A 56,032-nucleotide genomic window follows, 5' to 3' on the forward strand; every position below is an offset into this window, starting at 1 on the left:
GGCGTCATTTCACCAATTTCATCTAAAAAGATGCTGCCGTGATTCGCTTCTTCAAACAGCCCTTTTTTCCCGCCGCGCCTTGCACCAGAAAACGCTCCTTCCTCGTAGCCAAAAAGCTCTGACTCTAAAAGGGTCTCCGATAAGGCCGCACAGTTGACCCGTACAAAGCGGTTATATTTCCGGTCACTTTCATTGTGGATAGCATGCGCAAATAGTTCTTTCCCAGTACCTGATTCTCCGCGAAGTAAAATGGTGGCTGGTGTTTTTGCACCTAGCTTTGCCTGTTCAAGTGCGACCAGCATCTGTTCACTTTCACCAATAATGTCTTCAAATGTGTACTTTGCCTCAAGTGTCCGAATGAGCTGTCTTGCTTTATTTAATTCATTTGTAAGTGATTGGATTTCTGATACGTCGTGAATGACCCCAACACTGCCCTTTAGGATGCCATCAACGATGACTGGTGCTACGTTGACAATCACATCCTTCTTGTTTGGTCCGACTTTCATTCTCACGCCTCGGACCGGCCTTCTTGTTTCAAGCACCTTCAAGTGCATGCTTTCTCCTTCAGAAATATCTGCACCTGCCGGCTTACCCACAACCTCTTTGTCCGTTAAACCAGTCATTTTCGTATAAGCACGGTTAATTAAGATTCCTTTTCCTTGCTCATCTACAACCGATATGGCTTCATCTGATGATTGAATGATGGCCTCAAGCATCGTTCGCACTTCTTTGAGATTGGTTACTTCCTCTGCAAGCTCAACCGCATCTGTAATATCTTTAAAAATAGATAAAGCGCCGAGCATTCTCCCTGCGTCATCAATAATCGGCAGACGCGTTGTGACAATTTGTATTTGCTGATTCAAAAATTGTTTTTGGTTAAATTCTGGCTCTCTTGATCTTAAAATGCCCGGAAGCTTTGTGTTCGGAATCACTTCTCGTATGTGACGGCCAATCGCATCTTTTTGCGAACACCCCACCATTTTGGCAGCCGATCGATTAAACAGGACCACTTCTTCATCCATATTAATAAAAATCATGCCGTCGTTCGTTGCATTAAAAATGCGGTCATGCTTATAGGTTTGTTCCTTTAGTATTTGAATAAGCTGTTGCTTTTCTGACATTAATTCCGATATGACATACGCCATCGAGCTTGGCACAATGACAGCATGCTCTGGTTTTTTTTCAATCAGTTCTTTAAGCACTGCAGAACGACCAGTCGTTTCAATGATGATATCAATGTCATCTTTTATGTATTCTTTCCAATCCGTTGTCGTCTCAATTCCATTCTTTTTCGCCTCTACCATCCCCGGTGCCTCAAGATCAAGGTCAGCGATCGCGATGATTTGAATCATATTTGTTTTCAGCAATGTTTCAAGTAATGCTGATCCACCTTGTCCTGCACCGACAATCAAGACTCTCTGCATCCCGTTACCCCTTTATATGAAAAAATTTGCACACCATATTTTTCCGTTGCAAAAAATTGCACAACTCTTATATTACCACGTTTTCCTTTCTTGACAAAATATTTTTTGAATTAGACAATGGAAGTAAATGACGTTTAAGGGGACATTTGATGGGGAGAATACTTGCATTAGTGATTATTTTAATACCTGGCGCCTTTGCAGCACTTGGGATTAAGCTGCTGCGTGACACTGTTTTTGGCATCATCATTGCACCATTTCCTTTTTTATGGTTGCAAGGAATTGCAGGGTTGTTATTTTTAGGGGGCGGTCTTTATGTTGTAGCTGGGTTTATTTTATACAGAGACCGCAAACGCAACAAAGTGACTACTCGCTTTAAGCAAAGATAAACACGAAAAAAAGACCCGCTGATGAGAGCAGGTCTTTATTTCATTTCTTCTCTTATTTTCACCGCTCGGTCAGGAAAGTCAGTAAAAATCCCATCGACGCCTAAGGAGAACATGTTTCGCATCTGCTTCTCACTGTTTACTGTAAACGGCCTGATCACTTGCTTAGCAGCATGGAGAACCGACACGACCTCTTTCGTTACCCCAGCACCCTTAATATTTGGATGGTATCCCCTTGCAGGTATTGTTTTCAAATACATCTCTGGCTGATGAATCACATCCATCGTAAGTACCGCAAGTTCAATTTGTGGCATCAGTTTGTGAAAAAGAGCTAAACTGCCGTGATGAAAGGATGAAACAAGTACACGATCCTCTATTTGAAAGTGTTCAATTTGCTCTTTTACTTTCTCTTCGATACCTGGATATCGATAAATGGAGTTTTTCAGCTCAATATTAATGAATAATGATGATTGCTGCGCAACTAGCTCCAATACTTCCTCTAAAAGGGGAATAGACACAGCACCTGTTTCTTCATAGAAAGAATGACTTGCATCCCCTGCTTTTAACTCTTCATATGTATGGTCCTTCACTAAACCTTTCATATTCGTCGTTCGGTTCAGCTTCTCATCGTGAATGACAGCCAGCCTGCCGTCTTTCGTGAGCTGAACATCAAGCTCAATACCGTCAGCTCCAGAATGGAGTGCATGCTCAAAGGCAATCATGGTGTTTTCAGGATAGATTCCTTTAAAGCCTCTATGTGCAAAAATTTTCGTCATATGTCACCTCTAAATATGATGCTTACTTCCATTATGACGGGTCTTTTTCAGTTTTTCCAGTTTGGGCACATAAAAAAACCCCTTCTTTTAAATGCGAAGAGGTTGAAAGATCAATTCGATCACGTAATCGCTCTGATGGCTTGCTCCGTCATCTCTGCGTCGAGAGCAAAAAGGGAAGAAAATACTGCGACTGCTGTAACGACTGTTACACCTAACAACAACTTTTTCATAAGATAACCTCCACTTTCTTTTGAAGTATTTGTGCATCGAATTTCTTTTCAAGAAAACGTATAGCATTTTGATAGTCATTTCTTTCCTTGAAGTATTTCGATATTTGTTCAGACAAATCCTCAAGCTCCACATATAATCTATTTTTTTCTATGTAGTCTAATTTTTCAGAGAATACGTCTGCTACTCCACTATTTTCGCACATCAAATCTAAAATTTCAAATTTTACTATATATTCATTATTTTGGATATCACAACTATACTGAATACCCTCTTTGATATATTCTTTCGCCTCTTGATCTCCTAGATGAACTAAAGCATTTGCCAGAACATATAAAGATTGGATGTAATAATGGCTATTGTCGCGGTGAATTTGAATGCCCATCCCTTTTTTTGCATATTGTGCGCTTTTATCATAATCAGGCTTTGCATAATAAAGGACGGCTAAATTGTGATAGCATTTCCCAATCAGCACTTCATTGTTAATGCGCTTACTTTTCTCAAGTGCCTCTTGATATTTAGCCTCTGCTTCATCGAATTGGAACAAATCAATACAATTGCTGGCATGTAAAATTAAGCTGTCAATCGCCTGCGCTGTATACTCTTCATGCGCTTTGAATGTATCGATGGCTTTTTTAATATGATTAATGGAGATGAAATTTTGTTTCAGCTCGTAATAAATCGAAGCAACCTTATGGTGAAAAGTTCCCACTTCCAGATCTTCATTCACACGTTTTAGGCGCTGTTCCGCAATTTTGTAAAAACTAATGGCCTCATCATACTTCTTTACATATGCAGCGTATTGGCCTTTGTAAAAGTAAAAATAAAAATTAATAATGTCATCTGCTTTTTCATCGAGCGTTCCGACACTTTTCATAATTTGATTGGCTTTTTCAATATTTCCAAGTAACATTTCATGTCTGCCGTCAACTAGCTGATAATAAAGGAGAACTTCGCGGTCTTCATCTGTATTTTTTAGCAAATTCTGAATTTTCTCTTTATAGATAGCAGATTTTTCTAGATCATTCTGAGAAATGACCCTCGTCCACTTGCTAATTTCGTTCGCTACTTCAGCAGAGTGGATTTTCAGCTTTCCCATAACCTCACCCTCTTCTTTTCATTATTATAGCATAGTAAAAGAATGTGAAAATTATTAAATTCGACAATGGGAATATTCAGTTCAAATGGCACAATCTCTAAGAAGCCAGTGACTTTAAAACGCCAACCAACCAGGTCGATAGAAATAGAACTTTCGATCTCATTAGCTTTAATTACCAATTACATCAGACTTTTTCCTCTCATCCTTTTACTTACGAATGAGCGTTTCCTTCTTCTACATCGGTTGATTGGCGTAGCTGATTATCACTACTTTATGTCATATCGAATTCTTTCATGCTTTATTTTTCATTTTATTCTGAAAATAAAGCAGAGCCCGTTTGTCAATTTAAACATTAAGATGATTTTATCAATATAACCATTTTTTAACAATGTTTTTCAACATAAAAAAACGCCTCTATGAAGAAACGTTTTTTCATGTCAATTGAATTAACTTGCTCTATGTTCTAAACGAAGACGATCTGCCACCATGGCAATAAATTCTGAGTTTGTCGGTTTGGCTTTTGACATGCTAACTGTGTAACCAAAAAGTGAGGAAATGGAATCGATGTTTCCTCTACTCCAGGCGACTTCAATGGCATGACGAATCGCTCGTTCCACCCTGCTGGCAGTCGTGTTAAATTTCTTCGCGATGTCTGGATACAATACTTTTGTAATGCTGCCTAGAAGCTCAATATCATTGTAGACCATAGAAATCGCTTCTCTTAAGTATAAATATCCTTTAATATGAGCTGGCACGCCAATTTCATGAATAATCGTCGTAATGCTCGCATCTAAGTTTTTACGTTTCGGTTCAGGTTTGCTGCGAAGGACACTGCTTTGGATAGATGAAGATCGATGGGTGATTTGTGTGCCGTTTCCGCTGACTTGACGAATATGACCTACTAGGTTTTCCATGTCAAATGGCTTTAAAATGAAATAGGATGCGCCTAAATCGACTGCCTTTTTCGTTACATCTTCTTGTCCGAACGCCGTTAGCATAATCACGCTTGGCTGCTTGGTCATATCAGAGTTTTCACGAAGTCGTTCCAGTACAGCAAGACCGTCTAAATGAGGCATGATAATATCTAAGAGAAGAACATCGGGCTCTTTATCTTTAAATAACGTCAGACATTCCTGACCATTATACGCCACGCCAAGTACTTCCATATCTTCCTGTCCCTCAATATACTCTGTCAAAAGACCAACAAGTTCTCGATTGTCATCAGCTACACACACTTTAATTTTCTCCACGTTCTTTCCTCCCCAATGTCGATTCCTTTATTCTTTGGCAATTCTCTTCTGAGTGTTCAATTCGACAAAACCATGCTATCCCCTTTAAAAAACTTTAATTTTCCGAATAATAGAGCATTATCTAGCTTTTTCTACGTTTTTCTTAATGAATCGACGATTATTGCAATTTGACAACAACCTATTTTCCATTTTGTCGAAAAATCTCTTTTTCCTTATTTTATAACATGATGACAGAGAAAGAAAGGGTAGAAAAAAACTGCCGGAAGATTCGCGGCAGTTTGAGATCAGCTTGCTTTTTTGTTTTTCTGATAAAGATCGATTCCTGCTTCTGACAGCATCCATTCAATGTGTACGCCGTATCCACTTGTCGGGTCATTGACGAATACGTGTGTGACTGCTCCAATCACTTTGCCATTTTGGATGATGGGGCTTCCGCTCATTCCTTGAACAATTCCGCCCGTTTTGCTTAATAACCGTTCATCTGTTACCTTTAGCACCATCCCTTTTGTAGCCGGGAACTTCTGCGGTGTTGTGCTGACGATTTTAATATCAAACTTCTCCACTTTATCATGATCCACAACGGTTAAGATCTCTGCTGGGCCTTCTTTTACTTCATTTGATAAAGCGACTGGAAGTGGTTTGTCTGCTACATGATTTTCAAGCTTTTCGGTTAATGTCCCAAAGATACCGAATGGACTGTTGCGCGAGATATCACCTATCGTTTTTCGCTCGGATGAAAACCTCGCCAGTTTTTCTCCAGGGTTGCCTCCTGTACCTTTTTCAATCGATGTGACGGTTGATCTGACAATTTCACCGTTGTCGACAACAATTGGTTTTTTTGTATCCATGTCAGAAATCACATGCCCAAGGGCACCATATTTTTTAGAAGATGGTTCAAAGAAGGTCATCGTGCCGATTCCTGCTGCGGAATCTCGAATGTAAAGACCAATTCGATAGGTGTTTTCACTTGCATCTTTTGCGGGTGTTAATGTGGTTTGAAAGGTTTTATGATCTCTTTTTATGAGTAAATGAAGGGTTTCACCCGTTTTCCCTGCTTTCTGGATAAATGGGGTGAGATCATTCATTTTTTCCATTTTTTGACCATTGATTTCGATGATCATATCCCCTGATTGAATGCCTGCGGCTTCACCTGGTGATTTTTTGCCGTCTGCTGTTGTGATTTGATGAAAACCTACAACAAGCACTCCGACTGAGTGGAGCTTGACGCCAATGGATTGTCCTCCAGGAATGACTTTTAATTCAGGAAGAACATCGACTTTTGTTTTCTTAATAGGGAATCCTTTAAAATCATAAACAATTTCGGCTTTTCCCGCCTTTTGTCCGGTTACCTCAAGCTGGTTCTTTTTCTCTGAAAGACTAAAGGCTGGTGAAGAAGTATTGGCTGAGGCTTCAATCGATGTCTCAATTGAGTGCTTCTCTTTTTCAAATACAGCAACATTTGTTGGAATGCTGATATATTCCTTCACTATGCTCATAAACCCTGTACTTATTAAAGAAACAAGGAGAATCACACCAATGGCTTTTCTCATCTTTTCGGGCATTCATTTTTCACTCTCCTCGCTCCTTACCCACACCAGAACACTAATGTTTTGGCTACATCTATACTTTTGCCTTCTTCGCATGGATTTATAACTGGCACATGTAGAAAATGATTGGATAAATTGATAAAAGAAAAAGAAGATTTCATGCGTATATACAGCGAATGTTAGACAATATAAAAAAGGCAGCTGGTTATTCAGCTACCCTGTCGTTTTGACATCATTTGCTTGGCGCAATAATTCTTTAGCGTGCTGTTTTGTCAGCTCAGTGACTTCCACACCCGCAATCATTCGGCCAATTTCACTTACTTTTTCTTCATGACTTAATGGTTTGACACTCGTTAGTGTTCTGCCGGCTTTAGATCGTTTAGAAATGAAGAGATGTGTGTCAGCCATTGCCGCTACTTGAGGCAGATGTGTGATGCATAGCACTTGTGATCCTGCCGCTACTTTATAAATTTTTTCGGCAATGGCTTGTGCGACCCTGCCGCTGACACCTGTATCAACTTCATCAAAAATAATGGATGTGACTTCTTGTTTGGCTGAGAAAATACTTTTCACTGCCAGCATAACACGTGAAATCTCTCCACCTGAGGCTACTTTTGACAAGGATTTCATCGGTTCGCCTGTATTTGTAGAAATGACAAATTGCGCTTGGTCGATACCATTTTTCCCAAGCTGGACGGGCTTTCCGTCTAATAGAGGATAGTCCGTGCTGCCAAAGGGTGCATACCGAATGGCAAAAGCTGTGTCAAATGAAGACTTCTCCATATACAAATCCTTTAACTCCGCTTGAATTTGTTTTGCTAGCTTTTTGGCCCATTTTTTGCGGAGCTCTGAAACGTTAAGTGCTTCCAGCAAAGCATCACGGCTCATCGCATCCAGTTTGTTTTTGAGCGTTTGCAGGTGGCTGTCTCGATTTTGGATTTGATCTATTTCTTCTTCAATCTTCGCCGCATATTCCAAAATTTCCTCAACCGTTGTACCATACTTTCGCTTTAGCTGCTTCATTTCATTCAATCTAGACTCAATAAAATCAAGACGCGCCGGGTCGAATTCTAACTGATCCAGCATGCTGCGCATTTGGAAAGTAGAATCCTCCAATAAGTAATAAGAGTTCGACACTTGCTCAGAGAGTTTGTTCAGATCATCATTGATCTCAGACACCTGCTCTAGCTCGCTTGAAGCCATCCCAACCCAATCAAGCCCTCCTTGCTCATTGCGCAGGGCGTTATACGCGTTTTGAAGTGATGAATAGATTTTTTCGTAGTTGCTGATTTGATGACGTTCTTCCTGAAGCTTTTCATCTTCTCCTGGTTCTAATTGAGCCGCTTCAATCTCTTCCAATTGAAATTGTAGCAAGTCTAAACGGTGCACCATTTCCTGCTCATTTTCCGAGAGCTGTTTTAGCTTTTGAGCGGTCTTGATATATTGATCATACGCTTCATGGTATTGTGATAAAGCAGGTGCAATTTCTTCTGCCCCAAATTGATCAAGCAAATGCAGATGGTTTTCATCCTCCATCAATAGCTGATTATCGTGCTGCCCATGTATATCGAGCAAAAGCCGCCCTACTTCTCGTAGGAGAGAAATCGTGACAAGCTTCCCATTAATGCGGCAGATGCTTTTTCCGCTATTGTTAATATCACGGCGGAGAATCATCATTTCATCCGATGCATCTATTCCTTGCTCTTCGCATAAGGCGAATACAGGATGATGTGCCGGCACAAGAAAAAGCCCTTCCAGCTCTGCTTTTTTTTCACCGTAACGAACAAATTCAGATGATCCTCTTCCTCCTACAAGAAGTGAGACAGCGTCAATCATGATTGATTTTCCGGCGCCTGTTTCCCCTGTTAAAACCGTGAGTCCTTTTTCAAATGAAACCGTTAACTCTTCAATGATTGCAAAGTTTTTAATGGTTAGTTCTGCTAACACTCATTTGACACCTCTTTTTGTAAACCTGATCTCTTTATAGAAGCTCTAAAATTTTGGCCGATACTGTATCCGTATCATCTGGTGTGCGGCAAATAATCAAAATGGTATCATCTCCGCAAATGGTTCCCATAATTTCTTCCCAATCTAAATTATCCATTAAAGCCCCGATGGCCTGAGCATTACCTGGCATTGTTTTCAGAACGATTAAATGGCTGGCAGCATCAAGCTTAATAAATGCATCCATGAGGGATCGCTTCAGTTTTGACAGCGGGTTAAACCGCTGATCAGCAGGAAGGCTGTATTTATACGTTCCATTGTTCGTCGGTACTTTCACTAAATGTAATTCTTTAATATCTCGTGATACAGTCGCCTGTGTGATGTTATATCCATCAGCTTTCAAAATATCGACTAATTCATCTTGTGTTTCGATCTCTTGGCTTGCAATGATTTCTCTAATCTTAATATGTCTTTGACCTTTATTCATTTTGACCCCCCTAGGCGTTTGTTTCTCAGTTTGTCTTTACGTTCTATGTTATATGATGCACACTTCAAAAAACAAGCATTACGTGAGAAACTGCCAATTCTCGTCTTTTGACCATGTAAAAAGGAATAATAGCGAGCTATTATTCCTTTCAGCGTGTAGACAAACCCTCGCATTCGGTGTCAGTCCTGCGCGCTGGTGCTCACGAATATCAAATTCACTCCGCGCCAGTGCTCGTCCTTCCTAGACTTCAAAGGTTTTCAATCACGCTGAAAAGAAGACAAAGGGCTAAAATAAAGTTCATTTTAGCCCTTTGTCAACAATCTAAAAGGAATAATAGCGAGCTATTATTCCTTTTGTTTGAATGATCTCATGTGTCAGCCGGCTCAGGACTGTTTTTCTTTTGTTTCAATACGGAATGGGCTTCCTTGACCACTTTCTCAAGTTCAGAAGCTGGAAGTGCCGCATTCTTCTCTTGATCAGGATGGAGGACCAAATGAAGCAGGAATTCAATATTTCCGTCGCCACCAGTGATTGGTGAAAAAGCAACATCCTTTACATCATAGCCTTCTTTTGCAGCAAATTGATTCATTTCTTCTAGCACACCAAGGTGGACAGATGGATCACGCACGATGCCTTTTTTTCCGACAAGCTCTCTGCCTGCTTCAAATTGCGGCTTGACGAGCGCAATACAGTCACCGCCTGGGACAAGAATATGCTTTAAAGCCGGAAGAATGAGTTTAAGTGAAATAAAAGACACATCAATCGACGCCACTTCTGGCAATCCTTCAGTAAAATCAGCTGGGACGGAATGGCGGAAATTGGTGCGTTCCATCACGATCACTCGGTCATCCTGTCTTAATTTCCACGCAAGCTGATTGTAGCCAACATCAACTGCGTATGATTTGACCGCTCCATTTTGGAGGGCACAATCTGTGAATCCGCCTGTTGATGAGCCGATATCGATCAGCATTTTTCCTTCAACAGTTAAGTCAAATTCTTTTAGCGCTTTTTCAAGCTTTAACCCGCCGCGGCTCACATATTTTAAAGGGTTGCCTTTCACTGTGAGCGGTGTATCACGGGCGATTTTTTCTCCTGGTTTATCCAAACGGGTTTCATTTGAGTAAACGATCCCTGCCATAATGGCACGCTTTGCTTTCTCTCTCGTTTCCATTAGTCCTTGTTCAACTAATAAAACGTCAAGTCGTTCCTTCTTTGATGTCATGATCCAATTCCTTTTCTTGGTGCTGCTGGAAGCAGGTTTCGTAAAGCCTCAGCAACCTGCGCTTTCGTCAGACCAATTTCTTCTAGCAAGGCATCAACACTTCCATGCTCAATAAATTCATCTGGAATGCCCATACGGTCTACCTTTATATGTGACGCCTTCTTGTCGTGTATATATTCTAATACGCTGCTTCCAAATCCACCTTGGAGCACAGCTTCTTCAATCGTTAAAATCGGAATGTCCTCAGACAGTATATCATTTAGCATTTCTTCATCAAGGGGTTTAATGAAACGAGCATTGACGACACGAATCGATTTCCCTTCTTTTTGCAGTTCCTCTGCTGCCTGTAGCGCCATTTTAATGGTCGTACCAAATGTTAAAATCACGGCATCCTTCCCTGGACGAAGGACTTCCCACGAGCCAATCGGAATGGTTTTCAGTTGTTCATCCATTTTAACGCCGAGGCCATTTCCGCGCGGGAAGCGCATCGCAATAGGACCGTCATCATATTGAATGGCTGTATTAACCATGTGCTGTCCTTCATTTTCATCTTTTGGCATCATCAGGACCATATTCGGCATATGACGCATGAAAGCAATATCAAACACACCTTGATGCGTTTCTCCATCTGCACCGACAAGACCCGCACGATCAATTCCGATAAACACATTGAGGTTCTGACGGCAAATGTCATGCAGCACTTGATCATAGGCTCTTTGAAGGAACGTTGAGTAGATCGCTAGAAACGGCTTCATGTTCTGCGTTGCAAGCCCAGCCGCCATTGTGGCTGCGTGCTGCTCTGCAATCCCTACATCAAACATTCGCTCTGGAAATTCCTTTGCAAACCCTTCAAGCTTTGAGCCTACAGGCATCGCAGGCGTGATCGCGACAATTCGCTCATCTTCCCGCGCCAGCTTTCTGACAGTTTCACTGACAAGACCGCTCCATGACGGGGCAGCTACTGTCGGTTTCACAAAATCACCTGTATCAATTTTGTACGGGCCTGTGCCGTGCCACGTCCCGATTTTATCAGATTCTGCTGGCTGATAGCCCTTTCCTTTTTTCGTGATGACATGCAGGAGAACAGGACCTTTTGTTTTCTTTGCATATTCAAGATTTTCAAAAAGGTCTTCATAGGAATGTCCATCTACAGGACCTAAGTAGGTGAAGCCCATTTCCTCAAAGAACATGCCAGACACAAGTAAATATTTTAAGCTGTCTTTAATACGCTCTGCTGTTGCAGCAAGCTTTCCGCCTACGGCTGGAATGCGCTTGAATAAGTATTCGAGTTCGTCCTTCACCCATTGGTATTTACCAGCTGTGCGCAGTCTGCCAAGCATTGTGTGAATGGCACCGACGTTTGGTGCAATACTCATTTCATTGTCATTCAAGATCACAATCATGTCTTTTTTTTCATCACCAATGTGATTGAGCGCTTCTAATGCCATACCGCCGGTTAACGCACCATCTCCGATAATCGGAAGAATATATTCATCTGTTCCTTTGATATCTCGGGCTGCCGCCATACCCATCGCGCCAGATAATGAGGTTGAACTATGGCCTGTTTCCCATACATCATGTTCACTTTCATTCCGTTTAGGAAAACCGCAAAGTCCTTTATATTGACGAAGTGTATCAAACTCCGCACCTCTTCCAGTTAACAGCTTGTGAACGTATGACTGATGTCCAACATCCCAAAGGAATTTATCTTTCGGGCTGTCAAATACTTTATGAAGTGCAACAGTGAGTTCAACGACACCTAGGTTCGGACCGATGTGCCCGCCAGAGTTAGCTAAGGACTCAATTAAAAACAGACGAATGTCAGCACTAAGCTCCTCTAATTCTGCATTTGACATTCCTTTTAGAAACGTTGGATTTTTTATTGATAAAAGATCCAATCAGGATCAACTCGCTTTCAACAAAATTTCTACATACATATATAATGCCTTATTCCTATGAAAACCAATGCAGGAATAAGAGTTGTCTCATCATAATAAACTGTTTACAGTTTACCACAATTGCTCGAGGACCCTCAAATCTAGGCTGTTTTTAATGATCTCTTGAGGCAATCAGATCACATAAATCATGCAACAATTGCTGCTCTAACGTAAGATTTGAGACAATGTCTTTTGCATGTGTGATGTGTTCATTTAGTTTTTCTTTTGCACCTGAGAGCGTTAATAAAGAAGGATATGTCGACTTTTCATTTGCTGTATCGGAGCCGACCCGTTTTCCTATTTTTTCTTCGCTTCCTTCAAGATCTAAAATATCATCACGGATTTGAAACGCTATACCAATATGATAGCTGAATTCTCTTAGCTGTTCGATATCTTCATCAGGTGCACCTGCCAGCATCGCACCCGCTGCCACACTGAAGGTCAGAAGCTTCCCCGTTTTTCGGGCGTGAATGGATTCTAGCTCAGCAAGAGGAATTTGTTGTTTTTGCTCTGCTTCCATGTCATCAAATTGACCGCCAACCATTCCAAGCGCACCTGCTGATGTCACAAGCTCGTCGATGATTCTGAGCTTTTGATCAGCGGATACATTGTCAGATAGCTGCGATGTTATGAGGCGGAAGCTTTCGGTTAAAAGCGCATCGCCTGCAAGAACTGCTGTTGCCTCTCCATAGACTTTATGGTTGGTTGGCTTTCCTCTGCGAAGATCGTCATCATCCATGCACGGAAGGTCATCATGTATCAATGAATACGTATGAATCATTTCCACTGCACAGCCAACAGGTATGCCGTCTTTTTCATTTTTTCCATAGGCATGTAAAAGAGCAAGGACGAGAACGGGACGAAGCCTCTTTCCGCCTGCTTTTAAAGAATAAAGCATAGAGGATTTCAATTCTTCTGGAATACGCAGTTCCTGAACATATGTAAATAAATAATCTTCGATTACCTGTTTCCGTGTGGTCAAAAAATCATTTAAATTACTTGTCACCGGCATCTGCCTCCTTTACTGAAAAAGGAGCAAGCTCACCATCCTCTTTTAAAATGAAATCCATTTGCTTTTCAACATGCTGTAATTTTTCATGACAAAGCTTTGAAAGGGTCATTCCTTCTTGGAAATAATGGATGGCTTGCTCGAGTGGTACATCTCCTTCTTCGAGCTTCCCAACAATCTCTTCAAGACCTTTCATGGCCTCTTCGAATGTCATTTGTTCTTCTTTTTGTTTTTTTGATTCTGTCATGATGATTGCCCCTCCTTCTCAATAACCTCACAAATCAAACGCCCATCCTTCATTGTAATGGCTAGCTGATCCTTCGTATTTACTTGGTTCACACTTTTTATGAGTTCATCTTCTTTATAGGCTAAACTATAGCCTCTTTCCATCACTTGAAGTGGATTTAATGCATTTAGTTTACCAAGAACAGATTGGAACTGCGAATGAATTGTTTTCATTTGCACATTCATACTGCGGACGAGCTTTTCTGTTTCATTGGTGTGGCGTTTTTTTGCCTGAAGTAGCTGCTCTTTTGGATGTAGCGGCTTTAGTCTATATGTCTGCCGGTCAAGTTGACTGCGTTTTTGTTCAATTTGTCTCGTCAGCTGTTTTTGAAAACGATCAAATATCAAATCGAATTGCTGCTCTTTTTGCTCTTGTAATCGCTTTGGAAAACGGAAGGCATAAGAGGATTGCAGCGCCACAAGACGGTCCTTCGCTTGTGAAGTTCGATTTTTCACAGCTCGTGTTAACCGAATGTCGATTGATTTGATTCGTTCTATTAAATCGGCTGTGCTTGGAACAGCTAGCTCGGCTGCTCCTGTTGGTGTGGGTGCTCTCATGTCTGCAGTAAAATCACTAATGGTAAAGTCCGTTTCATGCCCTACTGCTGAAATGATGGGAATGTCTGATGCGAAGATCGCTCTTGCGACTGCTTCTTCATTAAAGGCCCAAAGTTCTTCAATTGAACCTCCTCCTCTTCCGACAATCAAGACATCACAGATCTGTTTTTCATTTGCTTCTTTGATCCGCTCAACAATTGAACGGGTGGCATTTTCACCTTGGACTAACGCCGGAAGCACGATGATTTTCGCCTGCTGATAGCGCCGATTGATCGTTGTAATGACATCTCGAACAGCCGCTCCTGTTGGGGACGTAATCACACCTACAACTTCTGGATATTCAGGAATTGGTTTTTTATAGCGCGCATCAAATAAGCCTTCACTTGCTAGCTTTTTCTTCAGCTCTTCATAAGCAAGATGAAGAGCACCAACACCATCAGGCTGCATTTCCTTTGCATATAATTGATAATTGCCACTCGGTTCATACACTTGAATCCCGCCGCGTACAAACACTTTCATTCCGCTCTTTGGTGAAAATGGCAGCTTGGATGCGGAGCGCTGGAACATGACAGCTTGCATGCGTGCGTTTTCATCTTTCAAGGTAAAGTAAACATGGCCCCTTGAATGAATTTTCACATTGGATAACTCACCTTTGATCCAAATATCTTCTAAGTGAGGGTCCACATCAAATTTTCTTTTTATGTATTTTGTAAGGGCTGTGACCGTCACAAAGGCTTTTTCACTCATGACGTATTCCTCCTCTTTGAAAACGCACATTCATCCACCAGCAGCATGCAGGTGGATGAATGGATAAAGCTTATGCTAATGTACGTTTTGCTGATTTAACCGTATTATGTGCAAGCATCGTAATCGTCATTGGACCGACTCCGCCAGGGACTGGTGTGATATAAGAAGCTTTTTCTTTTGCTTCTTCAAAATCAACATCCCCTACAAGTTTCCCAGTATCTAAACGATTGACTCCTACATCGATGACAATAGCGCCTTCTTTGATTTGGTCAGCTTTAATAAAGTTTGCTCGACCGACGGCAACAACTAAAATGTCCGCTTTTAACGTATGCTCTGAAATATTCGCCGTTCTTGAATGACAGTATGTGACGGTGGCATTTTCGTTTAACAGCAATTGTCCAACAGGTTTGCCGACAATATTGCTTCGTCCCACAACTACGACTTCTTTACCAGAGAGATTGACACCTGTTTTGTTCAGCAATTCAACAATACCTGCTGGTGTACAAGGAAGGAACGTATCTTCTCCAAGCAGCATTTTCCCGATATTTAACGGATGAAAACCATCCACATCTTTCTCTGGTGAAATACGTTCAATGACGGCTTTTTCAGAAATATGTTTTGGCAGTGGAAGCTGAACTAGAATCCCGTGGAATTGATCATTCGCATTGTACTGATCAATCAGCTGAAGCAACTCCTCTTCTGTTAAAGAAGCATCTAAATGATCAAGCTGGAAATGCATGCCCATTGCTTCTGCTGCTTTCTTCTTCCCGCGTACGTAAGAAAGTGATGCCGGATCATCACCGATTAGAATAACGGCAAGACCAGGTGTGACTCCTTTTTGTTTTAGCTCTTCTACTTCTTTTGCTAATTGTTCACGCTTTTCTTTTGCTGTTTCTTTTCCATCGATGATTGTTGCTGTCATGTCGAATCCTCCTATAGCTGCTTTAGGTCGTTTTTAATGTTTGAAAGTACACCATTTACAAATTTCGGTGCTTTATCATCACCGAATAATTTGGCCAGTTCAATGGCTTCATTCATTGAAACACTAACCGGGATGTCATCTTGATGCACCATCTCGTACACAGACAGCCTTAAAATGGCTCTGTCTACATTCGCAATACGATCGAGTTTCCAGTTCACAAGATGCTGCGAGATCATGTCATCGAGCTTGTCCTTTTGTTCAAGCACACCGAAAACCAGCTCCTCGAAAAAAGGATCTGATTCTTGTTCATCCAGCGCATGTGTAATGGCCTCTTTCGGATCAATATTGCTGACATCAATTTGAAATAATGTTTGTAGCGCCTTTTCTCTTGCAGTTCTTCTTTTCATTATTTACTCCTTTAACCACTTTATCCGCTTGTCGTTAAGCCATACAGAGATCATAACATATTTTGATCATCGTCGCACCAAGATCCATGCGGGCTGTGGCGAAAAACGAATCAATCAACACGTAACGTATTCCATATTCGGACCTCACCCAAAAAATGGGCTTTAAAAAACCAAAGAGGCGATGCCTCCTTGGTTTCACTTGAACCCTTTTTACACTTCTTGATCTACTTCAGCTTCAGGTGCTTTTGTATCAAATTGAATGCCAACGACATGAATGTTGATTTCATTAATCATTAAGGCAGTCATGTTCAAAAGGGTTTGACGAATATTTTCTTGAACAGCAGTGGATACCTTTGGAATAGATAGGCCAAATTCAACCACACAATACACATCAATTGTGATGCCTTCATCAGAGATATCTACTTTTACACCTTTACGGTGATTTTTCTTACCAAAGCGTTCTGCGACATCAGCAGCGAAATTACCACGCATTTCAGCAATTCCTTCGACTTCTGAAGCGGCGATCCCAGCAATGACTTCAATCACTTCTGGTGCAATTTGCACTTTTCCCAATTGATCTTCATCAAGGTTCATTTCAAGCAAATTGTTTTCTGACACGATCATTCACCTCCGAAAGCTGTTATTATTTCATGATTTGATATGTTTCTAAAAACTTCGTATTGAAATTACCACTCACAAAAGTTTCATGCTCAAGCAGTCTAAGGTGGAATGGAATCGTTGTGTAGACTCCTTCAATGACGAATTCTTGAAGCGAACGTTTCATTTTTGCAATCGCTTCTTCTCTCGTCTTACCATACGTGATCACTTTTGCAATCATGCTATCGTAATATGGTGGAATCACATAGCCTGGATAAGCGGCAGAATCAACACGTACACCTAGACCGCCTGGCGGAAGATACATTTTGATTTCACCAGCTGAAGGCATGAAGTTTTTCTCTGGGTTCTCTGCATTAATACGGCATTCGATCGCCCAGCCTTCATAGACGACATCCTCCTGGGTAAGTGAAAGCTTTTCACCTGATGCCACCATGATTTGTTCTTTGATTAAGTCCACACCTGTGACCATTTCCGTAACAGGATGCTCTACTTGAATGCGAGTATTCATTTCCATGAAATAGAACTTCTCTTCATTATAATCATAAATGAATTCAACTGTTCCAGCACCTGTGTATTCAACAGCTTCTGCTGCTTTTACGGCTGCTTCACCCATTTGCTCACGGATGTCTGCATTCAGTGCTGGTGATGGTGTTTCTTCAAGAAGCTTTTGCATTCTTCTTTGGATTGAGCAATCACGCTCTCCTAAATGAATCGTATTCCCATGCTGATCTGCAAGCACTTGGATTTCCACGTGTCTAAAGTCTTCGATGAACTTTTCTAAATAGACGCCAGGATTACCAAAGTTTTGTGCAGCTTCTTGCTGCGTGATTTTCACGCCGTTAATAAGCTCTTCTTCAGTACGAGCCACGCGGATCCCTTTACCGCCGCCGCCTGCAGTTGCTTTTATAATCACAGGATACCCAATACTTGCTGCTGTTGAAATGGCATCATCAAGATCTTTTACAATACCTTGAGAACCAGGGACAATCGGTACGCCTGCCTGCTTCATTGTTTCTCTTGCGACATCTTTTGTTCCCATTTTGGAAATCGCTGACGCAGTTGGTCCAACAAAGATCACATTACATTCCTCGCAAAGCTCTGCGAAGTCTGCATTTTCAGCAAGGAAGCCGTATCCCGGATGGATGGCATCTGTACCTGTTAGTTTTGCTACACTGACAATGTTTGTGACATTTAAATAACTATCTTTAGAAGCAGTCGGTCCGATGCAATATGCTTCATCAGCCATTTGAACATGCAGCGCATCGCGATCCGCTTCAGAAAATACCGCAACTGTTTCAATTCCAAGCTCTTTACAAGCACGGATGATTCTAACTGCGATTTCTCCTCTGTTTGCAATTAATAGCTTTTTAATCATGATCGTACTCCTTACTCTGCTTTCACTAGAAAGAGGGGTTGTCCGAATTCTACGAGCTGACCGTTTTCAGCTAATACTTCGACGATTTCGCCTTTTACTTCTGCTTCGATTTCATTAAACAGTTTCATTGCTTCAACGATGCATACAACTGAGTTTTCCTTCACCTTAGAACCTGTTGTCACGTAAGGATCTGCTTCTGGTGAAGATGAAGCATAAAATGTGCCAACCATTGGGGATGTGATTTTATGCAGATTTTCAGACGCGGCTCCCTCTTGTGCAGGGGCTTCGGTCTGAGCTGGAGCTTGTGCTTTAGGAGCTTGTTGAGCTGGAGCTGCTTGGACAGGAGCCACTGGTGCTTGTGCCGCAACTTGCTGAACGACTTCTTTATTTTTCTTCAGTTTGATTTTTGCACCTTCGTTTTCGTACGTAAATTCATCAATTGTAGATTCGTCAATTAATTTAATCAGTTCATGAATTTCTTCAATTTTTAACATGGATTTGCACCCCTATGTATGGATTTATCTTTTTTATAGGCTAGTACTAAAAGTACATACTATAACCATCTTACAGGAGGATTTCGTTGAATTCAACTACTATTGTGGCGAAGCGTCTCGCAAAAGCGCCTTGGAGAGGCCGTCAAGCCGCATTAAAAAACGCCCTTTTCGGCAAAGGGCGTTTGTTCATTTTTTATTGATTGGATGGTTCAAACGTGACAGCTACGTTATCAAGCCCTCTGATTTCTTTTGTGACCATATCAATAATATCTGCCGCTTGGCTCTTTGATTTTTTATCAGAGCGAACCGTGATGCTCACTTTATCTCCTTCAGCACTCACTAGCGCATCTTTGTATCCTTTTGTTTTAATCAATGTCTCAAGCTGGCGCTCTGTTCCTTCTGCTTCACTAAGTGCTGTCATTTGATCATACGCTTCACTTTTTTCTTGTGCTGTTGCATCATCACTTGACACGATTTCGTTGAATTCTTCACGCTGCTTGCTTCGTTTATCTTCAAGCTCTAGCCTGTATGTTGTAAAAAGCTCATCGTCTGTTTGCTCTGACACAGCCTTTCCTTCTTCACCACTTGTTTCAACATCCTCTTGTTTGGCGTTTGTTTCTTTGTCAGTGGACTTGTCACCTGAGCCTTTTTCCGTTCCTTTTTCTGCTCCTTTTTCAGTCCCTTTTTCTGTTTCGGTCTTTTTCTCTTCAGTTCCTTTTGATTTCATATCCTCTACTGTCACTGCATTCTCACCTTGTGGGGACATGATATAGTACACACTTAATACGACAACTAAACTTAGCATCGTTAATAGCCAAACCGTTTGTTTTTTTAACATCATTCCGAATCCTCCTTGATTTTTTTAGGGGCAACAGCCACTCTATGGCTCGGTACATCAAGCACTCGTGTAACAGCTTCAATGATGGTTTTCTTTATTTGAACGTTGTCTACTCCTTGAGCAACAACGAGGACACCTCGAATGTCTGGTTTTTTCGTTTGGACAACAACAGGTGTTTCTTCATTGCCATTTTTGATGATGACGATCTCTTCTTCCTTTGTTTGATCCGTCACACTTCTCACGCCGCCTTCTTTATCTGTTTCCTCGGTCGTTGTGCTTTTATTGGATTTATTTTTCTCAAACACTTTTAAAGAAGTCGCGTCTACATTTACTACAATGGATACATCTTCAACACCGATAATCGTCTCTAAAATTTCTTTCAACTGATTTTCGTATTCTTGCTCCACGTCCTCAATCGAGTCCTTTGGTTTACCCGAGGATGCCGGCTTGAATACCTCTTGTTCTTCGGAGGCAGTTTTTTTAGAAGCTGGAACAGCAGCCTGTTGTTTGTTGGATGGCGGTGACAGAATCTGACTAACTAACATGAAAGACACGCCGATAATGAATACAAGTAGCAAGTAATGGTGTTTTGTTAATTTAGGTTTCCCTTCACCTTTTTCAGGCGGTTGGAACAATGATTTCAGCTTTTGTTTCCAGTCCTTGTTATTCATGATCTGCTGCGTCACCTCCCTCAATCATCAGCGCAATGTGTTCAGGACTCGTATTCCAAACCTCCGCAAGCGTCTCCTTCACCCTCGTGACCTCTTTGCTAGAAGATCCAGTGCTTTCCTCCTTTTGCCTTGAGAGATCAATGTCCACCTTTGCTACCGTTTCTACAGCATCACCTGTGAGCGGGGAAAGAACTGCTTTGATGCGAAATTGATCTGCCTCCATATTCTGATCAAGGTGCTCCTCGTCTGCCAGCACTTCTACGTGTTTCATTTCATAGCTCTCCTTCTCCAGTGGCTCCTTTGCGCTTTTTTCTAGTTGGACAGCCATTTGCTTTAAAATATATGCACGCTGTGAGGCTTGTATTTCTTTTTTTTCTAAATTCATCTGATTTTTTATTTCTTCTGACTGTGCTTCTTCCTTCCCTTTCATTATTTCTGAGAAAATCTGGTCAGGGTCCGCTCGAAATAAAGCAAATATCGGATTGAGCATGACAACGATCAACAATAAGCTGACGACCATTTTGGCATACTTCTGCATACTTGAATTGGGCAGCAAAAGGTCTATGACAATCGCAAATAAGATAAAGAGAATAATATTTGTGATCCATTCTGTGAGAAAATTCAAAAGGTGTCCCCTCCTTACTTCATCATCATGGTCAGATTACCAGCCGTAATGATGACGGTAATGCTTAAAAAGAACATGAGCGACACAACTGCAAGTGCGGCAAATATATAAAGAACACTTTTTGAAATGACATCGAGACAGCTAATGATCGGTCCGCCCCCTAGAGGCTGAAGAATGGCAGCGGCAAGCTTATATATAAGGGCAAGCGACAGAACCTTAATCGCTGGAAAGGCTGCAATGGAAATCAAAATGGCGACTCCTACAAGGCCAACCGTATTTTTAAGCAAAACAGAGGCACTGATGACGGTATCCGTCGCATCTGTAAACATCCGGCCAAGCACAGGAATGAAGTTTCCGGTGATGAATTTGGCTGTTCGAAGAGCGATGCCATCAGTAATGGCAGCAGATGCACCTTGCACAGAAATGACGCCGAGAAAAACGGTTAAAAAAACGGCGAGCCCGCCAATCGCTACATTTCTTAACAACTGTGCAAGCTGGGTGACCTTGTATTGTTCGGTCAGTGTACTGACGATGCTCAATATCGCTGATAAAAAGATAAGCGGCAGGACGACATACTGAATAAAAACGCCGCTTGTGTTCATCAAAAATAAAATAACGGGATGAAAGAATCCGGCCGAGACTAGCCCGCCTGATGAAGCTATGAGTGCTAATAAAAGAGGAATAAGAGCAAGAATAAAACTGGTCATCGTCTGAATGGCTTCTGTAGCATAGGAAATTGCTACATGAAAGCTGTTTAGTGCAATAATGATGAGCACCATATAAACGAGAGCATATGCGACTTTACTGACGGTGCTTTGCTCAAAAGCATTTTGCAAAAGCTGCAAAAGTGAACAGAAGATGGTGAGTAAAATCAGTGTTCCAAGAAGCTTTCCGTTTGCAATGACCTCATAAAAAAGATAATGAACAAATGCCTTCAGCCACGTTTGTGGAGACAACTCTTTATCGCCATCAATCATTTCCTTTACTGTGCCTTTTTGGCTTTCTGGCAGAAAGCCGCCGTACTCGTCCAATATCGTTTCCCAAAAGTCACTGATGGAATGAAGCTCAAGTGAATCAGCCTGTCCATTCGCTACTTCTTCTGCTACTGGTTCATCATTTGATAAAGGCACCTTTTCTTTTGCATCTGCATGTGGAGCGATCAGCCAAAAAAATAGCATCAGTCCCATAACAGCTGTCATCCGTTTCATTGTCATCACCTCTTTTCAATTAAGTCATAGACGGGATCATACCTAAGATCGTCTCAATGATGACTGTTAAAATCGGGACCGCCATGACCAAGATGAGAATCTTTCCGCCAAGCTCTATTTTCGATGCAATGGCGCCTTGTCCAGCATCCTTCGTGAGCTGAGCGCCGAATTCCGCAATATAGGCAATGCCAATAATTTTCAAAATGGTTTCAACATACTTCATATTGACGCCGGCACTTGCCGCAATTTTTTCTATCATAGAGATAATGGCATAGATTTGATCAATCAAATAAAGAAAAATGACACACCCTGTAAATACAACTAACATAAAGGCGAAGGTTGGCTTTTGTTCTTTGACGATTAATGCTAGAAAAGTAGCGATTAAACCAAGTCCAACAATTTGAATGATTTCGATTTGTAAGCCCTCCCCTATCCTTGAAATAGAAATACGGCTTTAATCTTCTTAAACAAATCATCCACAATGGTCGCCACCATAAACAAAATGTAGATAAACCCAAGCAGCGTCACCCACTGTGCATACTCCTTTTTCCCCATTTGATCTAAAATCGTATGAAGAAAGGCCACGACGATGCCTACCCCCGCAATTTGAAAAATGACGTTTACATCAACGCCCATGCTCTCGACTCCCTTCCTCTTACATCAATAACAGAATCAGTAGTAATCCGCTTAAAAATCCAAGGCTTCTGACCATTTTTTCATTTTTCGCTTGGGCAACTTCAGCTTCCTTCTCCTCTGATTCCAAATGGCCTAATGCTAGCTTGATATACTTTTGCTGAGACGTGACATCATGCTGACCAAGTGTTTCTCCAAAGTGCTTCAGCGCCTCATATTCGCCTTTTTTCAAAACGGTTTTTTTCCATACATCCTCTAGACTCTCGTTCCATGCATGCCGCGCAGAAAAAGTTCCGACTTTGAGTTTTTCTGCAAATTGTTCAAATAACTGATTGACAGGGGGGCCTACTTGCGACGCAATTTGCTTTGCAGCCCGCGCTAAAGGAGTTTGACCATACATAATTTCAGCTTCAAGAGACTGGAGCGCAAACCGGAGCTGCCGAATTTGCTTCGGCCGGTCGCTGTATCGTTTGGCAAACTCAAATCCGCCCCATGTCGTGGCCGCGACAATGAAAATAGCGCCAATGAGCTTTAACATACGTCCACTCCCCGCCTCCACTTCATCTCTTGTCCGTCCTTGTCATACATTCGTCCGATCGTGCCGGGACCATTTTTTCTATTTAATTCAACGTATCGATCAAACACACGAAGCTCCCATAACGGCTGAAATGATGGGCGTTTATATAGATCTTCAAGTGAATACCCATGAGCCGAAACGATAATGGTGACTCCGGCATGAATGGCTTCTAAAAGTGCCTGTACATCCTCGCTTTTTCCGATTTCATCTACTATGATGACCTCTGGGCTCATGGACCTGATCATCATCATTAAGCCCTCAGCCTTTGGACACGCGTCAAGCACATCAATTCGGTTCCCAAAATGATGCTGCGGCACCCCTCTTATACACCCGGCAATTTCAGAGCGTTCATCAATAATTCCTGTTTTTCTAGGAGGAATGGTTTTTGTGCCTGTACTAGCAAGACGCGCTACATCTCGCAGCAAGGTCGTTTTTCCTGTTTGCGGAGGACCAATGATGAGTGTATTGCACCAATTTTGTTCATATAAATAAGGAAGAAAGGGAAGTGCAATCCCGATTTTTTCTTTTGCGATACGAATATTAAATGAAGAAATATCTCTTAGCCCTTTGACAAATCCATTTTCAACGATGACCTTTCCTGCAAGTCCCACCCTGTGTCCGCCAGAAATGGTGATATAGCCTTGTTTTAATTCTTCCTCAAGTGTATACATGCTGTAATTGCTCAGCTTGCCTAATAGCTGAGACGCATCTTCTCCTGTTGTGTGGTAGGAAAGAAAGCGCGGTTTTCCGCCTTGCATCAATTCAATCGGACGATCCGTGCGAATGCGGATTTCTTCTATTTGCGCCCATTCAGTCTCTTTGAGAAGCCTGAGTTCTTGTCCAATCGAGTGCGGGAGAATATCCAACAAACTCCGCAACGAATTCCCCTCCTTTTTTTCTTCTCTAAAATGTATGATGCGAGTCGTTAATTATGCCAAGCTGTTTTACTTATAGATGCCAACTAGAATAAACACGACACCAATGAAAATAAACACGAGCTTTGCATAGGATAGCTGCCCTGCCATTTGATAGATTCCAATCGTCATGGTGATAATAAAAATGAGCGGTCCGATGATCGCCAATATACTATTGATGACAACCGCTTTACGTACATCATTTGTGATCAAAATGAGGATGGCGGCCGTCAGTTCAATGGTTGCAGATAAGAACCTCATACCTGCCATCGCAGCCACTGATGGGTGTATGCCTGGGAAAAGAAATGGTTTCATATAGAACCTCCAGCTTTTTTTACACTATATGCTTGACTAGCTGGAAGTAGTCTTGTTTTTCAGACGTAGAAGAGAGGGATGAGAGAATAGAGGGAAGACATTCTTACAGGGAGACTTATTTTTTTCAATAAAAAAAGACTGTAAACACGGAGTTTACAGTCTTCCTACGTTCATTACGCTCTTGAAACGTATGAACCGTCAGATGTATTAATCACTAGTTTATCTCCTTGGTTCACAAAGAAAGGAACGTTGACGATTAAACCAGTTTCAGTTTTCGCAGGCTTTGATCCGCCTGATGTTGTGTCACCTTTAATACCAGGCTCTGTTTCTACTACTTCTAGTTCTACCGTGTTTGGAAGTTCAACACCAAGTGTTTCATCCCCGTACATCACGATTTGAACGGACATATTTTCAAGCAAGTATTTCAGCTCATCTTTAATTTGTGCTTCACTTAGTTCAAGCTGCTCGTATGAGCTTGTATCCATGAATACATGCTGGTCGCCGTTTGCATACAAGTATTGCATGGTTTTTGTTTCAATTTGCGCTTTCGCTACTTTTTCACCAGCACGGAATGTTTTTTCTTGAATAGCCCCCGTACGAAGGTTACGCAGTTTAGAGCGAACAAACGCTGCGCCTTTCCCTGGTTTTACGTGCTGAAAATCTACTACACGCCAAATACCGCCGTCCACTTCAATTGTCAGGCCAGTACGAAAATCGTTTACTGAAATCATTTTGTCATCCTCCTACATTTCACCATCATAATATGATAAGTTCTTTCGGTGAGTGGGTCAATCGTTTATTGCCGTCAGCTGTCAGGACAATATCATCCTCAATTCTCACGCCGCCGACATCCGGCAAGTAAATTCCCGGCTCAACTGTCACGACCATCCCCTCTTCTAACACGACCTCTGAGCGTGAGGAAAGGCCAGGCGCTTCATGTACTTCCATACCAAGCCCGTGTCCAGTTGAATGCCCGAAGTATTGACCGTAGCCATACTTTTCAATGATGTCTCGTGTGATGCGATCAGCTTCTTTTCCTGTTAAGCCTGGCTTGATTCTATCCACACCAGCGTTTTCTGCTTCTAATACGATATGATAAATTTCCTTTAGCTTGTCGCTTGGTGTTCCGACAGCAATCGTTCTTGTCATATCTGAACAATAGCCTTTATAATAAGCGCCGAAATCAAGTGTCACTAAATCACCAGCTTCAATCACCTTTTCACTCGCTCTCCCGTGTGGCAGGCTTGAACGGACACCTGAAGCAACAATCATATCGAATGAAGATCCCTCAGCACCTTCTTTTCTCATGAAAAATTCAAGCTCGTTCATGACCGCAATTTCTGTCAGGCCCGGCTTGATGTAAGTGAGAATATGTTCGAAGGCGTGATCTGCAATCTTCGCAGCTTCCTCTAATATCTTAATCTCTTCACTAGACTTAATCAAGCGCAACTTTTCAACTGATTCTGACACAGGAACAAGCTCAATACCGCCTGCTTTTTCAGCATACTGCTGGTAAGTGGCAAATGTCATATGATTTTGTTCAAACCCTAGACGTTTTACCCCAAACTCTCTTGCCGTTTGGGCAGCTGTTTCTACAATGTTTCCTTTATGTTCAATGATGTCATAGCCTTTCACTTGATCCTTGGCTTGTTCTGTATAGCGAAAATCCGTAATAAAAGCCGCTCGATCTTTTGACACGATTGCAAGACCGGCTGATCCAGTAAAGCTGGTCATGTACTGCAAATTAAAGCTGCTCGTAATCACAAGACCATCAATCTCTAATTCGGTTAAAAGGTTTCTTAGTTTCTCAAGTTTCATGATTCCGCTCCCCCTTCACTGACTAGATAACGAATCGCCAATTTATACCCTTCTAAACCAAGACCAACGATTTGCCCTTGGCATACTGGAGCAAGTACAGAATGATGGCGGAATTCCTCTCTCTTATGAACATTTGAAATATGTACTTCGATGACAGGTAAAGAAATACTTGCAATAGCATCTCTTAGCGCATAGCTATAGTGGGTAAAAGCACCCGGATTAAACACGACGCCATCGTACTGATCATCTGCTTCGTGAAGTGCATCGATCAGATCTCCTTCATGATTCGATTGAAAGAACGTTAGTTGGATATTTGCTCTTTCTGCGAACTGAAACAAATCCGTTTCTAAATCCGTCAGCGTTTTACTTCCGTAAACAGCAGGCTCTCTCTTCCCGAGCCTATTTAAATTGGGTCCATTCAGCATAAGAAAATGAGGCATTTGACCACTCCTTCACCCTAATTCAATCTATATCGATATCTGTTTCTTTTTCCTTAGAAACCTTTCGTTTCCAAAAATATTTTATCATATGAATGGTTGATTTACACTTTATTCTGTCTTTTTCCCGAGTGCCCTCGCAAGCTTCTGACTCGTTAATTCATTATATTCAAATGAAATACTGTATCCAACAAACATGCCATACAAAATATATAGGCAAAATGTCGTCACAATCGTGCTTTGCTGCAAATCTTGTACTTGCTTCACATCTGGGAAAATGGGATTAAATACGTAAAAAACTAGTAACCATAATATCCCCCCATAAATCAGCCCCATCCAAAAACCTCTGATCCGTTTTAAAAGTCCATAATAAATAAAGGCCGCTCCAATAGATAAAAGACCTAAAAGCACAATACTAATAAAAGTGCCAAGTCCACCCTTTTTCCATTCTCCAAGCACAAAAGGCTGAAGCAGCATATTCGGGCTCACCTCTGAAAAATGAAACATATGGGTCAGAAATCCGATAAAGCCCCAAAAAACACCACCAACAAAACCAGTAGCAGCTGCTCTTGCTACGAGCGAAGACGTTTGTACGGCCTGATTTTTTTCTTCTTGATTTTTCTTTTCATCACGTTTCATATGAACACCTCCAGCAAGTAGTATGTCCAAAATGTCATGAAAAAAAAGGATTTCCATGCGTGAGTGTAAAATTTTTATAACAGGGTATACTGGCTAAAAAGAGGTAGATAGAATTCTAGTAGATAATCGACCTGTGCGCTAGTGATTTCCCCTCATTTCCTGTACAATAAAGGTATAAGGAAATGCATGTAAATTACAGGAAACAGGCAGGTTGATGAAATATGTCCAATCAAACAAAACCTCCAGCATATGGAGGGCAAGCAGTTGTCGAAGGTGTCATGTTCGGAGGTAAAAAGAACTATGTGACAGCGATTCGGCGAAAGGATCAGTCCATTGAGTTTTTGAAGCTTCCCCGGACCTCCAATAAACGAACCGCCTTTCTCAAGAAAATCCCATTTATCAGGGGTGTTGCTGCACTGATTGAAGCAAGCGCAAATGGCAGTAAGCACTTAAACTTCTCCAGCGAGCGCTATGACTTAGATCCTTCTGAAGATCATTCTCTTGAAAAAGAACAAAAGGGCTCGAAATTATCAATGATCTTTGGCATTGCGGTGATCGGAGTTCTCTCTCTTCTCTTTAGTAAATTTGTCTTTACCCTAGTACCTGTCTTTTTAGCTGAGCTTGTGCGGCCTATTTTCTCAGGGAATTTTGCACAAATCGCAGTTGAAACATTCTTTAAACTGGTCCTGTTATTAGGCTATATTTACTTTATTTCCATGACCCCTTTAATTAAAAGGGTATTTCAATATCATGGAGCAGAACATAAAGTCATAAACTGCTATGAACAGAATCTTGACATCACAGTGGAAAATGTCCAAAAACAGTCACGGCTGCATTATCGATGCGGCAGCAGCTTTATTTTATTCACTGTCATTGTCGGAATGTTCGTCTATTTACTCGTACCGACAGATCCTTTATGGGTGAGAGTTCTGAACCGCTTGGCGCTCATTCCGGTTGTTCTGGGCATTTCATTTGAAGTCTTGCAGCTCACGAACAAACTCCGAGATGTGCCTGTGCTAAAAGTGCTTGGCTATCCTGGCCTTTGGCTGCAATTGCTCACAACAAAAGAACCCTCTGACGATCAAGTCGAGGTAGCCATTGCCAGTTTTAATGAACTTCTTCGTTTAGAGGAAGCGTCTGAGAAACAAGCGTCGGATTCTGCTCATCAAGTGATCTAGCTTATAAATCCGGTAAATTCCTTCGGAGGTGGACAGTTATGAATCGCCGAGTACATCCTGCTTTTACCATTATTTTCGCTTTAGGTGTTTTGGGATTTGTGTATTTACTCACAACGAATCCAGGCAGGCTCTTTACGATGCTGCTATCAGTTGTGATCATTGGAGCGGCTCTGTTTTTCCTTTTTAGATGGCTGATGAATCGAAGAATTGGCACAGAAGGTAATCTTTATCGTAAAGCAGTCAAACAATCAAAACGTCGCTACCAGCAGCAGCCTAAACCAAAAACGAAAAGCCAGATGAAAAATCGGGTCACTCATTTGCGAAGCGTGCCGACTGACCACAAGTCTAAGCCCGTCCTTCTCAAAAAGAAAAGCCAAACACAATTGACTGTGATTGAAGGCAAGAAAAACAAAAAGAAGAACCGCGCCTTATTTTAAAAGGTCCAGCTTTTTAAAAATTGCTCGGCCTTCTGTCTGCCTAGATCGACGAGCGCCTTTTTCTTTTCTGTCATGAGATGAAAATCAGTGGCAATGACGTGTTCTACAGGAATAAAAATAATATGACGTTCGTGTTTTGTGGCGATATGTCTTTCGTCATGAGCACCACGCATTGTTTCAAAAAGAGCGCCAAACAATTCAAACGCATTGCGGATGGAGTGTTGAGGGCGTTCTTTTTCATTTGGGGTTAACGTAACACCAACAAACGGTCTTTTTTTCTCTTCGGCAAATAACCATATCGGGAAGTTGCTGAGAACTCCGCCATCTACAATGGTACAAATGCCCTTTGAAGACTTTAGTTTGACTGGCTCGAAAAAATACGGCAGGCTGCAGCTCATACGAATGGCACGCGCAACGGAAAACCGTTCTGGATTTAATCCATATGAAGGAAGGTCGTCTGGCAGGACAAGGATTTTTCCATTTGTTAAGTCGGAAGCAACGATTTTGAGCGAATTTTTTTTGAGATCCCCAAATACGGTCACCCCTTTCCGTTTTAAAACATCTGTGAGCCATTTTTCTAGACGATCTCCTTTGTAAAGACCGAGTCGCCAGTAAATAGATACCCATCTAAGCATTTTAAACGGAATAAATTGGCATCTCCTGTCAAGCAATTGATGTTCATCCATTTCATCTAAAAGCTCCCGAATTTCCTGACTTGTAAAGCCTGCCGCGATGAGTGAAGCAATGATCGCTCCAGCACTTGTACCCGCAAGGCGGACAAATTGAAATCCTCTCGCTTCAAGCGCCTCATAAGCACCTGCAAGCGCTGCCCCCTTAATGCCTCCACCTGAGAACACACCATCTATCTTCATGAAGGAGCCCCCTTTTGATCTCACACTATTAATAGTGTAGGAGCCTTTGCTTTCAATTAGAACTTTATTCAAAAAGGACACCCATGCTGAGGGTGTCCTTTCAGCGTGTAGACAAACCCTCGCATTCGGTGTCAGTCCTGCGCTCCGGTGCTCACGAATGTCAAATTCGCTCCGCTCCGGTGCTCGGCCTTCCTAGACTTCAAAGGTTTTCAATCACGCTGAAAAGAAGACAAAGGGCTAAAATAAAGATCATTTTAGCCCTTTGTCAAGAATCAAAAAGGACACCCATGCTGAGGGTGTCCCTTTTTCTTAAGATTCTTGATTTGTTTGTTCGTTTTTCTTTTGAATCGCTTTCAGCTGTACAGATCGCTCGTCGTTTTCTTCAAAGAATTGAACAAGATCGCCGATCCGGTCAATGCTGTTCCAGCTGAGATGATGCTCAATGCCTTCTACATCATCATAAATTTTCTCTTCATCTACACCAATGATTCTTAAAAATTGCTCTAGCAGTTCATGTCTGTATACGAGACGTTTTCCAATTTTTTTACCTTTCGGGGTTAAAATTAGACCACGATACTTCTCATAAATGAGGTATTCATCTTTATCTAGCTTCTGAACCATTTTTGTTACAGAGGAGGGATGGACAGCGAGGGCTTCTGCAATATCAGATACTCTGGCATATCCTTTTTCTTCTATCAGCATATAAATTTGTTCAATATAATCTTCCATACTAGGTGTAGTCATAAAACCCCTCCATAATGCACCTTTACTTAATAATCATAACAATTCTACACCATCGCCCATTAAAAAACAAGAAGTGCCCATCTTCTTAACGCTTGTAATTCCAATCATCTGAGGCATATTTCGTTTTGGCGAGATGGTGGACAAACGCTAATTCTTCATCTGTCAGTTCATACGGCACAAGCTCGATATTTAATCCTTTTTCAAACCCTCGTTTAAACGCAACACGCGCATCGTCTATTGTACATGTCCGGTCTGAAATTTCATTGATCGCAACCGCCTTGTTTTTAAAGCTGCGCTGCATCCGCTCTCTTACCCGGTCGTTTGGATAAAGAAACAAATCGAACAATTTGTCCTCATCAAGGTCAATTAAGATGGAGCCATGCTGAAGGATGACACCTTTTTGCCTCGTTTGAGCACTGCCTGCTACTTTTCTGCCTTCTACGACAAGCTCGTACCACGAAGGCGCATCAAAGCATACAGACGATCTTGGGTTTTTTAAGCTTTCCTTTTCTTTTTCTGTACGAGGAATGGCAAAATACGCATCGAGTCCCAGTTCTTTAAAGCCCTCTAAAATACCTTCTGAAATGACGCGGTATGCCTCTGTCACTGTGGCCGGCATCTCTGGGTGCTCCTCTGACACAATGACGCTGTAGGTCAGCTCCTGATCATGAAGAACCCCCCGCCCTCCTGTTGGTCTGCGGACAAATCCGAGACCATAGCGCTTGACCGCTTCCATGTTGATTTCTTTTTCAACATGCTGAAAATATCCAACAGATAATGTTGCCGGATTCCATCCATAAAAACGGATCACAGGCGGGATGAGCTTCTCACTATGCCAATAAAGCAAGGCTTCATCCATTGCCATGTTAAAGGCAGGGTCTTGGTTTCCTGTATCAATGAAACACCATTTCTCTTTTTGCATATAAAAATCCCTTCTCTTTTACGTAGTCAATGTTAGATGATGGTGGTGGCCACCGTTTTTCTCTCTACATCAGTCTATCAAATAGGGAAGGAATTGAAAATAATTCTTACCATTTATGATGACAAGTTTCTTTCGCTTTACTATAATAGTATTTGTCTAAAACGTGTACCATCAGACAGGTCTCTGTGCTGATGCTCAAGAAGGAGTCGAGTCGTATTGCCAATATTCAACTATATCGTCCTCTCACTTTGTGGACTTTTCATTCTTTATTCCATCGGCAGTTACATTTATCAGCAGCGCATTATGAAAACGCTGACGGAAGAAGAATTCATTAAAGGTTACCGCAAAGCTCAACTTATTGACGTGAGAGAGCCAAATGAGTTTGAAGGCGGACATATTTTAGGGGCAAGAAACATCCCCCTTTCACAACTAAAGCAGCGAAAAAATGAAATACGTCCTGACAAGCCTGTTTATCTCTATTGCCAAAATAATTTAAGAAGCGGAAAAGCAGCCCAAACGTTACGTAAAAATGGCTGTCGTGAGATTTATAATTTAAAGGGCGGTTTTAAAAAATGGGGCGGCCGCATCAAAACGAAGAACTAACAAAAAAGACTCTGGGAGCTATCCGCCCCCTTTGAGTCTTTTTTATTTTCTCTCAAACACAAGAACTGGATTTCGCGCAGCCTTTGTTTCATCCATTCGTTTGACAACCGTTGTATGCGGCGCTTCCTGCACCACTTCTGGATTCTCTTCTACTTCTTTTGCAATTTGAATCATCGCGTCAATAAATGCATCAAGTGTTTCTTTTGATTCTGTTTCAGTTGGTTCAATCATGATACATTCCTCTACATTCAGGGGGAAGTAGATCGTTGGCGGATGATAGCCAAAATCAAGTAATCGTTTGGCGATATCAAGTGTTCGCACACCTAGTTTCTTCTGACGTTTACCTGAAAGAACAAATTCATGCTTACAGTGACGATCAAATGGCAAATCGTAATGAGCGCTTAAGCGGCGCATCATATAGTTCGCATTTAACACCGCATTATCTGTTACAGCCTTTAAGCCGTCCGGACCCATAGAGCGGATGTACGCATATGCTCTAACGTTAATGCCAAAGTTGCCATAGAATGGCTTCACGCGTCCAATTGATTCTGGACGATCGTAATCAAAGGAATAACGACCTTCCTTCTTCACAAGTACCGGCTTTGGCAAGTACGGAATCAAATCTTTTTTTACGCCAACTGGGCCTGAGCCAGGACCTCCGCCTCCGTGCGGGCCTGTAAAGGTTTTATGAAGATTTAAGTGAACGACATCAAATCCCATATCCCCCGGTCTTGCTCTGCTTAAAACGGCATTCAAGTTCGCTCCGTCATAATAAAGCTTACCGCCAGCTCCGTGAACGATTTCAGCCATCTCTAAAATGTTTTCTTCAAAAAGGCCGAGTGTATTTGGATTTGTCAGCATAAGAGCCGCTGTTTCTTCATTGACGACACGGCGCAGGTCCTCTAAATCGACAAGCCCATTTTCATCAGATGCAACGGTAATCGTTTCAAACCCAGCCACTGTCGCAGATGCCGGATTCGTTCCATGAGCCGAATCAGGCACAATGACTTTTGTACGCTGATGATCTCCTCTTGCTTCATGATACGCACGGATCATCATGAGCCCCGTCCATTCGCCATGTGCTCCTGCCGCAGGCTGTAATGTCACTGCGTCCATACCTGTGATTTCTTCAAGATGATCACCTAGGTCATAAAGTAATTCTAGCGCCCCTTGCACAGTATCTGCTTCTTGAAGTGGATGAACTTGCGAGAAGCCTGCAAGACGTGCGACCTTTTCGTTAATCTTTGGGTTATATTTCATCGTACAAGAACCAAGAGGGTAAAATCCGGAATCAACTCCATGATTACGTCTTGATAGCGCCGTATAATGACGCATGATATCTAGCTCAGATACTTCCGGTAGCTCAGCATCCTCATGACGGATGTACGTTTCATCAAATAAAGCCGGGAGCTCCTGTTCAGGTACATCTAAATCAGGCAGGCTATAACCAATTCTTCCTTCTTTGGATAATTCAAAAATGAGCGGCTGATCTGGTTTATTCATGGCGATCCCCCAATTCCTTGATGAACGTATCAATTTCTTCTTTTGTTCTTAGCTCTGTCACAGCGACGAGCATGTGCTGCTGAAGCTCTGGATAATCCCGTCCCAAGTCATATCCGCCGATGATTCCTTTTTCAAGCAATCGTTGATTGGCTTCTTTCACAGGTTCATGTAACTTGATCACAAATTCATTAAAATGGGCTCCTTCTACATCTGCCCGAAGCCCATATTTTTCAGCCTGCGTTTTGGCATAATGGGCTTTTTGCACGTTTTGATAGGCGATATCCTTTATACCTGTTTTCCCAAGCGCCGTCATCGCAACAGATGCGGCTAATGCATTTAATGCCTGATTCGAACAAATATTTGATGTCGCTTTGTCTCTTCGAATGTGCTGTTCACGCGCTTGAAGGGTCAGCACAAAGCCACGGACGCCATTTTCATCTTCTGTCTGCCCGACTAAACGTCCTGGCACTTTTCGCATCAATTTTTTCGTGACGGCAAAATACCCACAATGAGGTCCGCCAAATGCAGCCGGAATGCCAAACGGCTGTGCATCACCAACAACAATATCTGCCCCAAGCTTCCCTGGCGGCGTTAGTAACCCGAGTGCAAGCGGATTACTTGAGACAATGAACAGGCTTTTCCCTTTATGCGCAATGGGTTCAATGTCTTTTAACGGTTCGACTACACCGAAAAAGTTTGGATATTGTACAAGAACTGCTGCTGTATCATCGCAGACGGCCTCTTCTAATGCAGCTAGATCTGTCTGCCCTTTTTTCGCAGGTACCTCAACGACTTCAATATGCTGTCCTTTGGCGTATGTTTTCAGCACTGCTCTTGATTCAGGGTGAACCGTTTCAGAAACAACCACTTTTTTCTTCTTTGTGTGACCTGCAGCCAGCATCGCCGCTTCAGCTAATGCAGTTCCACCATCATACATTGAGGAGTTGGCAAGATCCATGCCCGTCAGCTCAGCGATCATCGTTTGAAATTCAAAGATGGCCTGTAATTCACCTTGCGAAATCTCGGGCTGATAAGGTGTATACGCTGTATAAAATTCAGAGCGCGAGATGACATGATCGACAATGACAGGCTGATAATGATCATACACGCCAGCACCAAGAAACGATGCATAAGAAACCGTATCCTTATTCTTTGCAGCTAATCGGGATAATTCCCTTACAAGCTCTGTTTCCGATGCGGCTTCTTTGATGTTGTATGCTCCTTTAAATCTGACTTTCTCTGGGATGTCTGAAAAAAGCTCATCAATCGACTGAACGCCGATGACATCCAGCATGTCTTTTTGATCTTGCTCTGTTTGCGGCAAATACCTGTGCTTCATCCTTTATTCCCCCTCGTTATTTGCTTCTTTTATAAAATGGTGTAGCGACGATTTTGGCTTTTAGACGTTTTTTTCGAACTTGTACTTCCACCTCTGCCTGAAGCTGCGCCTCTGAGGTGTCGATCAAAGCAAGCCCGATATTTTTCTTTAACGTTGGAGACTGTGTACCCGTTGTAACAATTCCAATCTGCTTCTCTCCTGAAAAAACTGGATAGTCTGTGCGCGGAATCCCTTTATCAATCATTTCAATCCCTACAAGCTTTCGCTTCGGTCCTTCTTCTTTTTGTTTTTTAAGTGCGGCTTTCCCGATAAAATCCGCTTCTTTATCCGTTTTAACAGCAAAACCAATCCCGCCTTCTAATGGAGATATATCCTTCGTGAGCTCCTGACCATAAAGCGGGAGTCTTGCTTCAAATCTCAAGGTGTCTCGTGCACCGAGTCCGCACGGTATTAACCCTTTAGGCTCGCCTGCTTCTAATATAGCCGACCAAATGTGGACTGCATCTTCTGACTGGCAGTAGATTTCAAAGCCGTCTTCCCCTGTGTAGCCCGTTCTTGAAACAAGCACCTCTCTTTGAGCGATCTTAGCTTGTGATAAAAACGTAAATGGCTTGAGAGAAGTCACCTCTTCATCCGCCACATCCTTGATGATGTCAGCAGCAAGAGGTCCTTGAAGTGCTAGCAGGGCGATTTGATCAGAGACATTCTTGATCAATACGTCATCCTCACCTTGATGCTTAAGCAGCCAATCCACATCTTTTTCAATATTTGAAGCATTGATCACAAGCAAATAGTTGTTCTTTTCTTTTTGGTAGACAAGCAGATCATCCACCGTTCCGCCATCTTCATAACACATGGCTGTATATAGTGCCTTACCGTCTGTCAGCTTAGACAGATCATTGGTTAATAACCTTTGTAAAAAAGGAAGGGCATCTTGACCTTTGACTTCCACCTCACCCATGTGAGACACATCAAAAAGCCCTGCTTTTGTTCGAACAGCTTCATGTTCTTCTTTAATGGAAGAAAATTGGACAGGTAATTCCCAGCCCCCGAAGTCAATGGTTTTTGCGCCAAGCGTTTCATACGCATGAAAAAGCGGTGTTCGTTTCAACATCAATCGTTTCCCCCTTTTTTCTTACAGTGCAGATCACAAGCTGAATTTTCAGAAAAAAATCACAGCAAAAAAGGACAGAGCGCTCCCTTTTATCAAAAAGAAGTCTCTGTCCTTGCACCTGAAAGTTTACAGCACAACGTGATTGTGCGTTTTCCCCTTTGGTGGTTTGCTAAAAACAATGAGCAAACACTCTCCAGAGTTGCGTCCGGTAAGAGTACTTTTGCCTGAGAGATTCACTGAATTCATCAGCTTGCTCCTTCGGCGCCTGCCAGTACAAAATAACCGCCAAGTCTCTCCCCATACCATCATCCGCTCATATTCTTCACATTTATTGGACATACTATCAAAATGGGTGACTCATTTTCTAGATCACTTACCAACATCCTACCATTAGAAATGGATGAAGGGCAACAGAAAAATCATTAACATTTTTAAAATAAATGTTCAATATTGTTCGCTTTTATTGATATATCTAGTCTTTTAAAGACCTCTTCAAAAATGAAGCGTTTAAAAACAGAACAATTTTATTATATACCAACTAGAAAGGCAGGCGATGACATTGCATATTCAAACGATTTTTGATCAGGAGTGGGCAAGTGAATTTCAGCAGCGGCTTTCAGCAGATGGACCCTGGGCGAACTGGGATATGTACCGTTTAGCGGCGCAGGTTCAGAAAGTCACGGCCATTGATTCATTCGAGGGGCTTCAAGCCCCGGCGCACCTGCCTGCATTCACCCCTTTAAAACACCAGCTTGAAGTAGCCAGAAGAGTCGTAGAAGAAATGAATGGAAAGGCCATTCTAGCAGATGAAGTAGGACTCGGGAAAACTGTAGAAGCAGGACTCATCATTAAAGAATACATGATTCGTGGTCTTGCCAAAAAGATTCTCATTCTTGTCCCCGCTTCTCTTGTGTCTCAATGGGTGCAGGAGCTACGGACAAAATTTTATATTGATGCTGTCGAACAGAAAAAGAGCTACGTGTGGGAGCAGTGTGACGTTGTCGTTTCCTCAATTGATACGGCCAAAAGACAGCCGCATCGAGACACGATTTTATCCATCGCCTACGATATGGTCATTATTGATGAAGCACACAAACTGAAAAACAATAAAACGAAAAACTATGAATTTGTGAGAAATCTAAATAAGAAATTCTGCCTATTACTTACGGCTACGCCTATTCAAAACCGGATCGGAGAAATATTTAATCTCGTTTCCCTTCTAAAGCCTGGCCATCTAGGGAATGAAGATCAGTTTAAAGATGTTTTTGCCAAAAAGGACTTGCAGCTTGAAGATCATGATCGATTGAAACAGCTCGTCAATAAAGTGATGATTCGTAACCGAAGACAAGACACGGGCATCGAGTGGTCAAAACGGCATGTCAAGACGATTTCCATTGATTTCTCCCCGACAGAGCAAGCGTTATACGATGAAATTTGCAAGCTGAAAGAGAACCCGTCTTATACGAAACACATGTTTTCCATTATGACCTTAGAACGAGAATGCTGCTCAAGCCGTGAGGCCGTCTATATGACGATTAAAAAAATGCAGGAAGAAGAAAAACACATTCTAGGATCTTCTGCCATGGCGCAAATCATGGAGAAAATCAACCAAGTTGAGCAAAATTCAAAGGCACTAGAAGTCGTCAAACTTATTCAGCAGTTAAATGAAAAGGTCATTATTTTCACTGAATATCGTGCGACACAAATTTATTTACAATGGTTTCTTCAGCAAAATGGCATTAGCTCGGTTCCATTTCGAGGCGGCTTTAAGCGTAGCAAAAAAGACTGGATGAAAGATTTATTTAGAGAACGGGCGCAAGTGTTAATTGCGACAGAAGCAGGCGGCGAAGGGATTAACCTTCAGTTTTGCAACCAAATCATCAACTACGACCTTCCGTGGAATCCGATGCGTCTAGAACAGAGAATTGGACGTATCCACCGTCTTGGACAAGAGCGGGATGTCCACATATACAATATGGCAACAAACGGAACAGTCGAGGAACATATTTTAAAGCTTTTATATGAAAAAATTCAGCTGTTTGAAAACGTCATTGGCGATCTAGATGATATTTTAACGCGGATCGATATCCAAGATGCCGAAACAGAATTGCATCACATTCTCTTTCAGCACGAATCTGATGGAGACATGAAAAAGAAATTAACCCAGTTTGCTTCCTATTTAACAGAAGCACAAACACCACTTTTAGAAAAAAGACAGCAAGGCTCATAAAGGAGAGTTGATCAATGGAGCAGCGTGACATACACACCTTTCTTCTCCGTTTCTTTCAGGCGAACCAATGCGACATACTAGAAGAAAGTGCAGGGCATATGACCGTACAACTGACAATCGAAATGGATAAGCTAATTATGAACCGCCCTTTTTATTGGCACTGGCTCGAAAAAACAGGCGGTGTACCTGAGCCGCGGCAATTGACCCTCATCACCGATCAAAAAAAAGCTGGTGACACGGTCGAAGGTGAATTTGTCCACTTCGGCTCCCCTCGTTTATTTCAAATATTCGAGGCTGTTAAACAGCAGGGCAGATTTATCAGGCTCTACGAAAGAGTGAGGCCACTGAGCAACAACCAGATCGCACTGGAGCCATGGCTTGGTCTCAATGTGAAAATATCCTACCTTGCAGACCGTAAAAAGGATAAGCTGCTATCACTTGGACTTCATCTCATACGAGGTGATGTCATAGAACAATTCCAACAAAAACTGGAAACCTGCGAGCTGTCGTCTCAAATTCCTGATTATTGCTTTACGATGAGTACAATGATTAAACCAGAAAGCGGCGTCAAACGGCTCTATAGCCTTATGGAGCGTTATGCCTATGAGGAGCCGGACGATTGGGCGATAAGAGCTGTTCAAAAGTGGAAGGAAGACTCGGAACTTTTAAATCAATTTTATGAAGGGACTTCAGACACGTCTGTAGAATATGAAATAGAAAGACAAGCACTCAAAACCTTATACGAACCAAAAATCAGTCTTACGATTGAAAATGGTGGGCTTTTTTACTTACAGCAAAAAAGAGGAGGTTGACTCATGGTCCTCCTCCTCCCCTTCATGTAACATACGATTTTCGATCAGTCAAAAGCAAAGTTTGTCTGTTTGTATTGGGCGGAAACATGACGCAAGCAAACTATGAGGTCTTACCACCTTTGTCTTTCCATTTAATGCGTTAAGTGCCTGAAATACACGATTCAGTATTTTAGGAGGGTATTTGTATGGAAAAGAAAACGAACATATTAGACAATGAATGGGTTCAATTATTACGCGAAGCGCGCAAAGCAGGACTAACAGTTGAAGAAGTCCGTCATTTTCTCAAATCAAAGGAAAAGTCCTCTGAGTCTCCCCCTCTAGTAAGAAGTCATTCTATCAAACCTTTCTGAATGTGCTATAATATCGAAAGGAAGGTGATGACATTGATTGGCCAGCGTATTAAACAATACCGCAATGAAAAAGGCTACTCACTATCAGAACTGGCCGAAAAGGCTGGGGTAGCGAAGTCTTATTTAAGCTCAATAGAAAGAAACTTGCAAACAAACCCCTCCATTCAATTTCTTGAAAAAATCTCCGCTGTTCTGGACGTCTCGGTTCATACACTGTTACACGAAAAAGATGAAACCGAATACGATGGTCAATTAGATAGTGAATGGGAAAAACTAGTTCGAGATGCAATGACATCAGGGGTTTCGAAAAAGCAATTTCGTGAATTTTTAGATTATCAAATCTGGAAAAAACAGCAAGAAGAGGAGTAAAGCGCACGTTTTAGCGCATACTCCTCCAATTGCTATGCAGAGCTTGATATCAGTCTAAAGACTGGCTTTATTTTTTATCTTCGCTGTGTGCTTTTTCGTTTTCTTTCACGTAGCCTTTTTCATCCGTATGCTTTTTGGGATTGATCGTTAAACCATTCCACTGAGTCGCTTCGAAGGAAAGATCAATTTGAATCGCATCGCCTTGGTATTTATTTTGGATATAGTGACCAGCTTTATCCTTCGTCTGGTCATTGACAAATTCAATGATCATTTCCATTTTATCGTAATCAAACGGATCCTTTGGAATGCCGTCATACTCTGGAGCCGCTGTTCCATCAACGGTTGCTACATTGATTTTACCACTTTCATGCAAAAACTTCTCATCGACGGCATGACGAAGCTTTTCAAATGCGGTCTGATCCTGTTTTGATGTTAATAGATGCAGGTCAAGCAGGTTTGCATGGTCTAAAATAATATTTTTCGGATAACCATTTCCACCTTCGGCTCCAACTGTAAGAACACTCACCTGAAACTGACTAAGGAATTCTTCAGCTGTATTCTTACCGCCATTCTTCGCAGAAGTTCCATCTTTAAACTGGCTATAATCAAGACTCATCAACACTTGATTAATGGCAAGCGACCCCTTATTTTCAAAATGAAATTCTTTCTTGATTCGGTCACCAGGTTTTAAGTTTGCAAGGTTGATGGCGCCAGAGTTCTCTTTTGCAGATAAATTCAGCTCTCCTGTCGAGTAGACCGCGTTTGCCTTTTCCACATCATTAAATGCTGCCCATGTTCCCCCGCCGATTAACGCAATGCCTAAAGCCCCTGATAATACACCTAAACGAATTGATTTCTTCATTGCCATGAATGAACCCCCTAATAATTTTTTTATTGAAACCTGATTAGGTTACAAACGAAAAGATTATGCTTGCTTCTCTGACATAGGTAAATCAGCCGAGTGTCTTCGATGTTTCGCAGCGCCTACAAAATGAATGGTTGAATAAATGAGCAGCATCATACCTGGTATAATCAACAGCAAAGCGGTACCAGCCGAAGTTCCGGCATACGAAAGAAGCTTTCCCGCATAAGGAATGTTCATTCCCTTATACTGCGCAACCACTTGATCCGCTTTTACGAGCGTGCCATCTTGATACATATTGTTGTCTCCTTTGGTCTCAAAAGCTTTATTTGCCCCATTTCCTTTTATTCCAACAATTCGGTGAGTCACAAAGGACTTGTCCTGCTTCGTTTGAAAAGTGATAATGTCCCCTTTTTTGAGCGTCTCAGGTGAGGTGACATGTTTTACAACAATCAGCGACCCAGCCGAAAATTCTGGTTCCATTGAGCCAGATAATACTTGCTTGAATTGATAACCGAAAATTTGCGGGTCCTCTCCTGTTGTTCTTGATGACAACACGACAATAATACATGCGATCATCATCGTGAAAACCATTGCGTAAAGAATACTCCCAGACATTTTCACCCATTTTTTCATGTTCCTTCTCCCCTTCGTACATCATGTTTTATTCAGCAAACAACTCCATTTAGGACATCTTTTCTTGACACCTTGTGAGCTTCATTTGTTTTGACCAAAAGAATATTTTTTCAGATGCACCAAATCCTTTAGGAAAATAGATTTTAAATGCATAAATCCCATTTGTTTTTGCTTTATCTGTTGTGACAGTCGTCGTTTCTTTTGATGAAAGATGTTGTATTGAACCCTTATCAAGAATATGACCATCCCGTAATGGTTTCTGATCACTTTCTACTTTGTGTAATTCCCACTTCCATTCAGAGTGCACTATGGGTCGTCCAATATTTTTTAACGTCATGCTCAGCTTTTGAGGCGCACACACTGTGCCTTCAATCATCGTTTGATCTATGAGCTTCAAATGACTGCTATCCCATTTCTTTGGCTGACAATGCTGATCTGTCTGCTCAAAATCGTCACACGTGTTCATGACAAAGTTTGTATGCTCGACATCGTTAAAAGAAGCGTTAGTAGGTGTGATCAGAAGAGACGTGAAAATCAAACAAATGGTACAAAAGAGTACAAAGAGCGACTGTCTCATAAATTCTTTCAACTCCTTGGACAATTGTTCTTTAAAAAGAACGATTACATTCAGTATAAGGAAATACCTATAAAACCCAAAACGCCAAATTAGTCCATTTTGTTCTTAAACGAGAACCATTACGAGAAAATTCTTCCATTTTCTCGTTCTTTCGCCATATTCGATATTTTTTTCCATGACATTTGTACTTCTTAAAAATTTACATAAAAGTGTAGGATTTGGTCAGGATAATAACTGGTGAGGTGATGTTAAGTGACATATGGAAAAATCATGATCATGCTCAGTTTACTATTGGGTCCTGTCATACAAGACGTCAAACCTGCGGATGCAAGAGGATTCACTACGGCCGCAGATCAATGGGAAACAAGAGCTGTCAAAGAAGCAAAGAAAAGATATCCGTTAGCACAAGTCTTATTTAAACAAAAAGTATGGGACCGGCACCGGGAAAAAGAATCTGTGAAGCAGTATCATATTACATTAAAAGATCATGCCAAAGAATTTGGTGTATTTGTCACCATTTCCTATAATCCTTACTCAAACAAGGTCAATAAAGTGATTGTTGTGGAAGAATACAGCTAAAATGGCATAAAAAAACCGCCTGCTGGCGGCTTTTTACTTCTGTCGATGTCGTTTCTTTAGCATCATTGAAAAACCAAACGGCAGAACCCCAAATAAACGCTGTGAAAATGGCGGTTTTGTTTCCATTTTTTCTTGTTTATGTTCCTTCCGTTCGTCACGTGGTGTATTCATATATTTGATGATTTCCTGTGTCATATATTTTACATAATCATTTGTTTTCAACGAACATTCACCTCTTCTTCCTTAAAGTGTTACCAGAAAGAGTGTGATTTTATACACTGGCTAGCTAATTTGAGATTGTCCATTTCATGATTTCACCGGTCTCCCAATCCATCATCAGTTCTCGCTCTTCTGCTAAACCATCCTTTGTTTGAACACCGACCAGCATGTGGACGATTTTTTTCTTTTGATCGCAACCGGTCCGTTTCAGTGTTACAAGGCCTTCTTCAGTGTTCAAATGGGTAAGCTGCTGATCACAACTACGATTTAATTTGCTTGTAGCCTCACTTAATCCCATTCTAAATAGCTGCTGCTTTTTATAAAAAGAAATCGTCATCTCTGCACTTTTCAGCTCTTTTTGAAACCCAATCGTCATCGATCCGAGGATCAAAAGAAAAAAAAGAATCGCCGCAAGTACGTGCGGATAGATAAACCCTTCTTCACTTTTCACGTTTGAGGAACCACTCCTTTATATGTGAAAAAAACGGCTTCATACACCTTATCCGATACATCTGTGACCTCAAGAATTGCTCTATGTTGATTCGTTTTGACGCGAAATTGCTTCACCTTTTGCAATAAAGGAAGATGCCCAGCTTCATCCATTCGTTTCCGCAGCATTTCTTGGTATGGCTCAACCCTTACCACTCGCCCTTGATCGGAAATATACTCTAACGCTTTTCCTTCTTTTACCGACCTAACAGCAGTTACTCGGCTTAATTCCTCATCTAATTGCAGCACAGTTTGCTTCCACTCCATTTGTGAAAATTGGTTGATTTCTTCAAATGGGCGGGCTTTCTCTACAACAGAAAAGATGAGCACACAGCCAAAAGAAAGGAACAGAAATAACTGCAATTGACACAAAGCTTGTACAAGTGTAAATCCCTGTTCATCGTTCGACATGCCGCCGAAAGCATATCGTCTTCTTTTTTTGTACTTTGTATGATACACATCCCTTTTGTTTACTCCAATCGAGTTCATATGTGATCTCGCCTCTCTTCTTTTTGACAGCTGGCTTTGTCCCTTCTATGAACGCTTCGTTCATTTGTTCATGTAACACTTGGTAGGCTTCTAGTTTTGCTCTTAATTCCTTTTTCCCCATCATGATTTGTTCATAGGCTGGCATGAGCACAAGAGCTGCAAATAGAAAGATATGACAAGCAAACAGCATCTCAAACGTACTAAATCCTCTACTGTTTTTGTACATGGATCCGCCCGCTCCCTAAATAAATTGTGAGTTTATAGGTTTGACTGCCAAATTGAACAATGAGAGATCCGCCGCTTTTCGGATGTCCATTTACATTAAAATGAATCCCTTGCGGAAATGTAGAATGCTTGATGATACCTTTTTTATGCTGATAAGAAGCAATCACCTCATCGCGATTTTGATCTATTACTTGATAAGATACATGCGGCGGATGAATCTCAACATTCACACGGGTTTTTTTGATAAATGCCGTGTAGGCAGCCAACTGGAGGTCTTGTTTCATGATGTTCACTTGTTTTTTGGCTTCAGCACTTTCTAATATAGTTGGAACTTTTCCTCCTAAGATCGACAATAGAATAGATAAAATAAGTAAGATCATGAGCTGTTCAATGAGAGTAAAACCCTTCTCATGCAAAAGCCATTTACTCATGCTTCACGTCGCCGTTTTGAATGACAATGGCCTTTCCATTTGGACAGGTTAATCCCTTTTTAACATAGCCTTCTTTTTCTAATTCAGCTAAAGATGGTGTCTTGCCGTCATGCTCTAATTCATATGCCATCACCTGTGTACTCACCATTGATTTGAGCCCTTCACACCCCTTCGCTTGAATGCTTTGATGGTGACGTGTGATATTCGGAATGGTAATGAGTAAAAGAATGGAAATCACGAGCATGACAATTAACATTTCCAATAGGGTAAATCCTTTATCATTCATGCCTTTGTCCTCCTTCTCACACTTGTTCCATTAGTTGATACATCGGTAAAAGAATAGATAAATATACAATGAGTATCAGGAGGGCTGTCAAACCATATATGACCGGTTGTAGCCATGAAACCCATTTTTCAATTTTCAGCTCTGCACTCTCTAATAGAAAGTGACTATACGTGTACAACTCTCTTGCAAGCATCCCGCTAGCTTCACCATGCTTGATAACAGCTGCAAAGTGTTTTTCGAAAAATGGAGACCCGCTTATTTGGTGTTCCATGCTTTCTCCTTTTCTTAACTCTCCAATCATCTGTTCAGATATTTCTTGAAGAAAGGGTAAATAGCTTTGCTGTTTGAAAGCTTGCAAGCTTTCGTACATCGATAATCCAGCTTGAAGAAGACCGCTTAGCTGAAGGGAAAAAAGATACGTATGCATCAGCTGCATCCCTTTATATAACACAGGCAGCCTGCTCATCACTCTCAGCTTTTCAAGGGTCGACTTCTTCCTAAAAAAGACATAGTAATATCCAGCCAGACAGATACACATACAGCCTATCATCATGAGGAAAGCATGAAGAATTTGAAAGAGTCCAAACATCCCTTGGATCAGCCATGACATGCGGGTATCCATGGATGAATACAATAAGGAAAATTGAGGAATGATCATCTGCTGTACAAGTAACAGCACAACCAAAACCGTAAAGATGAGGAAGACCGGGTACCGTAACATACGTTTGAACGTGTCTAACTGCTTGATTTTTTTCTCTAAAAAACGAGAGCTTTGTTCAAGAGCACGTTCCAGGCTGCCATGCTTCTCTGAAAAACAGAGAATGGCAATGACTTCCCGCTGAAAATGGAGTCTCTCCAGCACCACATAAAAAGGCTCCCCTTCAAGCAGCCACTGAATGCCTCTTGTTAATAGCAGCTGTTGTTTCTTTGATAACTGGATATTCACCATCGTTAATGCATCAATCAATGTATATCCAGCTTGAATCAATTGAGCAAGTTTTGATAGAAATTCAGCCTGTTCTCTTCTAGACCAAGCTTTAAATGCCTGCTTCTTCATATACCCAGCGATGATATGTGTTTTTCGATAGATACCCCAGTGCCACTCCTTTACGAATTAATTTTTGCAATGTTTCATATGACGAGTGAGCATATTCTCCTTTGGCCTCTTTGACACACTCACCAAGCTCCTTTCCGTAAAGTAATTCAAAAACATTCGTTCGCCTGACCGGGCGATTTAATTTGCAATAAAGCTGACACGTTTCCCCGCAAAAAGGACATGTGAGTTCGATTAAACGCTGCGCAGTAATCGCAACCATGGTTTGTTCGAGTTCATTCATCGTAACACCAAATTCAAGCATTCGGTAAAGGGCACCTTTTGCATTTTTCGCATGTAGCGTACTCATCACTAAATGACCTGTCAGTGCTGCTCTTATTGCTGTTCTTGCTGTTTCAGCATCTCTTATTTCTCCTAGCACAATCATATCTGGGTCGTGTCTTAAAATAGCACGTAATCCTGTCGCATACGTAATACCTGCTTTTTCATTAACTTGTACCTGTAGCACTTCTTCATTTCTTGTTTCCACAGGGTCCTCAAGTGTAATAATATTCCGATTAAAATGCTTTTTTGCAAACTGTATCAATGAATAAAGTGTTGTTGTTTTCCCTGAATTTGTTGGCCCAGTAAATAAAATGAGTCCATGCGAATGATTTAAAAATGATAATAATCTAGCTGAAGCTTTAGGATATAGCGACAGATATTTTGTTTTTGGGACATGATCCTGCGGTAAAATTCTAATCACTAAACTTTCATCATTCACAGTCGGTAATGTAGACATCCGTACAAACACTTGTCCAGTTCTTAGCATCACAGCCAATGACCCATTTTGCGGTCTCCTTTTTTCACCGATATCCATGGAGGATAAAAATTTAAAATGAGCAATTAACCGCTCCCCGCTTTTTTTATCAATGGTTCGCTGCTGGATTAAATCTGAGTCTACACGGAAAGATACCGAAGCTTCCTTTTCTTTTGGTACAATATGCACATCAGATGCTCTCATGCGGCATGCTTCTTCTAGCAGCTCTTGTCCCACATATTCAATACCATACAAGTGGTTCACTCCTTTCTCTGACCCTATTGTAAGGTGGAGGAGCCTGTCTGACAAAAGGGGATTTGATGGTTTTAACGACTAATCAGACGAAAAAACCATCAACTTACAATGTGAAACGTGGATTTTTAAAAAAGAGCATATAAAAAAACCTGACTTTTACAAGTTCAGGTTTTTTCGTCATGTGGCTTCTTGCTGCTGCTCTTCAAAGATACGGAATCCTCTCTTTTCTAACGCTTTTGCAAGGCTATGTTCTGTATTTACTTTTGAAAAATCTATGCCAAGTTTGACAACTGTCTGCGCAATCTCTGGTCGAATACCGGAAATAATCGTCTCAATTCCTAGAAGCTTCGTACTATCAACCACTTTAAATAGCTGATAAGCAACCATTGTATCCACGATTGGAACACCAGATATATCAATAAATAAATGCGTCAGACGCAGCCTTGAAGCCTGCTCTAGCACTGATTCTAAAATAATTCTAGCCCGGTACGTATCGATTTCCCCGATCAGCGGCAAAATTCCGATCTCTTTTGATACTGGAATAACAGGGGCACTAAGCTCTTGAATCATTTCTCTTTGCGCATTTAGCTGACTCAGTGTCACACGGTCATATTCTTCTGATAAACGCTCAATCATATCATCAAATGTGCCGTGAAAATGCTGATTCCACTCGCACACATCTTGCAGCGTTACTTCAAGCTCTGTTTCTTGTGTGAATTTCTCAATTCTCGAACAGAAAATGTGGCGAAACACCTTAAATTGGCCGATAATTTCATATAAAGGCACCTCGTGCACCGCTCGATCACGTGCGATATCCACAGACCACTTTTTCAAATGGTTCTCTGCTTTGTCTGATACCGTGACAAGCGTCGCTGCAATGGTTTGAATAAACGCTGTGTTCTGTTCCTTCAGCTTCTTTTCTGTCTCTTCTGAAGCATGTTTAGAGTATAATGAGCCTTCTTCTGTTCTTGTTTTCAGCCATTCTTCGGTCATGACAGGGGCTTCTTTTAGGATAAATTCATATAATTGCTCAGATTTTTCATTTTTCATTTATTTCTTTCGCTCCTTTTTCACATAAAACTAGTGGCAAACCAACTTGTATGTATAAATGACCGCAGATGGTGAACAATATCATTACACGTTTGATATTGGGCTATAGCCAAGTGGTAAGGCAATGGACTTTGACTCCGTGATCGTTGGTTCGAACCCAGCTAGCCCAGTTCAGCACAAAAACGAAGACGGCTGAAGCACGTTTCAGCTGATCTTCGTTTTTTATTAGGATACTGATTGATGAATCGCTTTCTTTTTTGATATTTTCATGAGTTCCCCGGGATTATAGCCAACCACTAATTTATTTCCATCAATGATGATCGGTCTCCGCAGCAATTTTGGTTTTTCAATGAGTAGCTCAAGGACCTCATTTACTTTCAAATCATTAATATTTAAATTTAAGCTTTTAAAAGCTTGGCTTCGCGTGGCTAAAATTTCATCCATTCCTTCTGTTGTTAAGGAAAGAATCTTTTTTAATTCATCTAAAGTTGGCGTTTCTCTGAAAAGGTGACGCTCTTTAAAATCAATTTGATTCGCCTTTAGCCAATGTTTCGTTTTGCGGCAAGACGTACAGCTCGGGTATGAATAAAAAGTAATGTCACTCATTAGTCTTCCTCCTTAGGTCGTTAACCTTTTCTCTTATGGAATAGGTACCCTCATGTATTTAGGCGTAAACACTTTTTCATCATTTTTTCAAAAAAACTTTTTCTTTTTAGTAAACAAATGTTCACACGTTGTCAAAAATGTAAATGTTTACATAACCAGTGGTGATCAGCTATAATATGAATCAAAGGGGTTTTTTAAGGGGAGGGAAAGAAATGAATCGCATGTTCCGCGTGCTTGGCTTTTGGACGGGTATTTTTGCTGTCATGTTCTATTTAGGACATATGAAAGACGCATCCTTGCTATTCTTTGGTCAAACCGTTCTTTTTGTATTTTTATCCTACTTGAATTTATCCGAAAGAATGTATATTTACATTTTCGGAGCGTACTTGACGATTTTCTTTGCCGGATTTACATATTATTCGATTTTCATCATGGTTCCCGGTACCGGACATTAATAGAAAAAAGCATCTCATTGAGAAGAGATGCTCCAGATTGTTGACAAAGGGCTAAAATGATCTTGATTTTAGCCCTTTGTCTTCTTTTCAGCGTGATAGAAAGCCCTTGAAGTCTAGGAAGGACGAGCACCGGAGCGGAGCGAATTGGACATTCGTGAGCACCGGAGCGCAGACCTGACAAAGAATGCGAGGGTTTGTCTACACGCTGAAGCATCTCATTGAGAAGAGATGCTTTTTTCATACCTACATTTAAAGAGAAAAACCATGAATAAATGGATTTTGTTCCTGCTCAGTGAGCACAGTTGTTTCTCCGCCATGTCCACTTAAAACGAGAGTTGATTCGGGCAATGACAACAATTTGTCATGAATCGATTGAAGCAGCACTTCCTGACTGCCGCCTACTAAATCTGTTCTCCCAATGCCGCCTTCGAATAAAGTGTCACCAGAAATAACAAATCCCTCCGCCGCCGAGTAGTAAGACACACTGCCTGGTGAATGCCCAGGTGTATGGAACATCTCTAATGTAAACGATCCAATTTGAAGAGTTCCTTCTGACGTAATTAATTGTTCTGCTTCTTTAACCGTAATTCCATTTCCAATTAATCGAGCTGAACCGTTTAATTCAGCGTTCGTGAGCCATTCTTTTTCATTTTCATGTACATAAAGCGGGATTCCCCACTCTGCGCGTACCTCATCTGCCGCACCAATATGATCAAAATGGGCATGTGTCAGTAAGACAGCAAGCGGCGTTAGCTGTTTTTCCTTTACATAAGAAATCAGCTTTTGCGCTTCACCGCCTGGATCAAAAATTAAGCATTCTCCATGCTCGTTTTTCCAAATGTATGCATTTGCTTGTACATAGCCTAGTGGCATTCTTCTCCAATTCATTTTCATCACCTACTTTATTCATTCTTTTTTATTATGAAGGCTATTCAATAAAAATTCAAACAATCGTCAACTGGAATCTACTCGACAAGCCTTATGAAAACGGTTAAAATGAAAAGAAAGGAAATCAAGGGGATTGATGACAAAGGGGGATTTTCATATGATGCTCGTCATTATTTTCGGTCTAGTCACAATTTTAGCCGCTCTCGGCATCTATCGCTCACTAAAAAAAGTGAACGTACTTGCCATCGCTTTTGCTGGCGCTACATTTTTGGTTTTTGGATGGTTTACGGTCATGACCATCATCTATAGCGGCTATCCAACTGCACATTAAAAGCCTGCATTTAGCAGGCTTTTTTTATTGATTCAAGTGTTTATTCACACTTTCTAATTTGCTTGTAAGGGTTGTGGTTTGATCCCGTCTGTCGTCAATGCGGATATTGGTTGCTACTCGGTGTAATCCCTTTTCAAAAGGTGCTTCATGGATGCGCTGAATGACCTCAAATAAAACGGATAATTCACCTTCAATTAACGTATTCATTGGGGTGAGCTGATATTTGATTTTCCCTTCTTGCTGAAAGCCTTCTAAAATTCTTTGTACATCTGCTACATAAGCACTGACGCTTGGTGTTTCAGTTCCTATTGGAATGATGGTGACATCTGCTATGGCCATGTTTCTTGCTCCTTTCAATCAAATCCTCATATATTCTCGTCCTCATTGTAACCTATCCTCATTTAAAAAAGCCATGATCACGTGGCATTTAAGCCAGATTTGTCTCGTTCTATCGTCAAATCCGCTCTCTCTACCTTTCCAATCTTTGTGAACAGAAGCAGACATATGCCTGAAACAGCTTCAATGATGCCGCCAGCTGCAATCACATACCCAGATCCAAAACGTGTCGCCATATAGCCGCCGAGAAGGGCGCCTAGTGGAATCATTAAGTAGGAAATCATGTTGATAATCGCATACACCTGCGGCTGATCCTCTGCCTTCACTGACAATTGAATCATCGTATGTTCGGGTACATTGACTGCACTAATGGCTGCGCCTAAGGCAAAAGCTGAAATAAACACAAGCGGTAATAATGCATTCATTCCTGTAATGAAGAATGCGATTCCATCAACGATCCCAGCGCCTATAAACAGCAATCCATACCGATTCACTTTCACCTTAGTCAAAACAAACCCCATCAAGAATGCACCTAGTGCCGTTGTGACTTTGATAAATGAATAAACGATTGGTCCACTATGTAAGTCTTCTGTTAAATAAATAACAGACAATGCTTCCCACGGTGCTGCAGCAAAGTTTGAGCAAATGCAAAAAATCGCTAACGGAAACAAAATATGATGGCTTCTAACAAGTAAAAATCCTCTCAGCAACCTTTTGCCATATGATAACCCTTTTTTGCTTTTATCAATGATGACTTCTGTTTGATATGTAATCATTAGCACCAATAAAGCTGATAAAAGATAAAGAGGAATAATCACAAGCATTGTATACCCTACCCCTATAAAGGCGATCATAACACCACAAATCGTAACTGTCACAAGCCTTACCACATGACTTGCTGATTGGATGGTTGCATTCGCTTTTTGTATGACGTCCTCATGCACAAGCTTTGGAATAATCGATACCGATGCCGGTTCATAGGAGCCCCCAGTCGCCGAATGCAGAAGCATACCTCCAATGATGAGTGCTAATGGTGTGAAACCATAAAAGTAACTGACCACGATGACAAGGATAATCGCTCCTCTTGTTAAATCAGCAAAGCACATCCAGAATTTCAATTGATGCGGCTTCATCATGGGCGTAATAAATGGCCCAACAATCGCTTGAGGAACAAAGCTGACTGCAATAAAAAACGCTGTCCCTATGGCCCCTTTCCCGCCTAGCACTAAAAGCCACAAGATGGTGTTGAAAGATAAACTATCAGCAGTAATTTTGCACATTTTAGAAACAAATAAGTAAGTGAAATTTCTTTTCCACAGGCTTTGAGCACTCAATGATCGACATCTCCCTAAATCATATCCTTTTTTTTACATCCATTTCTTTCACAATAGCTTACAAGGAGGCCCTCGTCAATCACTTGAATGCTGTTTTTATTGACAATAAGAAATTGCTTTCATCTCAAGTGTTAACAAGTATCAGACTGGTGCTTGTTAACACTTACATGCTTCCCATAATAGCCGTTTTGTTTTTTCATAGATGGAATCAAATTGATTCATGGAGAGAGGATTCTTCCCTAGGCCAAGCTCCACTGTATAGCCCTCACTTTGAAATTGATAAATAAACCAATCACGATAGCCTGCATAGCTATCAAGATATTGAACTGGTGTGTAGCCGCTCACTCGCTCTAATCGTTTGACCGTTTCTCTGGATATCGCTGGTTCGTGACCAAGAAAGCCCCAGTATATCTCTTCTCCTTGTGTATGCAGGGCAATTAACCGGTCAAAGCGCTTACGTAGCGCAAGATTTGCCATCGCTTTCGCTTCTGGTTCTGTCAACGGCTGATCACCAGGAAAATCCCGATAAGCTGGCACCTTGAGCTGATTACGGTAATATTCAATCTCCCAATAAGCAGGAAATTGATTGTTTAAATCCACTCCTCGAATATTTGCTTTCCATTCCCGGTAATCGGAATAGCCACCATTTAGCGGTGTCAATTCTTCCCTGCTTAGACCTAGTGACTCTGGCCCATTGCGAACTAAGTCCACTCCATCTGGATTAACCATTGGCACGATAGATAGAGCCGTGGTTTGCAGGATATGAACCGCTTCATAATGTCTTGCTTGCACCGGATCAGACGCTGCTAAGCAAAGCGATTTCAGCCATTTTAATAAAACAGACGTCGTGATCCATTCATTTGCATGAAAAGAGGCATTGAGATGAATAGAATGTAAATGCTGAACAGGCTCTGTTCGGATTTCATAAATAGGTGTATCAAGCACTGAATAACCAATTACGCTGATATGAAGAAAAGGAAATACGGCTTTCAAACAGCTCAGCTCTTCCTCTAATTGAGTGCTATCATATTCAAATGTTCCATTGATCCAATCATCGGATTGCTGAAGCCTGTAAGGTGCAATAAATCCCTGCACATCACCTATTGAATGGAATGCATGGATACCTTCTGGGAGTCTATACCCCGGTAAAAGAAGGTAACCAGTGCTTGCTTGATTGGATAAATGGAAAGCCGATTTCCCTATACCAAGTTGCTTTGCCACATCATCCCTCCCCGCTTCTTCCAGCTGCCATTCAATTTTACCAAACGACGTTGTCTTCATTTACATCCCTCCTCTCATACTATATGAGCCCGCAGGCAAAAAAAGAAAACCCCTGCTTCTAAATTAGCAGAGGTTTTCTCATATGTTAGGACGCCTTTTTCAGCTTCGTTACATCTTCTTTTTTGGATGGAGAATGGTCCGAGCTGTTCCGATCATAAAATCTAAGGAGATCCCCATAGATGATTTGATCAGAGAATTGAAGCTCTTGCTTCGCTTTCTCTTCATAAGACTGACACACGTTTTTATCATCTGCTGGCTCGCCTGTTTCTTTATTGTAGCAAACACCATCTGTAAAAATGCTGTCCTTCGTAATAAAGCTTCCATCACGGAGTACTGTAAAGTCATTCGTATCTTTCGATAAAAGGTCATGCCCAAATTGAATTTGTTTACTTGTATCAATTCCTAGAAGATTGAGTACAGTTGGGCGGATATCGACCTGACCGCCTACCGTATCAATTTCTTTTGGATGTTGATCTGTCACCCCTGGAATGTGTACAACAAACGGTACTTTTTGAAGCTGCACTTCTTCAAATGGCGTAATCTGTTTATTTAAGAATTGTCCCATGGCTTCGTTATGGTTTTCAGAAATTCCGTAGTGATCCCCATACAAAACAAAAATGGAATTATCGTATAAGCCAGCTTCCTTCATCTTTTTAAAGAAAAGCTTAAGTGCTTCATCTTGATAACGCACTGTAGGGAAGTACTTGTTCAGCGTTTTGCTCTTTGAATCGTATTCATCAATGAGCTTATCTTCTTCGTCTAAATCAAACGGAAAATGGTTCGTTAATGTAATCAATCTCGTATAGAAAGGCTGCGGGATGGATTTCATTAATTCCGCTGACTGCTCAAAAAACGGACCATCCTTCAGTCCCCAGCCAACCGAATTTTCTTCATTCACATCAAATGATTGAATATCAAAGAACTTGTCATAGCCAAAGCTATCGTATATCAGGTCACGGTTCCAGAAGCTTTTGTTATTCGCATGAATCACAGAAGAGTGGTAGCCCTCTTCCTTTAACAGTTCAGGTGTCGCTGTAAACTCATTGCTTGGATTTGTGAAGAATACGGCTCCTCTTCCAAGTGGATAGAGAGAATTATCAACAATAAACTCTGAGTCTGATGTTTTTCCTTGACCTGTTTGATGATAAAAATTAGTAAAGTTATAGCTTTTCTTGATTAATTTGTTTAAAAATGGGGTAATTTCTTTCCCGTTCAATTTTTCATTGATCACAAAGCTCTGTGTAGACTCAAGTGATACAAGAATGACATTTCGCCCTTTTGCTTGACCAAACGTCTTTTCATTGCGATCTGTTTGATTGGCGCTTACATAGTTTTCAATTTCGGTTAAGCTATTGCTGTCAGCAAGGGCCCGTTGAGCGGACTGCTTCGATTGCAGTACCCCATCGTAAATATGGAAGTTATATAAGCTAATATTTTTCACTAGCATCTCTCGATCAAATGAACGAGTAAGCAGTTCTGGTCTTTCTGTTTCAGCTAAGCCAAGGTTAAAGAAGAAAGTGGCTGCCACAAATAAATAATATGCTACTCGCTCTTTTCGTGAAATGGTGACATCCGTTCTAAAGGAAGGCTGTTTTTTATAAAGCCAAATTAAAATGATGATATCAACGAACATCAGAAAATCGACTGGTTCAATTAAAGAGGTAATACTTGACCCGAGGTCACCCATATTGTTTGTTTGAAATAGGACGGGGATGGTTAGAAAATCACTGTAGAACCGATAAAACACAATATTAGCTAACAAAATCAATGTCAGTATAAAGCTCGTCACAATGATCAATCGATTGCGATTTTTTTCTTTCAAAAATAAACCGATACCGAAGATAAACAAAAGAAAGCTAAGCGGGTTAATAAACAGGATAAACTCCTGCATAAAATTTTCAATTTTGATGTTGAAGCTAGATTTATAGATAACATAGGTTTTGACCCACATGAACAATGTCGCAATGAGTAAAAATGAAATCGCCTTTAATCTTTTCTTTCGCATTGTAACCTCCTTATGCTAAAACGCACACAGGTTAGGAATTACCCCTAATTATTGGTGCTTCTTCAAAAATAACTAAAGTATATCTTATCCTGTCTGTGCTGGAAAATCAATGTCTTTTTCCCTATGACAAACTTATGAATATGCTAAATATTCAATTTCATGCCTATCTATCGTTATTTTTAATAAAAATGACATCATTATGACATTTGTGTTCAAGACAGCCATTTGTTTTTTGCCATCCATGCACCGCCAATGACACCTGCATCGTTTCCAAGTGATGCAATCACCACTTCGACATCCTCAGCACAAGGAGGAAAGGCGTGATGTTTGACGACACGTTCTACTTTACTGCGAAGAAGCTCTCCTGCTTTTGAAACACCGCCGCCAATCACGATTTTAGTTGGGTTTAAAGCACTGGCAAGATTCGCCAGAACAAGTCCAAGATGTGTCGTCACTTCTTCTACGACACGCATTGCAAGATCATCTCCGTTTTCTGCCGCCTCAAATACAGCCTTTGCAGACAGCGAAGTGAGCGTTCCAAGTGAAGATGTATGCTGCTCGGTTTCTAATTTATCCTTCGCAAGCCGGACGATACCGGTGGCAGACGCAATGGTTTCAATACAGCCTGTTCTTCCGCAATTACACGGTGCTCCTTGGAATGGAACAGCACAAATATGGCCAATTTCTCCGCCTGCCCCTGTTTCGCCTTGCACAACTTCACCGTTCACGATGATGCCGCCGCCAACCCCCGTGCCAAGTGTGACCATCAGGATGTTTTTTGCGCCATCGCCTGCACCCTTCCACATTTCACCTAGTGCAGCAATGTTCGCATCATTTTCAATCACAGATGGAAGACCCGTTTCGGCCTCTAAGTGATCTTTCAAAGGATAGTTTGTCCAGCCGAGATTCGTTGTTTTATAGACGATGCCGGATACTTTATCTACAGGTCCAGGTGCGCCCATTCCGATACCAATAAGCGCTGACT

General features: G+C 41.4%; 66 protein-coding genes, 1 tRNA gene and 2 riboswitches (2 of these 69 only partly in view). Of the genes, 12 read left to right on the forward strand and 55 right to left on the reverse strand.

Going from position 1 to position 56,032, the window contains the following annotated elements:
* Window positions 1-1,424: the 5' portion of a sigma-54 interaction domain-containing protein gene (locus IEE86_RS03535; protein WP_191095966.1), read on the reverse strand. Its footprint begins 646 nt before the window's first position; the window shows 1,424 of its 2,070 coding nt (coding positions 1-1,424); the start codon lies at window positions 1,422-1,424; the stop codon falls past the left edge of the window.
* Window positions 1,425-1,573: 149 nt separating this feature from the next.
* Here IEE86_RS03535 and IEE86_RS03540 point away from each other — a divergent pair, with 149 nt between their 5' ends.
* Window positions 1,574-1,810 carry a DUF2627 domain-containing protein gene (locus tag IEE86_RS03540; RefSeq protein ID WP_191095967.1) on the forward strand — a complete coding sequence of 79 codons (237 nt, stop codon included), beginning with the start codon at window positions 1,574-1,576 and terminating at the stop codon, window positions 1,808-1,810.
* A gap of 35 nt (window positions 1,811-1,845) precedes the next feature.
* On the opposite strand, the gene IEE86_RS03545 is transcribed toward IEE86_RS03540, so the two are convergent.
* The 29 genes from IEE86_RS03545 to IEE86_RS03685 all read right to left on the reverse strand — a co-directional run bounded on the left by IEE86_RS03545 (window position 1,846) and on the right by IEE86_RS03685 (window position 27,387).
* On the reverse strand, window positions 1,846-2,583 hold the full coding sequence (locus IEE86_RS03545) for a glycerophosphodiester phosphodiesterase (protein ID WP_191095968.1): 738 nt from the start codon (window positions 2,581-2,583) through the stop codon (window positions 1,846-1,848).
* 226 nt (window positions 2,584-2,809) lie between these two features.
* On the reverse strand, window positions 2,810-3,910 hold the full coding sequence (locus IEE86_RS03550; RefSeq protein ID WP_191095969.1) for a Rap family tetratricopeptide repeat protein: 1,101 nt from the start codon (window positions 3,908-3,910) through the stop codon (window positions 2,810-2,812).
* A gap of 446 nt (window positions 3,911-4,356) precedes the next feature.
* The gene (gene spo0A, locus IEE86_RS03555; protein WP_191095970.1) at window positions 4,357-5,160 is read right to left on the reverse strand and encodes a sporulation transcription factor Spo0A; all 804 of its coding nucleotides are present in this window, start codon (window positions 5,158-5,160) and stop codon (window positions 4,357-4,359) included.
* 284 nt (window positions 5,161-5,444) lie between these two features.
* Entirely contained in the window at window positions 5,445-6,722 is a 1,278-nt protein-coding gene (spoIVB, locus tag IEE86_RS03560; protein WP_191095971.1) for a SpoIVB peptidase, read from the reverse strand.
* 198 nt (window positions 6,723-6,920) lie between these two features.
* Window positions 6,921-8,654 carry a DNA repair protein RecN gene (recN, locus tag IEE86_RS03565; RefSeq protein ID WP_191095972.1) on the reverse strand — a complete coding sequence of 578 codons (1,734 nt, stop codon included), beginning with the start codon at window positions 8,652-8,654 and terminating at the stop codon, window positions 6,921-6,923.
* 34 nt (window positions 8,655-8,688) lie between these two features.
* A complete protein-coding gene (ahrC, locus tag IEE86_RS03570; protein ID WP_191095973.1) occupies window positions 8,689-9,138 on the reverse strand; it encodes a transcriptional regulator AhrC/ArgR in 450 nt (149 codons plus the stop codon).
* A gap of 367 nt (window positions 9,139-9,505) precedes the next feature.
* On the reverse strand, window positions 9,506-10,360 hold the full coding sequence (locus tag IEE86_RS03575) for a TlyA family RNA methyltransferase (protein WP_191095974.1): 855 nt from the start codon (window positions 10,358-10,360) through the stop codon (window positions 9,506-9,508).
* Window positions 10,357-12,258 (reverse strand): 1-deoxy-D-xylulose-5-phosphate synthase, encoded by a 1,902-nt coding sequence (dxs, locus tag IEE86_RS03580; RefSeq protein ID WP_191095975.1) that lies wholly within the window; start codon window positions 12,256-12,258, stop codon window positions 10,357-10,359. The genes IEE86_RS03575 and dxs overlap by 4 nt, the downstream gene beginning before the upstream one ends.
* Before the next feature lie 151 nt (window positions 12,259-12,409).
* The gene (locus IEE86_RS03585; RefSeq protein ID WP_191095976.1) at window positions 12,410-13,309 is read right to left on the reverse strand and encodes a polyprenyl synthetase family protein; all 900 of its coding nucleotides are present in this window, start codon (window positions 13,307-13,309) and stop codon (window positions 12,410-12,412) included.
* Window positions 13,293-13,553: an exodeoxyribonuclease VII small subunit gene (locus IEE86_RS03590; RefSeq protein ID WP_191095977.1), complete on the reverse strand. Its 261-nt coding sequence runs from the start codon at window positions 13,551-13,553 to the stop codon at window positions 13,293-13,295. Before IEE86_RS03590 ends, IEE86_RS03585 begins: the two co-directional genes overlap by 17 nt.
* Window positions 13,550-14,896 carry an exodeoxyribonuclease VII large subunit gene (gene xseA, locus IEE86_RS03595; RefSeq protein ID WP_191095978.1) on the reverse strand — a complete coding sequence of 449 codons (1,347 nt, stop codon included), beginning with the start codon at window positions 14,894-14,896 and terminating at the stop codon, window positions 13,550-13,552. Before xseA ends, IEE86_RS03590 begins: the two co-directional genes overlap by 4 nt.
* Window positions 14,897-14,966: 70 nt before the next feature.
* Window positions 14,967-15,818, reverse strand: coding sequence for a bifunctional methylenetetrahydrofolate dehydrogenase/methenyltetrahydrofolate cyclohydrolase FolD (gene folD, locus IEE86_RS03600; protein WP_012010529.1), 852 nt, complete (start codon window positions 15,816-15,818; stop codon window positions 14,967-14,969).
* Between the two features lie 11 nt (window positions 15,819-15,829).
* Window positions 15,830-16,225, reverse strand: a complete 396-nt coding sequence (gene nusB, locus IEE86_RS03605; RefSeq protein WP_191095979.1) for a transcription antitermination factor NusB — start codon at window positions 16,223-16,225, stop codon at window positions 15,830-15,832.
* 210 nt (window positions 16,226-16,435) lie between these two features.
* Window positions 16,436-16,843: an Asp23/Gls24 family envelope stress response protein gene (locus IEE86_RS03610; protein WP_191095980.1), complete on the reverse strand. Its 408-nt coding sequence runs from the start codon at window positions 16,841-16,843 to the stop codon at window positions 16,436-16,438.
* Window positions 16,844-16,868: 25 nt separating this feature from the next.
* Window positions 16,869-18,218 carry an acetyl-CoA carboxylase biotin carboxylase subunit gene (gene accC, locus IEE86_RS03615; protein WP_191095981.1) on the reverse strand — a complete coding sequence of 450 codons (1,350 nt, stop codon included), beginning with the start codon at window positions 18,216-18,218 and terminating at the stop codon, window positions 16,869-16,871.
* A gap of 11 nt (window positions 18,219-18,229) precedes the next feature.
* Complete coding sequence (gene accB, locus IEE86_RS03620) at window positions 18,230-18,712, reverse strand: acetyl-CoA carboxylase biotin carboxyl carrier protein (RefSeq protein WP_024718862.1); 483 nt, start codon at window positions 18,710-18,712, stop codon at window positions 18,230-18,232.
* 193 nt (window positions 18,713-18,905) lie between these two features.
* Window positions 18,906-19,550, reverse strand: a complete 645-nt coding sequence (locus IEE86_RS03625) for a SpoIIIAH-like family protein (protein ID WP_191096041.1) — start codon at window positions 19,548-19,550, stop codon at window positions 18,906-18,908.
* Window positions 19,550-20,221 carry a stage III sporulation protein AG gene (spoIIIAG, locus tag IEE86_RS03630; RefSeq protein WP_191095982.1) on the reverse strand — a complete coding sequence of 224 codons (672 nt, stop codon included), beginning with the start codon at window positions 20,219-20,221 and terminating at the stop codon, window positions 19,550-19,552. The genes IEE86_RS03625 and spoIIIAG overlap by 1 nt, the downstream gene beginning before the upstream one ends.
* Complete coding sequence (gene spoIIIAF / locus IEE86_RS03635; protein ID WP_191095983.1) at window positions 20,214-20,846, reverse strand: stage III sporulation protein AF; 633 nt, start codon at window positions 20,844-20,846, stop codon at window positions 20,214-20,216. The genes spoIIIAG and spoIIIAF overlap by 8 nt, the downstream gene beginning before the upstream one ends.
* Before the next feature lie 14 nt (window positions 20,847-20,860).
* Window positions 20,861-22,054, reverse strand: coding sequence for a stage III sporulation protein AE (spoIIIAE, locus tag IEE86_RS03640; RefSeq protein ID WP_191095984.1), 1,194 nt, complete (start codon window positions 22,052-22,054; stop codon window positions 20,861-20,863).
* A 19-nt stretch (window positions 22,055-22,073) separates the two neighbouring features.
* Complete coding sequence (gene spoIIIAD, locus IEE86_RS03645; RefSeq protein ID WP_087978339.1) at window positions 22,074-22,487, reverse strand: stage III sporulation protein AD; 414 nt, start codon at window positions 22,485-22,487, stop codon at window positions 22,074-22,076.
* The gene (gene spoIIIAC, locus IEE86_RS03650) at window positions 22,484-22,690 is read right to left on the reverse strand and encodes a stage III sporulation protein AC (protein ID WP_003153142.1); all 207 of its coding nucleotides are present in this window, start codon (window positions 22,688-22,690) and stop codon (window positions 22,484-22,486) included. The genes spoIIIAD and spoIIIAC overlap by 4 nt, the downstream gene beginning before the upstream one ends.
* A gap of 19 nt (window positions 22,691-22,709) precedes the next feature.
* Entirely contained in the window at window positions 22,710-23,225 is a 516-nt protein-coding gene (spoIIIAB, locus tag IEE86_RS03655) for a stage III sporulation protein SpoIIIAB (RefSeq protein ID WP_191095985.1), read from the reverse strand.
* Complete coding sequence (spoIIIAA, locus tag IEE86_RS03660; protein WP_191095986.1) at window positions 23,219-24,142, reverse strand: stage III sporulation protein AA; 924 nt, start codon at window positions 24,140-24,142, stop codon at window positions 23,219-23,221. The genes spoIIIAB and spoIIIAA overlap by 7 nt, the downstream gene beginning before the upstream one ends.
* Window positions 24,143-24,208: 66 nt before the next feature.
* Window positions 24,209-24,493, reverse strand: a complete 285-nt coding sequence (locus tag IEE86_RS03665; RefSeq protein WP_191095987.1) for a YqhV family protein — start codon at window positions 24,491-24,493, stop codon at window positions 24,209-24,211.
* A gap of 173 nt (window positions 24,494-24,666) precedes the next feature.
* Window positions 24,667-25,224 (reverse strand): elongation factor P, encoded by a 558-nt coding sequence (gene efp / locus IEE86_RS03670; protein WP_007501192.1) that lies wholly within the window; start codon window positions 25,222-25,224, stop codon window positions 24,667-24,669.
* Between the two features lie 25 nt (window positions 25,225-25,249).
* Window positions 25,250-26,311: a M24 family metallopeptidase gene (locus tag IEE86_RS03675; RefSeq protein ID WP_224740752.1), complete on the reverse strand. Its 1,062-nt coding sequence runs from the start codon at window positions 26,309-26,311 to the stop codon at window positions 25,250-25,252.
* The gene (gene aroQ, locus IEE86_RS03680; RefSeq protein WP_191095988.1) at window positions 26,308-26,751 is read right to left on the reverse strand and encodes a type II 3-dehydroquinate dehydratase; all 444 of its coding nucleotides are present in this window, start codon (window positions 26,749-26,751) and stop codon (window positions 26,308-26,310) included. Before aroQ ends, IEE86_RS03675 begins: the two co-directional genes overlap by 4 nt.
* A gap of 108 nt (window positions 26,752-26,859) precedes the next feature.
* On the reverse strand, window positions 26,860-27,387 hold the full coding sequence (locus IEE86_RS03685) for a YqhR family membrane protein (RefSeq protein ID WP_191095989.1): 528 nt from the start codon (window positions 27,385-27,387) through the stop codon (window positions 26,860-26,862).
* A gap of 221 nt (window positions 27,388-27,608) precedes the next feature.
* On the opposite strand from IEE86_RS03685, the gene IEE86_RS03690 reads away from it, so the two are divergent.
* A complete protein-coding gene (locus IEE86_RS03690; RefSeq protein WP_191095990.1) occupies window positions 27,609-28,565 on the forward strand; it encodes a DUF1385 domain-containing protein in 957 nt (318 codons plus the stop codon).
* Window positions 28,566-28,603: 38 nt separating this feature from the next.
* Entirely contained in the window at window positions 28,604-29,002 is a 399-nt protein-coding gene (locus IEE86_RS03695; RefSeq protein ID WP_191095991.1) for an SA1362 family protein, read from the forward strand.
* Here the strand turns inward: IEE86_RS03695 and IEE86_RS03700 are convergent.
* From IEE86_RS03700 to IEE86_RS03710, 3 genes are all read right to left on the reverse strand, one after another.
* Window positions 28,999-29,874, reverse strand: coding sequence for a patatin-like phospholipase family protein (locus IEE86_RS03700; RefSeq protein WP_191095992.1), 876 nt, complete (start codon window positions 29,872-29,874; stop codon window positions 28,999-29,001). The two genes, IEE86_RS03695 and IEE86_RS03700, sit on opposite strands and share 4 nt — an antisense overlap.
* Before the next feature lie 309 nt (window positions 29,875-30,183).
* A complete protein-coding gene (gene mntR, locus IEE86_RS03705) occupies window positions 30,184-30,618 on the reverse strand; it encodes a transcriptional regulator MntR (RefSeq protein ID WP_003215946.1) in 435 nt (144 codons plus the stop codon).
* An 85-nt stretch (window positions 30,619-30,703) separates the two neighbouring features.
* Complete coding sequence (locus tag IEE86_RS03710; RefSeq protein ID WP_008360261.1) at window positions 30,704-31,540, reverse strand: lipoate--protein ligase family protein; 837 nt, start codon at window positions 31,538-31,540, stop codon at window positions 30,704-30,706.
* A gap of 222 nt (window positions 31,541-31,762) precedes the next feature.
* On the opposite strand from IEE86_RS03710, the gene IEE86_RS03715 reads away from it, so the two are divergent.
* Window positions 31,763-32,143, forward strand: coding sequence for a rhodanese-like domain-containing protein (locus IEE86_RS03715; RefSeq protein WP_191096043.1), 381 nt, complete (start codon window positions 31,763-31,765; stop codon window positions 32,141-32,143).
* Between the two features lie 42 nt (window positions 32,144-32,185).
* Here the strand turns inward: IEE86_RS03715 and gcvPB are convergent, their stop codons facing one another.
* The 3 genes from gcvPB to gcvT are packed head-to-tail and all read right to left on the reverse strand — an operon-like array spanning window position 32,186 to window position 36,099.
* Window positions 32,186-33,646, reverse strand: coding sequence for an aminomethyl-transferring glycine dehydrogenase subunit GcvPB (gcvPB, locus tag IEE86_RS03720; protein ID WP_191095993.1), 1,461 nt, complete (start codon window positions 33,644-33,646; stop codon window positions 32,186-32,188).
* Window positions 33,639-34,985 carry an aminomethyl-transferring glycine dehydrogenase subunit GcvPA gene (gcvPA, locus tag IEE86_RS03725; RefSeq protein ID WP_191095994.1) on the reverse strand — a complete coding sequence of 449 codons (1,347 nt, stop codon included), beginning with the start codon at window positions 34,983-34,985 and terminating at the stop codon, window positions 33,639-33,641. The genes gcvPB and gcvPA overlap by 8 nt, the downstream gene beginning before the upstream one ends.
* A 16-nt stretch (window positions 34,986-35,001) precedes the next feature.
* Window positions 35,002-36,099 carry a glycine cleavage system aminomethyltransferase GcvT gene (gene gcvT / locus IEE86_RS03730; protein WP_191095995.1) on the reverse strand — a complete coding sequence of 366 codons (1,098 nt, stop codon included), beginning with the start codon at window positions 36,097-36,099 and terminating at the stop codon, window positions 35,002-35,004.
* A gap of 104 nt (window positions 36,100-36,203) precedes the next feature.
* Window positions 36,204-36,298, reverse strand: a riboswitch (glycine riboswitch).
* 3 nt (window positions 36,299-36,301) lie between these two features.
* Window positions 36,302-36,408: riboswitch (glycine riboswitch) on the reverse strand.
* A 250-nt stretch (window positions 36,409-36,658) separates the two neighbouring features.
* On the opposite strand from gcvT, the gene IEE86_RS03735 reads away from it, so the two are divergent.
* The 4 genes from IEE86_RS03735 to sinR all read left to right on the forward strand — a co-directional run bounded on the left by IEE86_RS03735 (window position 36,659) and on the right by sinR (window position 39,860).
* Window positions 36,659-38,329, forward strand: a complete 1,671-nt coding sequence (locus tag IEE86_RS03735) for a DEAD/DEAH box helicase (RefSeq protein WP_191096044.1) — start codon at window positions 36,659-36,661, stop codon at window positions 38,327-38,329.
* A gap of 14 nt (window positions 38,330-38,343) precedes the next feature.
* Window positions 38,344-39,141 carry a YqhG family protein gene (locus IEE86_RS03740; RefSeq protein WP_191095996.1) on the forward strand — a complete coding sequence of 266 codons (798 nt, stop codon included), beginning with the start codon at window positions 38,344-38,346 and terminating at the stop codon, window positions 39,139-39,141.
* A gap of 185 nt (window positions 39,142-39,326) precedes the next feature.
* Window positions 39,327-39,491 (forward strand): anti-repressor SinI family protein, encoded by a 165-nt coding sequence (locus tag IEE86_RS03745; protein WP_191095997.1) that lies wholly within the window; start codon window positions 39,327-39,329, stop codon window positions 39,489-39,491.
* 33 nt (window positions 39,492-39,524) lie between these two features.
* Window positions 39,525-39,860, forward strand: a complete 336-nt coding sequence (sinR, locus tag IEE86_RS03750) for a transcriptional regulator SinR (protein WP_099726659.1) — start codon at window positions 39,525-39,527, stop codon at window positions 39,858-39,860.
* A 67-nt stretch (window positions 39,861-39,927) separates the two neighbouring features.
* Here sinR and tasA read toward each other — a convergent pair whose 3' ends face one another.
* The 3 genes from tasA to tapA are packed head-to-tail and all read right to left on the reverse strand — an operon-like array spanning window position 39,928 to window position 41,959.
* Complete coding sequence (tasA, locus tag IEE86_RS03755) at window positions 39,928-40,728, reverse strand: biofilm matrix protein TasA (RefSeq protein ID WP_191095998.1); 801 nt, start codon at window positions 40,726-40,728, stop codon at window positions 39,928-39,930.
* A gap of 57 nt (window positions 40,729-40,785) precedes the next feature.
* Complete coding sequence (sipW, locus tag IEE86_RS03760) at window positions 40,786-41,358, reverse strand: signal peptidase I SipW (protein ID WP_191095999.1); 573 nt, start codon at window positions 41,356-41,358, stop codon at window positions 40,786-40,788.
* A gap of 49 nt (window positions 41,359-41,407) precedes the next feature.
* Entirely contained in the window at window positions 41,408-41,959 is a 552-nt protein-coding gene (gene tapA, locus IEE86_RS03765) for an amyloid fiber anchoring/assembly protein TapA (protein WP_191096000.1), read from the reverse strand.
* 228 nt (window positions 41,960-42,187) lie between these two features.
* On the opposite strand from tapA, the gene IEE86_RS03770 reads away from it, so the two are divergent.
* On the forward strand, window positions 42,188-42,514 hold the full coding sequence (locus IEE86_RS03770) for a YqzG/YhdC family protein (RefSeq protein ID WP_318010245.1): 327 nt from the start codon (window positions 42,188-42,190) through the stop codon (window positions 42,512-42,514).
* Window positions 42,515-42,547: 33 nt separating this feature from the next.
* On the opposite strand, the gene IEE86_RS03775 is transcribed toward IEE86_RS03770, so the two are convergent.
* From IEE86_RS03775 to IEE86_RS03815, 9 genes are all read right to left on the reverse strand, one after another.
* Window positions 42,548-42,736: a YqzE family protein gene (locus tag IEE86_RS03775; protein WP_008360237.1), complete on the reverse strand. Its 189-nt coding sequence runs from the start codon at window positions 42,734-42,736 to the stop codon at window positions 42,548-42,550.
* A 64-nt stretch (window positions 42,737-42,800) separates the two neighbouring features.
* Entirely contained in the window at window positions 42,801-43,184 is a 384-nt protein-coding gene (locus IEE86_RS03780) for a competence type IV pilus minor pilin ComGG (protein ID WP_191096001.1), read from the reverse strand.
* The gene (gene comGF, locus IEE86_RS03785) at window positions 43,181-43,633 is read right to left on the reverse strand and encodes a competence type IV pilus minor pilin ComGF (RefSeq protein WP_191096002.1); all 453 of its coding nucleotides are present in this window, start codon (window positions 43,631-43,633) and stop codon (window positions 43,181-43,183) included. The genes IEE86_RS03780 and comGF overlap by 4 nt, the downstream gene beginning before the upstream one ends.
* Window positions 43,620-43,937: a competence type IV pilus minor pilin ComGE gene (gene comGE, locus IEE86_RS03790; RefSeq protein ID WP_191096003.1), complete on the reverse strand. Its 318-nt coding sequence runs from the start codon at window positions 43,935-43,937 to the stop codon at window positions 43,620-43,622. Before comGE ends, comGF begins: the two co-directional genes overlap by 14 nt.
* Window positions 43,921-44,367: a competence type IV pilus minor pilin ComGD gene (comGD, locus tag IEE86_RS03795; protein WP_191096004.1), complete on the reverse strand. Its 447-nt coding sequence runs from the start codon at window positions 44,365-44,367 to the stop codon at window positions 43,921-43,923. Before comGD ends, comGE begins: the two co-directional genes overlap by 17 nt.
* Entirely contained in the window at window positions 44,360-44,653 is a 294-nt protein-coding gene (gene comGC / locus IEE86_RS03800; RefSeq protein WP_008360227.1) for a competence type IV pilus major pilin ComGC, read from the reverse strand. The genes comGD and comGC overlap by 8 nt, the downstream gene beginning before the upstream one ends.
* Window positions 44,654-44,669: 16 nt before the next feature.
* Complete coding sequence (gene comGB, locus IEE86_RS03805; RefSeq protein ID WP_191096005.1) at window positions 44,670-45,710, reverse strand: competence type IV pilus assembly protein ComGB; 1,041 nt, start codon at window positions 45,708-45,710, stop codon at window positions 44,670-44,672.
* Entirely contained in the window at window positions 45,691-46,761 is a 1,071-nt protein-coding gene (gene comGA / locus IEE86_RS03810) for a competence type IV pilus ATPase ComGA (RefSeq protein ID WP_224740754.1), read from the reverse strand. The genes comGB and comGA overlap by 20 nt, the downstream gene beginning before the upstream one ends.
* Before the next feature lie 177 nt (window positions 46,762-46,938).
* Window positions 46,939-47,811 (reverse strand): STAS domain-containing protein, encoded by an 873-nt coding sequence (locus tag IEE86_RS03815; RefSeq protein WP_191096006.1) that lies wholly within the window; start codon window positions 47,809-47,811, stop codon window positions 46,939-46,941.
* Window positions 47,812-47,910: 99 nt separating this feature from the next.
* Here IEE86_RS03815 and IEE86_RS03820 point away from each other — a divergent pair.
* Window positions 47,911-47,981: transfer RNA gene (locus IEE86_RS03820), tRNA-Gln, on the forward strand.
* 55 nt (window positions 47,982-48,036) lie between these two features.
* Here the strand turns inward: IEE86_RS03820 and IEE86_RS03825 are convergent.
* Entirely contained in the window at window positions 48,037-48,417 is a 381-nt protein-coding gene (locus IEE86_RS03825; RefSeq protein WP_034319603.1) for a Spx/MgsR family RNA polymerase-binding regulatory protein, read from the reverse strand.
* 212 nt (window positions 48,418-48,629) lie between these two features.
* Between IEE86_RS03825 and IEE86_RS03830 the strand changes: the two genes are divergently transcribed.
* Window positions 48,630-48,872 carry a DUF2626 domain-containing protein gene (locus IEE86_RS03830; protein ID WP_003217440.1) on the forward strand — a complete coding sequence of 81 codons (243 nt, stop codon included), beginning with the start codon at window positions 48,630-48,632 and terminating at the stop codon, window positions 48,870-48,872.
* 249 nt (window positions 48,873-49,121) lie between these two features.
* Here IEE86_RS03830 and IEE86_RS03835 read toward each other — a convergent pair whose 3' ends face one another.
* On the reverse strand, window positions 49,122-49,760 hold the full coding sequence (locus IEE86_RS03835) for an MBL fold metallo-hydrolase (RefSeq protein WP_191096007.1): 639 nt from the start codon (window positions 49,758-49,760) through the stop codon (window positions 49,122-49,124).
* A gap of 157 nt (window positions 49,761-49,917) precedes the next feature.
* On the opposite strand from IEE86_RS03835, the gene IEE86_RS03840 reads away from it, so the two are divergent.
* Window positions 49,918-50,091 carry a DUF2759 domain-containing protein gene (locus IEE86_RS03840; RefSeq protein ID WP_003217333.1) on the forward strand — a complete coding sequence of 58 codons (174 nt, stop codon included), beginning with the start codon at window positions 49,918-49,920 and terminating at the stop codon, window positions 50,089-50,091.
* Between the two features lie 24 nt (window positions 50,092-50,115).
* Here IEE86_RS03840 and IEE86_RS03845 read toward each other — a convergent pair whose 3' ends face one another.
* From IEE86_RS03845 to IEE86_RS03865, 5 genes are all read right to left on the reverse strand, one after another.
* Complete coding sequence (locus tag IEE86_RS03845) at window positions 50,116-50,430, reverse strand: MTH1187 family thiamine-binding protein (protein ID WP_024427984.1); 315 nt, start codon at window positions 50,428-50,430, stop codon at window positions 50,116-50,118.
* A 77-nt stretch (window positions 50,431-50,507) separates the two neighbouring features.
* Entirely contained in the window at window positions 50,508-51,761 is a 1,254-nt protein-coding gene (locus tag IEE86_RS03850; protein ID WP_191096008.1) for an MFS transporter, read from the reverse strand.
* Between the two features lie 156 nt (window positions 51,762-51,917).
* Complete coding sequence (locus IEE86_RS03855; protein WP_191096009.1) at window positions 51,918-53,042, reverse strand: M14 family metallopeptidase; 1,125 nt, start codon at window positions 53,040-53,042, stop codon at window positions 51,918-51,920.
* Window positions 53,043-53,127: 85 nt separating this feature from the next.
* Complete coding sequence (locus tag IEE86_RS03860; RefSeq protein ID WP_191096010.1) at window positions 53,128-55,047, reverse strand: LTA synthase family protein; 1,920 nt, start codon at window positions 55,045-55,047, stop codon at window positions 53,128-53,130.
* Window positions 55,048-55,259: 212 nt separating this feature from the next.
* Window positions 55,260-56,032 carry the 3' portion of an ROK family glucokinase gene (locus tag IEE86_RS03865; RefSeq protein WP_191096011.1) on the reverse strand. It continues 181 nt past the right edge of the window, so 773 of the gene's 954 nt are visible here — the last part of the coding sequence; its start codon lies beyond the right edge, outside the window — the gene reads right to left on this strand; the stop codon is at window positions 55,260-55,262.

Source organism: Bacillus crepusculi, assembly GCF_014764715.1.
GTDB lineage: Bacteria > Bacillota > Bacilli > Bacillales > Bacillaceae > Bacillus.

What these genes read in the sequence shown, in the direction of transcription:
- spoIIIAG (WP_191095982.1), bottom strand. Translation starts at nt 20,221, where the DNA reads ATGAATAACAAGGACTGGAAACAAAAGCTGAAATCATTGTTCCAACCG.
- IEE86_RS03675 (WP_224740752.1), bottom strand. Translation starts at nt 26,311, where the DNA reads ATGAAACTTGAGAAACTAAGAAACCTTTTAACCGAATTAGAGATTGAT.
- IEE86_RS03685 (WP_191095989.1), bottom strand. Translation starts at nt 27,387, where the DNA reads ATGAAACGTGATGAAAAGAAAAATCAAGAAGAAAAAAATCAGGCCGTA.
- gcvPA (WP_191095994.1), bottom strand. Translation starts at nt 34,985, where the DNA reads ATGAAGCACAGGTATTTGCCGCAAACAGAGCAAGATCAAAAAGACATG.
- IEE86_RS03830 (WP_003217440.1), top strand. Translation starts at nt 48,630, where the DNA reads ATGAATCGCATGTTCCGCGTGCTTGGCTTTTGGACGGGTATTTTTGCT.
- IEE86_RS03860 (WP_191096010.1), bottom strand. Translation starts at nt 55,047, where the DNA reads ATGCGAAAGAAAAGATTAAAGGCGATTTCATTTTTACTCATTGCGACA.
- IEE86_RS03845 (WP_024427984.1), bottom strand. Translation starts at nt 50,430, where the DNA reads ATGGCCATAGCAGATGTCACCATCATTCCAATAGGAACTGAAACACCA.
- nusB (WP_191095979.1), bottom strand. Translation starts at nt 16,225, where the DNA reads ATGAAAAGAAGAACTGCAAGAGAAAAGGCGCTACAAACATTATTTCAA.
- IEE86_RS03700 (WP_191095992.1), bottom strand. Translation starts at nt 29,874, where the DNA reads ATGAAGATAGATGGTGTGTTCTCAGGTGGAGGCATTAAGGGGGCAGCG.
- IEE86_RS03855 (WP_191096009.1), bottom strand. Translation starts at nt 53,042, where the DNA reads ATGAAGACAACGTCGTTTGGTAAAATTGAATGGCAGCTGGAAGAAGCG.
- IEE86_RS03575 (WP_191095974.1), bottom strand. Translation starts at nt 10,360, where the DNA reads ATGACATCAAAGAAGGAACGACTTGACGTTTTATTAGTTGAACAAGGA.
- comGE (WP_191096003.1), bottom strand. Translation starts at nt 43,937, where the DNA reads ATGTACAAAAACAGTAGAGGATTTAGTACGTTTGAGATGCTGTTTGCT.
- IEE86_RS03840 (WP_003217333.1), top strand. Translation starts at nt 49,918, where the DNA reads ATGATGCTCGTCATTATTTTCGGTCTAGTCACAATTTTAGCCGCTCTC.
- folD (WP_012010529.1), bottom strand. Translation starts at nt 15,818, where the DNA reads ATGACAGCAACAATCATCGATGGAAAAGAAACAGCAAAAGAAAAGCGT.
- IEE86_RS03835 (WP_191096007.1), bottom strand. Translation starts at nt 49,760, where the DNA reads ATGAATTGGAGAAGAATGCCACTAGGCTATGTACAAGCAAATGCATAC.
- sipW (WP_191095999.1), bottom strand. Translation starts at nt 41,358, where the DNA reads ATGAAAAAATGGGTGAAAATGTCTGGGAGTATTCTTTACGCAATGGTT.
- IEE86_RS03545 (WP_191095968.1), bottom strand. Translation starts at nt 2,583, where the DNA reads ATGACGAAAATTTTTGCACATAGAGGCTTTAAAGGAATCTATCCTGAA.
- mntR (WP_003215946.1), bottom strand. Translation starts at nt 30,618, where the DNA reads ATGACTACACCTAGTATGGAAGATTATATTGAACAAATTTATATGCTG.
- IEE86_RS03665 (WP_191095987.1), bottom strand. Translation starts at nt 24,493, where the DNA reads ATGAAACCATTTCTTTTCCCAGGCATACACCCATCAGTGGCTGCGATG.
- IEE86_RS03540 (WP_191095967.1), top strand. Translation starts at nt 1,574, where the DNA reads ATGGGGAGAATACTTGCATTAGTGATTATTTTAATACCTGGCGCCTTT.
- comGD (WP_191096004.1), bottom strand. Translation starts at nt 44,367, where the DNA reads ATGAGTAAATGGCTTTTGCATGAGAAGGGTTTTACTCTCATTGAACAG.
- IEE86_RS03550 (WP_191095969.1), bottom strand. Translation starts at nt 3,910, where the DNA reads ATGGGAAAGCTGAAAATCCACTCTGCTGAAGTAGCGAACGAAATTAGC.
- IEE86_RS03815 (WP_191096006.1), bottom strand. Translation starts at nt 47,811, where the DNA reads ATGAAAAATGAAAAATCTGAGCAATTATATGAATTTATCCTAAAAGAA.
- spoIIIAE (WP_191095984.1), bottom strand. Translation starts at nt 22,054, where the DNA reads ATGAAACGGATGACAGCTGTTATGGGACTGATGCTATTTTTTTGGCTG.
- IEE86_RS03585 (WP_191095976.1), bottom strand. Translation starts at nt 13,309, where the DNA reads ATGCCGGTGACAAGTAATTTAAATGATTTTTTGACCACACGGAAACAG.
- comGF (WP_191096002.1), bottom strand. Translation starts at nt 43,633, where the DNA reads ATGTCGAACGATGAACAGGGATTTACACTTGTACAAGCTTTGTGTCAA.
- spoIVB (WP_191095971.1), bottom strand. Translation starts at nt 6,722, where the DNA reads ATGCCCGAAAAGATGAGAAAAGCCATTGGTGTGATTCTCCTTGTTTCT.
- IEE86_RS03690 (WP_191095990.1), top strand. Translation starts at nt 27,609, where the DNA reads ATGTCCAATCAAACAAAACCTCCAGCATATGGAGGGCAAGCAGTTGTC.
- IEE86_RS03710 (WP_008360261.1), bottom strand. Translation starts at nt 31,540, where the DNA reads ATGCAAAAAGAGAAATGGTGTTTCATTGATACAGGAAACCAAGACCCT.
- accB (WP_024718862.1), bottom strand. Translation starts at nt 18,712, where the DNA reads ATGTTAAAAATTGAAGAAATTCATGAACTGATTAAATTAATTGACGAA.
- IEE86_RS03590 (WP_191095977.1), bottom strand. Translation starts at nt 13,553, where the DNA reads ATGACAGAATCAAAAAAACAAAAAGAAGAACAAATGACATTCGAAGAG.
- xseA (WP_191095978.1), bottom strand. Translation starts at nt 14,896, where the DNA reads ATGAGTGAAAAAGCCTTTGTGACGGTCACAGCCCTTACAAAATACATA.
- tasA (WP_191095998.1), bottom strand. Translation starts at nt 40,728, where the DNA reads ATGGCAATGAAGAAATCAATTCGTTTAGGTGTATTATCAGGGGCTTTA.
- IEE86_RS03745 (WP_191095997.1), top strand. Translation starts at nt 39,327, where the DNA reads ATGGAAAAGAAAACGAACATATTAGACAATGAATGGGTTCAATTATTA.
- aroQ (WP_191095988.1), bottom strand. Translation starts at nt 26,751, where the DNA reads ATGCCTCATTTTCTTATGCTGAATGGACCCAATTTAAATAGGCTCGGG.
- ahrC (WP_191095973.1), bottom strand. Translation starts at nt 9,138, where the DNA reads ATGAATAAAGGTCAAAGACATATTAAGATTAGAGAAATCATTGCAAGC.
- spoIIIAB (WP_191095985.1), bottom strand. Translation starts at nt 23,225, where the DNA reads ATGTTAAAGCTCATTGGCGCTATTTTCATTGTCGCGGCCACGACATGG.
- IEE86_RS03625 (WP_191096041.1), bottom strand. Translation starts at nt 19,550, where the DNA reads ATGTTAAAAAAACAAACGGTTTGGCTATTAACGATGCTAAGTTTAGTT.
- accC (WP_191095981.1), bottom strand. Translation starts at nt 18,218, where the DNA reads ATGATTAAAAAGCTATTAATTGCAAACAGAGGAGAAATCGCAGTTAGA.
- gcvPB (WP_191095993.1), bottom strand. Translation starts at nt 33,646, where the DNA reads ATGAATAAACCAGATCAGCCGCTCATTTTTGAATTATCCAAAGAAGGA.
- IEE86_RS03825 (WP_034319603.1), bottom strand. Translation starts at nt 48,417, where the DNA reads ATGAGTGACATTACTTTTTATTCATACCCGAGCTGTACGTCTTGCCGC.
- IEE86_RS03695 (WP_191095991.1), top strand. Translation starts at nt 28,604, where the DNA reads ATGAATCGCCGAGTACATCCTGCTTTTACCATTATTTTCGCTTTAGGT.
- gcvT (WP_191095995.1), bottom strand. Translation starts at nt 36,099, where the DNA reads ATGTTGAAACGAACACCGCTTTTTCATGCGTATGAAACGCTTGGCGCA.
- efp (WP_007501192.1), bottom strand. Translation starts at nt 25,224, where the DNA reads ATGATTTCAGTAAACGATTTTCGTACTGGCCTGACAATTGAAGTGGAC.
- IEE86_RS03740 (WP_191095996.1), top strand. Translation starts at nt 38,344, where the DNA reads ATGGAGCAGCGTGACATACACACCTTTCTTCTCCGTTTCTTTCAGGCG.
- comGB (WP_191096005.1), bottom strand. Translation starts at nt 45,710, where the DNA reads ATGAAGAAGCAGGCATTTAAAGCTTGGTCTAGAAGAGAACAGGCTGAA.
- spoIIIAC (WP_003153142.1), bottom strand. Translation starts at nt 22,690, where the DNA reads ATGGGCGTTGATGTAAACGTCATTTTTCAAATTGCGGGGGTAGGCATC.
- comGC (WP_008360227.1), bottom strand. Translation starts at nt 44,653, where the DNA reads ATGAATGATAAAGGATTTACCCTATTGGAAATGTTAATTGTCATGCTC.